The following is a 40,615-nucleotide window of genomic DNA, read 5'->3' as shown; positions in this document are numbered from 1 at the left end:
GTTACTGTTTCTTTCTTCCCTTTCCAGTAACCAGCGATTTTGCAATGTATATTCGCAAGCCGCGCATTTCAGGAGCGGTTTTAGTGGAGGCGAGATCCATGACTTACGAAGACTTAGGCGCGAAGGCTCTCCTGAGCGTCTTAGTCGCAGTTAGTCATTAGCTTGCCGGAACGTTGCGACGCGCGGCGGTGAATATACATTGTGAAATCGCGTCCGGGATAATGACCAACACATTAAATAACAAAAACGCCAACCTGCAAATTTTCCCTTGCAGGCTGGCGCCGAAATTTCTTATATATAATTTATGCCAGTAAAGTCTTACCAATAAAGTAAACCAAAACCAGCGCACCGAGTACGATTCTGTACCATCCAAATGCCTTGAAATCATGTTTCTTGATATAGCCCATCAGGAACTTGATTGCCAGGATGGAAACTACAAACGCTACCACCATACCGATCACCAGGATCAGCACCTCTGTACCGGTAAATCCAAAACCGAATTTCACAAGCTTCAGAAGGCTGGCTCCGAACATAACCGGGATTCCAAGGAAGAAGGTGAACTCAGCTGCAACAGTACGGGAAGTACCAACCAGGATTCCTCCAATGATGGTAGAACCAGATCTGGATGTTCCTGGAATAACGGAAAGCACCTGAAAACAGCCGATGAGAAACGCCGTCTTGAAAGATAAATCTTCCAGACTTGTGCACTGCGGCTCTCTGCCTTTATTATAGTTTTCCACAATAATAAACAGAACACCGTAGACGATCAGTGCAATGGCAACAACCACATAGTTATTAAAATGTTCTTCAATGAAATCATCAAACGGAAGTGCGATCACAATGGTCGGCAGACATGCTACCACAATCTTAAACCACAGCACCCATTTCTCTTTATCGCAGAAGCGCTCCACAAAATTCAGGATCACCTGTGCCCATTTGGGCTTCTTCGCAATAGCCATCTGGGTTCTTCTTGGAAGCTTCTTTATGTAAAAAGGCCACAGCTTATTCCAATACAAAACAACAACTGCAAGGATGGCTCCAAGCTGGATCACAACCAGAAATACGTCCATAAAATCCTGTGAAACATTCAGATGAATAAATTCATCAACCAGGATCATATGCCCGGTGCTGCTGATAGGGAGCCACTCAGTAATTCCCTCAACAATACCCAGGAAAATTACCTTTAAAAGTTCGATAATATCCATTTCTACCCCTTTCTAACTTCAACAAAATGAGGACGGAGACCTGAACTTCTCCGTCCTCTTTAGTATATTACACAACTTTGCTTTCGTAAACTTGTATTTTGCATTTTTCGCAAAATTTAGCCTTTGTTTGTTACTGTTCACTGGTAACGTTCCGCGAGGCGTTTTTTGTGAACAAAGTTCACAGAAAACCCGAGAATTGCGGCGCGAAATCATGCGAATGCATGATTTCTGTGCATCGCGAAGCGCGTTACTGTGAACGGAGTGAACAGTAACCTTTGTTTAATGTCTTAGAGCATGTTTATTACCTTCTTGCAATAGTCGCAATATCAATCAGGCTCAGCTTGTTAGCATCTGTGTTTTCCAGACTTGTTACCAGAGCCTCTGCAGTATCAAGGCTGGTAAGAACATTTACACCTGTCTCAATAGCATTACGTCTGATCACGAAACCATCCTTCTGATGCTCAACACCCTGGGATGGGATATCAATAACCACATCAATCTTATGACCAAGGATCAAGTCCATAAGGTTCGGTGCCGGCTGCTCCAGCTTGTTGGTACGGATCACCTTAACACCATGCTCTTTCAGAGTATTGGCAGTTCCTCTTGTGGCATAGATACGGTATCCAAGTGCCTCAAATCTCTTAGCGATCGGTACAGCGTCCTCCTGCTCTTCCGGTCTTACAGTCATAATCATGTTCTTATACTTCGGCAGACGAATTCCAGCTCCAAGGAATGCTTTGTAAAGAGCCTCATTGAAGGTCTCTGCAATACCAAGGCACTCACCGGTAGATTTCATCTCCGGTCCAAGGCTGATATCAGCGCCGCGGATCTTCTCGAAGGAGAATACCGGCATCTTGATGGCAATGTGTTTTGCCTCTGGCTGAAGACCAGGCTCATAGCCCATATCTTTCAGTTTGTATCCAAGGATTACCTTGGTTGCCAGCGGTACAATCGGGATTCCGGTAACTTTGCTGATGTAAGGTACGGTACGGCTGGAACGTGGATTAACCTCGATTACATATACATCATCCCCAAGAACGATGAACTGGATATTGATCATACCCACTACATGAAGTGCTCTTGCAAGACGTCTGGTGTACTCTGCAATAGTCTCTTTGGCTTTCTCGCTGATGGTTCTTGCCGGATATACGGAAATACTGTCACCGGAGTGGATTCCGGCACGCTCAATATGCTCCATAATACCAGGAATCAGGATGTCCTCGCCATCGCAAACGGCATCAACCTCGATTTCTTTTCCCATCAGGTACTTGTCAACAAGAATCGGATGCTCCTGTGCAATCTGGTTGATCACACCAATGTACTCTTCCACATCCTCATCGCTTACAGCAATTCTCATGCCCTGTCCGCCAAGTACGTAGGAAGGACGAACCAGAACCGGATAGCCCAGCTCATTTGCTGCTTTCTTCGCCTCTTCTGCGGTAAATACAGTGTGTCCCTTCGGTCTCGGAATCTGACATTTCTCCAGGATTTCATCGAACAGCTCACGGTCCTCAGCAGCGTCTACATTCTCAGCAGATGTTCCAAGGATCTTTACGCCCATCTTGGTAAGGGCTTCTGTCAGCTTGATGGCGGTCTGTCCACCGAACTGTACAACAGCTCCGTCCGGTTTCTCAATATTTACAATATTCTCAACATCTTCCGGTGTAAGAGGCTCGAAATACAGTTTATCTGCAATATCAAAGTCTGTACTAACTGTCTCTGGGTTGTTGTTGATAATGATAGTTTCATATCCTTCTTTTGCAAAAGCCCAGGTACAGTGTACAGAGCAGAAGTCAAACTCAATACCCTGTCCAATACGGATCGGGCCGGAGCCAAGTACCAGGATCTTTTTCTTATCCGGTGTGGCAATTGCCTCATTCTCAGTGCCTTCATCACCATATACAGAATAGTAATATGGAGTTGCAGCTGCAAACTCTGCTGCACAGGTATCTACCATCTTATAAGCAGCCTTGATACCGTAATCTGCACGAAGATCTTTGATCTCTTCTTCTGTTTTGCCTGTAAGACGGGCAATGATGTAGTCCGGGAACTCCATACGTTTTGCTTCCAAAAGAAGCTCTTTGGTAAGTTTTCTGTTCTTCAGGGCATTTTCCATTCCAACAAGGATTGCCAGCTTGTCAATGAACCAGATGTCGATCTGGGTAATGTCATGAAGCATGGACTGCGGCATACCACGGCGGATTGCTTCTGCAATCTTCCAGATTCTGCGGTCGTCCACGATTGCCAGCTCATCCAGCAGTTCCTCATCTGTAAGCTGTGTAAAATCGTAAGACATCAGACTGTCAACATGCTGCTCCAAGGAACGGATTGCTTTCATAAGAGCACCCTCAAAGTTATGGCAGATACTCATAACCTCACCGGTAGCTTTCATCTGAGTGGTAAGGGTTCTCTTAGCTGTGATAAATTTATCAAATGGAAGTCTCGGGATCTTAACAACACAGTAGTCAAGCATCGGCTCGAAACTTGCGTATGTTTTTCCAGTGATGGCATTTGGGATCTCATCCAGTGTATATCCAAGTGCGATCTTCGCTGCAACCTTTGCGATCGGGTAACCAGTTGCCTTACTTGCAAGTGCAGAGGAACGGCTTACACGAGGGTTAACCTCGATAACACAGTATTCGAAGCTGTCTGGTTTCAGTGCGTACTGAACGTTACATCCGCCTGTAATTCCAAGCTCTGTGATAATGTTCAGGGCAGAGGTACGGAGCATCTGGTACTCTTTGTCTCCAAGAGTCTGGGACGGAGCAACTACGATGGAGTCTCCTGTGTGGACACCAACCGGGTCAATGTTCTCCATGTTGCAGACAGTGATGCAGTTTCCTGCACTGTCACGCATTACCTCATACTCGATTTCTTTCCAGCCTGCGATACAGCGCTCTACCAGAACCTCTCCAACACGGGAAAGACGAAGACCATTCTCCAGGATCTCACGAAGCTCGTATTCATTGTGGGCAATTCCGCCGCCGCTTCCGCCAAGGGTGTAAGCAGGACGAAGAACAACCGGATAGCCAATGGTATTGGTAAATGCAAGACCATCCTCTACTGTGGTAACGACCTTGGAGGCTGCAACCGGCTCGCCGATTTTCTCCATGGTATCTTTGAATTCCTGACGATCCTCAGCTTTCTTAATGGTCTGGGCTGTAGTACCGATCAGTCTTACATTATGTTCTTTCAGGAAGCCTTTCTCATCCAGCTCCATGGCAAGGTTCAGACCTGCCTGACCGCCCAGGGTAGGAAGAACGCTGTCTGGCTTCTCTTTCAGGATCAGCTGCTCTACCACTTCTACGGTAAGAGGCTCAATGTAAACACGGTCTGCAATATCTTTATCTGTCATGATTGTAGCCGGATTGGAGTTCAGAAGAACAACCTCCAGACCTTCTTCTTTCAGGGAACGGCAGGCCTGTGTTCCTGCGTAGTCAAACTCTGCTGCCTGGCCGATGATGATCGGACCTGAACCAATAACAAGTACTTTTTTAATGTCTTTATTTCTTGGCATTATTTATTTCCTCCCATCATATCCATAAATCTGTCAAACAGGTAACTGGAATCCTGCGGTCCCGGGCATGCCTCCGGATGGAACTGTACAGTAAAAATATTCTTTCCAACGTATGCCATTCCTTCGTTTGTTCCGTCATTTACGTTCACAAATGCAGGATGAGCAATGTTTTTCTCCTCAAGGTCCTTGGCATCTACTACGTAGCCATGATTCTGGGAAGAGATGTAAACTCTGCCTGTTGTAAGGTCTTTTACCGGATGGTTTCCACCACGGTGACCATATTTCATCTTATAGGTATCTCCGCCTGTTGCAAGTGCCATCAGCTGATGTCCAAGACAGATTGCAAAAATCGGAACATCGGAATCGTAAAGTTTCTTTACTTCTTTAATAATAGAAGTGCATTCTTTCGGGTCTCCAGGGCCATTGCTGAGCATGATTCCGTCCGGATGATCTCCAAGGATCTCCTCGGCCGGTGTAAGAGCCGGGTAAATAGTTACCTGACATCCGCGCTTATTCAGGGAACGGGCAATATTACGTTTCGCACCAAAATCCATGAGGGCTACCTTCGGACCATTTCCAGGAAGGATTTCTTTCTCACGGCAGGTTACTTTTTCCACTACTTTACCAGTTGTATATGCTTTTAACTTGGGGAGAATTGCGTTTAAGTCATAATTTTCATCCACTGTGATCATACCGTTCATGGTACCTTTCTCACGGAGGATCTTGGTAAGAGCTCTGGTGTCGATTCCTGCGATTCCAGGAATATCATGCTTGGTCAAGAAATGCTGAATGGTGTCAACGCTTCTGAAATTGCTTGGAACACGGGATAATTCACGTACGATAAATGCGTCGATCCACGGTCTGGTGGATTCCTGGTCATCATAACAGATTCCGTAATTTCCTATTAATGGATAGGTCATGCATACCGCCTGTCCTGCGTAAGACGGGTCTGTCATTACTTCCAGATAACCGGTCATGGAAGTATTAAAAACGATCTCGCTGATGACTTCCCTTGCAGAACCAATGCTGGTTCCTGTAAATACATGGCCATCTTCTAATATCAGAAATGCTTTCATACAATCTCCCTTTCTTATGTCATTTTCTTTCTTATTTTATCCTAAATCTTCAAGATTGTATCATAGCAAAATGCTTTTTTCAACAAAATATGAGCAAAAAAAAATTCTGTTGTGCTGAAAAAAATTGCACAACAGAAAAAAGCTACTGGATCCGAGTCTGAATAAAAGAGACATCCTGTGCCTCACAGCCAACCTTATACGCAACTCTGGCATTCGTAACAAAAGAAAAAAAATAATGCAGGAGATGGGACTTGAACCCACACGATCTTGCGACCACAGGCACCTGAAGCCTGCGCGTCTGCCAATTCCGCCACTCCTGCATTTCTTATGTTTCAATCGCTCTCTCGCGACTGCTTGATTATAATACAACACATTCAGTCAAATGTCAACACTAATTTTCAAAAAAATTTGAAAAATTTAAAAAATATATTTTTGTATCTTTTAGGATTCCGGCATAGATTTGTTCTTAGTCCGTTTTGGTCTTTTTAACTATTCCAGGGGAACCGCAATTTATAATGAAATCAACCGTTATCCACCTGTGGCTGACGGCTGATACTATTTATACTTTTACACCAGAGAAATGAAATATGACGTACAAAAGAATCAGAGAGCTGCGGGAAGATCATGATCTGACACAGAAATACATGGCTCACTATCTCAATGTGATCCAGCGTACCTACTCACGTTATGAACGAGGGGAAAGAATCATCCCTCCTGATGTCTTATGCAAAATTGCAGACTTCTATAATGTAAGTGTAGATTATCTGCTGGAACGCACAGATACAAAGCAGCCTTATCCTCCCTCACTGCTCTCCAGAAAAACAAAAGACACCTAGCGCACTGTGCCAGGTGTCTTTTGTTTTCTGTCTCAGATTATTTTTTCCTATATGAAAATAAATTTCCTGCTGCCCACAGAATAGTACCTGCAGCAATACATACGTCAGACAGATTAAATACGATCTTACGAATTTCTTTGTTCTTCACATTCAGGCTCACATAATCTGTAACATATCCTTTATTTCGACGGTCTGTGTAGTTGGACATTCCACCACCCAGGATCATGGCAAGACCGACTCTGCTAAGCTTATTTCCGCCGTGGAGAAGCTGGTGCCAGTATTCCCCTGCCACACAACCCATACCGGCTGCTGCAAGCTCCTGGCAATTCTCCCTGCCGATTTTTACCTTACCAAGAATCTTATCTTTATTGTGACAGTTCCGAAGGAGCAGTCTGCCTCCCAGTACTTCTTCTTTGCTTCCCTGAAGGCGGGTACAGTCAATATGTTCTTTTATCTTATAATCCAGCAGAAAGATTCCGCCGGCAATTGTTAGCGAAAGCATAGATGCTGCCTCCTTATTTATCCGGAAAATCCTGACCACTTTTCTCAGTTTCTGTTGAGACCTTTTCTTCCTCTGTACCTGCCTCATTCTCTGCCTGCTTCTCTTCTGTCTCTTCTACAGGTTCTGCAGTCTCAGTGTCCACCACATCACCCTCAGCTTTCTCCGGTTCCGGAGTCGGGCATACAGAGCCACAATATGGACAAAAGGAGACACTTCTGTCTACAGATTTTCCACATGCCGGACAGATTTTCCGTCCCTTCATCTCCGCTGCTGCATCCTTATATCCGTCAATAATATCCAGATGCTGCTCAATCTCTTCGCAGAACCCTTTAAGAGCTTCTTCTACTTCTGCACCTTCTTTGTACTTTTCAAAGATCACATTTCCAATGTCTGCTTTCAGTTTCTGTACCATCTGCTCTTCACTAGAAATCTTGCTTCTGATCTTCTGCGCCTCATAAAGCTGACCGGCTTTTTTTCCAAGATCCTTGGTTGTCCTTGTAATTGTGTCACTTAACTCGTCAAAAAAATCACGTGCCATAATACCATCTCCTTTTCATATAAAAAGTGTTGTAACTATTCAGTACTTTTACGGCTAAAAGCTGTCTCCTGAACAGCTGCAAAGTGATGAAACACCTGTTTCCCTGTCTACTGAGCCATCCCGATCAGGGGAATTTCCTGTCCGCGAAGCAGGATTCTCGGACCGCCTGTACCTTCAATATATTCTCTGGTAATGATCACCTGTCCAATACTGTCATCTTTCGGAATCTCATACATGATATCCAGCATATATTCCTCCAGAATAGCGCGAAGACCTCTGGCTCCAGTGTGCTTCTCCAGTGCCTTGGCCGCAATCGCGTGAAGCGCATCCTCCTCATAATCCAGCTTCACCTCATCCAGGGCAAGGAGCTTCTGATATTGTTTCAGAATTGCATTCTTCGGTTCCTTCAGAATCTGCACTAACATATCCTCATTCAGTCCGTCCAGTGTATATATAATCGGCAGACGTCCGATAAATTCCGGAATCATGCCAAATGCACGGATATCATCTACTGTTACCTTCTCCAGAATATGTGGATCATTGTCATATTTGTCCTTCAGGTCTGCGTAAAAGCCGATAGATGCCTGCTTATTCAGTCTCTCCTTGATAATATTCTCCAGATCCGGGAATGCCCCTCCACAGATAAACAGAATATTTCTGGTATTTACCGTTACCATAGGAACCATGGCATTTTTGCTGTTGGCTCCGACCGGCACCTCTACCTCGCTTCCCTCCAGAAGCTTCAAAAGTCCCTGCTGAACCGCTTCACCGCTTACATCACGCTGATTGGTGTTCTTTTTCTTGGCCAGCTTGTCAATCTCATCAATAAAGACAATCCCATGCTCTGCTTTCTCCACATCATTATCTGCTGCAGCAAGAAGCTTGGAGATCACACTCTCAATATCGTCACCAATATAGCCTGCCTCTGTAAGAGAAGTAGCATCTGCAATAGCCAGCGGCACGTCCAGAAGTCTGGCAAGAGTTTTTACCAGGTAGGTCTTTCCGCATCCGGTAGGTCCGATCATCAGCATATTGGACTTCTCTATCTCAATCTCATCCATAGTGTCTGTAGCCACACGCTTATAATGATTATAGACAGCAACAGACATTACTTTCTTGGCTCTCTCCTGACCAATTACATATTCGTCAAGGCTTGCCTTGATCTTATGTGGTGCCGGGATCTTCTTAAGATCAATCTCTGGCCTGGCATCTTCTTTTTTCTTCTTTACTTTCTTCGGACGAGGAATTGCATCCTGAATACTGCCAAGATTGATCATACTCACATTAGGCATATTAAGAAGATCGTTCAGATTCAGTCCGTTATTCATCTGCTGGGTCATGGTGTCAAAGCTTTTCTGCATACAATCATTACAGATATGTATATTGTTAGGAAGCTCGATCATTTTGCCTGCCTGGCTCTCCGGACGATGACAGAGAAAACAGAATTTCTCATAATCGCTGTCATCTTCGTGATCATCGTTCTTCTCTGTTATATCGCCATCGATGATTTCGTCTTTTTCATCGTCAAAATGTTCAGTCATATAATTATTTCCTTTCCTGCTGCTGTTATCAGGCTGACCAGCAGTCTTTCCTATCTTATGTAAAAATCATTTTTGTTTTCTTATTGTACCATACTTTTCTCTGATTTAGAAATTAACTTTTTATAAAATGTGAAAAGGGGAGCCTTATCAGCTCCCCTTGCATATTACTGATTACCATCCGGTCTTGCACTCAATGTAACAGTTACTGTCGATTCCTCATACTCTCCGTTATTTAACCGTGCCACCTCAATTTCGATTTCTTCACCAGCTGAATAATACTGAAGCTTATCGTTGATATCAGCCTTACTTGAAACCTTCTGGCCATCCAGCTTGGTAATAATATCACTTTTCTGGATTCCGGCATTATCTGCTGCCTCTCCCGGATACACATCCATAACAAATGCACCAGATGGCATATTATACATCTGGATTGCTTCTCTGGAAAGATCGGCGAATTTAACTCCCAGATAGCCAATCTGTGACTCATCTGAAACTTTATCCCTTGTCTTACGATTCATAAGTTCTTCCAGAATGGGCTGTGCCTTGGAAATCGGAATGGCATATCCGGTTCCCTCTATACTGCTTGATGCAATTTTGGCACAGTTAATTCCAATCAATTCTCCCTGCATATTTAAAAGGGCACCACCACTGTTGCCAGGATTAATTGCTGCATCTGTCTGGATCAGCTCCTCATAAGTATTGGAATCGGACTGAACAGTGCGATCCAGGGCACTTACCCAGCCAGATGTTACAGTCTGACCATAACCAAGTGCATTACCAATGGCAACCACCTGCTCACCAACAGCAAGATCATCCGAATTGCCAAGCTGGGCAATTTTAATCTGGCTCATGGTTTCTTCCGGAATGTCACTTTTTTCAACTGCAATCACCGCAAGGTCTGTATCCTCGTCAGTTCCTTTTATCTTTGCGGAAACTGCACCATCAATATTCAAGTCTCCATTTCCATTTATATAATTCTCAGTTTCCTGTTCTGCACTTACCACATCACTTCCGATAAAGCAGACACTCAGTGTAGTAGCGCCCTCCACTACATGATTGTTGGTAGCAATGAGAAGTTCATCATCATTCTCTCCGACAATAATACCAGAACCGCTTCCTGTACTGGGATATTCCATTCCATAGCCGAAAAAGCTGCGAATTTCCTGCATGCTTACTGAAGTGATTGCCACGACTGAGGGCATTGCAGCCTGGGCAACCCCTGCAACGGGACCTTTTTCATTTGCTACGATTTCTGCATTGATGCCTTCGCCTGCATCTGTGCTTTCTTCTGCCGTGGTACTGGCAGATGCTGAAGAAGTAAGTGTCTCTGCAGACCCTACTGCAGTCTGAGTTTCTTTCTTAAAATATTTATCCGACACCATATTCACTGCCTGAAATACCAGACCTGCCACCAGACCAAAAATCACAGCCAGCGTAATAGTATTTCCTGCTTTCCTTCCAAAACCGGAAGATGCTGCCTTATCATTATGAAGTCTGTGATGTCTTCCTTTCTTTTTTTCCTCAGGCTTCTTCTCCTGTTCATCAACCTGATAATGCGCATATCTGGGTTCCGAAGATTGGGACTCAAAACCGCTGTCTTTGGATGAATTTCCGGAAGTATCTGAATTATTGCTGGAAGCGTAATAATTTCCATTGTCTGTGCTTCCTGCACCATCTGAATTTCTGCTGCTGGTATATTTGTAATGATAAGTTACATTTTCATTCAATTCATCTTCGGGGGCCGCTGTCTGATCCGATGCAGCCGATCCGGATTCATCTGTATTCTCTGGCTGTTGGGAGCTGCCATCCATTTTCTCTGGCTCCTGTCCCCAATTCCATTCATCACTCATTTTCTGCTCCCTTCTATGTTCATAAACAGTGCTGCTGTTCACGTTGGAATCTGCAGCATTCTGTAACATTTTCTTTTATTTATGATACAAGTTTAGCAAGCAATTGTGTTGAAAATGTGATAGATTCATTAAGAAAAGGTGACACGAAAAAAAGTGTCACCTTTCATAGCCACAGTCCCTATTCACGAAGTGCATAACTGTAAAAACACTGAACAGTTACTCGTTTTTCCAATATTCACGGTTCATAGTACAAAACAAAATCACCTTTTTCGGCAGCTTTTTATATCTTTTTCCAAGAAAATATCCCATATATTTGAAGCCACTTTGCCCTGCCAGCTTGGGAACCAGCCAGATATGCCCTGTTTTTATAAGATAAGCCAGGCTCTTTTTCACAAGGCGAAGTCCCTCTCCCTCTGATGGTACTCCCTCAAAAATCTCCGGATGATCTGCCTGGGAAACACCCAGATCAAAATTCCGGTGAAACTGCTGTCTGCATGAATAATTGTGTGAATGGATCACACAGGCATCTGCAGCATAGGCAATTCCATATCCCCGCTTTGCCATAGTTCCTGCATAGATCATGTCTTCATTAAAAATAGCTTTTTTTACAAAACCGCCAATTTTCTCATAAATACTTTTCTTATAAGCTGCACACACATTGGAGCAAAAATAAGTTTTTATTCCATATATGCCAGTATCTTTTTCCCATTTTATAGAAGAAGTTTCCGGATAATTAAATCTTCTGGTGTATTTTTCCAGGTAAGCACAGTCCTCCCGAGCCAGCTGTCTTGCGTAGGCAGCTCCAACTTTGGAATTTTCCTGCAGTGGACGGATCAGATTTCCAATCAGATTTCTGTCTGCCGGAACTGCATCCTGAGTCATAAATACCATAATATCTGAATCAGACAGTCTTGCTCCCCGGCATCTGGTTCCACCGTGGTCAAAATCCGCCTTTTTTAAATGTACCACGTTCACTTTTGGAAATTTTTTCTCCCAGGCCGTGTTCCAGAATTTCTCTTCTGTATTCATAACAAGAATTTTTTCCACTGGATAATTCTGTGTGGAAAGAGAATCCAACAACTTCTCAAATTCTTTTCCCGGACGGTATGCAGGAATAATTACGTCAACTGTTTCCATAGTATCTCTCCTCTTTCAGGCTCTGCACGAATAAATATACTTTTGCAATATGGTAACACTGCTGGCAGAGCGCACATCCTTTTCGCGAAAAAGGGACCACTTCCTTTCGGATGGTCCCTTTAAATTTTCAATCATGGAATATTTATCTACTGATCAATATCCGCTTCCATCTTCGAAACCGCCATCGCCGGAGCTGTCTCCACTATAATCTCCGCCGCTGTAGTCTCCTCCATTATCGTAACTGCTGCCAGAATCACTTCCACTGTCATAACTGCCATCGCTATAATCGCCGCTATCGTCTCCACTATAGTCGTTTCCGCTGTCATAGCTATTGTCGTAGCTGTTATCATAGCTGTTGTCGTAGCTGTTATCATAGCTATTGTCGTAATCGCTTCCACCATAATCGTTGTAATCATAGTTTCCGCTTCCGTCACCCTGCCATACAATATCAGAAGAATTTCCTGCTTCATTACTTGCAATCGGAGACTGGTCAACCAAGGTATCTGCACCGCCTACAAGCTCAATGATCCGGGCATTCGCCTCCACAATGTTCTGTGACGGCTGGTAATTCTCATCAGCACCATACAGAAACTTATGAAGTTCCTTTACATTATCCTCCAGCGTGTCTGCAACAACCATGCTGGCCTTCTTCACATCCGCAAATTTGTACTTGGCTGGGAAACCGGTAGTATCTGCAATGTTATACCCCATCAGCGTCGGAATCAGGTTCAGAATCTCAGTCTTCGTGATGGATGTGGAAATCATAGGAAATACCTCGTCCATAATATTGAAAATGGTGGTAATTCCTGCTGCCTTTGCTTTGTCAACCATCATTCCGATCACACGGCGCTGACGCTCAGTACGTCCCATATCCATGCTTGCAGTGTAACGGATACGACAGTAAGAAACTGACTGTACACCATTCAGATGGTATGTTCCAAGGATTTCCTCCTCGTTCTCCGGCTTGGGATCCGGCAGTTCTACTGGCGTGTAGCTTTTGCCGGTCTCCTGGGAAGTTTCTATACAATAGTCATTCATAAACACCATTTCCGCATAGGAAAGAGGAATATCAAGACCGCCAAGTGCATCTATTGCAGCTACCATTGCATTAAAATTAACAGTTACGTAATCCGTAATTTTCAGGTCAAGCATGGTATTCAGCATGGAAATAGCCTGTTCCGGACCACCATATGCGTAAGCAGCATTTGCCTTGGTATAAGTATCATTTCCAATATCCAGAAGAGTATCACGATATACGGAAGCAAGCTTCACCTCTTTGGTATCATTATTAATACTTGCAATGATAATGGTATCACTGTTCTGTGCATCAAGCGCAGCATTCTTGGAACGCTGGTCGATTCCGAAAAGTGCATAAGTTGTATAGCCAGACATCTGTGGTGCTGTCACATTCGTAACAATCTTGCTCTCATCCAGCTGAGGTGTCTCAATCTTGTTCAATCTGGAATCAATCTGTCCATATACATACAATCCGCCAATAAACAGCAAAAGACAGATAATTTCCACAATAAACAAAGCAGTCCTCTTTTTTCTACCAGGTCTTGCCATTTTTCTTTCCTTTCTCAATACGCATTCTTATTAATGAATCCTTTAAAGATCGTCATAAACATTATCTTGATATCAAGCCCTACAGTCCAGTTCTCGATATAGTAAAGATCACACTCAATCCTCTTGCGGATGGAAGTGTCACCTCTGTATCCGTTTACCTGTGCCCATCCGGTCAGCCCGGGTCTTACCTGGTGCTTCACCATATATCTCGGAATCTCTTCACGGAACTTTTCCACAAAAAATGGTCTCTCAGGTCTTGGCCCTACCAGACTCATATCTCCCTTTAAAATATTAAAAAGCTGGGGAAGTTCATCAAGGCTGGTTCTTCGCATAAATCTGCCGATTGCTGTAACCCTGGGATCATTTTTTACTGTCCATGCTTTCTTCTCCTCTGCCTCCGGCTGAATCTCCATAGAACGGAATTTATACATCCAGAAAGTCTGATTATGGAGGCCCACACGTTCCTGCCGATAGATCAGCGGACCAGGAGAAGTGAGCTTTATCAGCGCACACAATACCAGCATGATCGGCGACGCCACAATGATTCCAATAATGGAGCCACAAATATCCATTATTCTTTTTATCATGGCATTAAAAGTATTACTAAGGGGAACATACCGGATATTGATCACCGGAAGTCCCAGAATATCCTCTGTATATGGTTTCGTAGGAATAATCTTATTATAATCCGGAATAAATTTTGTATGCACTCCTGATTTCTCACAAAGTGCTACAATCTCCTCCAGTCGATAATATTCACTTAATCCCAGTGTAATCGCAATCTCGTCAAGCCTGCTCTCCGGCAGGATCACGTTCAGATTGGCAATTCTTCCGATCACCTTGACGCCTTTATACATGGTACCTGCAGTAATATTGTCATCCAGAATGCCTCTTACCACATATCCCCACTGAGGGTTCTGCTGAATGCGGTCAATATACTCTTCTGCTGCCCGGCTGTACCCAACCAGCACTACCTGTTTCTGGTTCAGTCCTTTCTTTCGCATTTTGCGCAGGCTGTAGAAAATGAACATTCTTGCTCCCCAGCTTGCCACAATGCAGATTCCATAAAACATATACAGTACAGAACGGGAAATATCGCCTTCTTCAATGGTATACAAAATAAATGTAGTGATCAGAATACCAAGAGAATTGGCTTTTACAATATTAGACAGCACAAGACGTCTTCCCTGCATCCGCATTGGTTCATACAGTGAAAACGCATGATACAGCAGAATATATGCCGGCAGGATAAATACCAGTGCAGACATATACTGCTGGAAGCTTCTGGCCCGGACAGCATTTGCTGCAAAAGGTCCGATAAATCTCAGCGCCCAGGCAAACATATAAGATAACGTAATTACACAGGCATCTATAACGACATGGAGCCGACTGAAGTTCTTCTGATTATCTTTAATCAATCTCTGCCACCTCTGCCCTTCTTCACATGTTGCTGGGTCTGTCACTCACAGCAACCTTCACAAACCTGTTCCTGCTGCGCGTTTCATCCACATCTCACGCTTTAAGCACTATCTGGTCTGTGACTTTCTCTATCTTATAATAGATAAAACAGAATTGCAATAAATTCTTCATACATTAATGTGAAAAATAGTTACGAAATACTAACGAATCACTTCTGCACAAACTTTTTATACCATAAATCTGTAAATTATATTCCACCACAGTTCCAGCTGGATTCTGGCGTATCTTCCAAGATTTCTCATGTGGAACTTCACTTTTTTATTTCTATGACTGATCTGGAACCCATTTTTGATTCCTGCCACATACTCCCTGCCCATTCCCTTCTGGGAAAAAAACAGGATCTTCATGCCAAAGCCCGGCACCAGAAAAGGAAGATTCAAAATAATCTGAAGAACCGGCATATTTTTGTAGATCAGATAAATATTATTTCTTGAAGAATATCTGGTCTTAAACTGATTGTATCTGGATCCGCTTGTTCCGCTGCCTACATGATAGACCAGTGCAGCTGGCACATACCAGTTCTCATATCCAAAGATCCTGGCACGATAGCCCACATCAATATCTTCCAGATATGCAAAATGCTCTTCATCAAAATATCCGATTTTCTCAAAAACCTTCTTACGGTAAATAGCTGCGCCAGCGCATGAAGCAAATATCCGCCCTTCCTTCTCAAAGGAATGAATATCCTTTCCTTTGCCCCGGGCATATGCCCAGCCAAGAGCAGAATAATAATTTCCTGCATCATCCAGTTTATTCCGGTCATGATAACAGATCATCCTTGCACTGCAGGAGAAGGCCTTCTTATGACGCTTTATAGCTGCCAGCATTTCCCCTACAAAATTCTTATCTACTTCTGTATCGTTATTCAAAAGGAGCACATAAGGTGTCCGTGATGCATAAATCCCCTCATTTACAGCTCTTGAAAAGCCGAAATTATCTGGCAGCTCCACAATGTGTACCCAGGGAAAGTTCCCCATTACAAAGGCAACGCTTCCATCTGAGGATCCATTGTCCACCAGAATGGTCTCAAAATTCTGAAACGCCTGCTGCTCCAGGCTTGAAAGCACACCCTCCAGATATGCCATCCCATTATAATTGGGAATAATGACTGATACTTCCTGCATAATGTCTTCTTAGTCTTCCTCCTTTTTGCCGGTCATGCCCGGAAGTGGTCTTAAAGAATAATTCCACTTGGTCAGGGAAAGATTCTTATTATAATTGGGATCACCGTTCTTCAGAATATCGATCCAGTTACATCTCATATATTCGATTTCCCGCTGGAAACGTCTGACTTTCACCTCATTGTTCTCTGCTCCGCGGGTCTTGGATTCCATATGGTAAAGCCTTGCATAAGGATCATAAACCACCAGATAACCTGCTTTCGTAGTCTTCAGGCACAGATCCACATCGTTAAAGGCGACTGCAAGTTCTTCTGTGAAGCCGCCCACTTTGTCAAAAGCACTGCGCTTCATCATCATACAGGCTGCAGTTACAGCGCTCATATCCTGTAAAATAGACGCCTTGTGGAGATATCCGGTACGATCCGCAGGCATATCCACAAACATATGACCTGCAATTCCACCAATTCCGATCACACAGCCTGCGTGCTGGATGGTATTGTCCGGATAGATCAGTTTCACACCTACCGCTCCCACTTCTCTTCGCTGACACACCCCCAGCATTTCTCCCATCCAGTCCTCTGTAATGACCGTTACATCATTATTCAGAAAAAGGAGATATTCACCTCTGGCATTTTTAACCCCAAAGTTGTTGATCGCGGAATAGTTGAATTTCTTTTTCCAGCAGATCAGATGGATCCTGGGATCCTCTGAAATCTTCCTGTAATAATCAAAAATCTCATCTGTAGTGCTGTTATTCTCCACGATAATGATCTCATAATTGTCGTAGAGTGTGTTCTTCTTAATAGATTCCAGGCATTTCTCCAGAGTTTCCTTCTCGTCTTTATTGGGAATGATAATGGAAACAAGCGGATGTCCCTGTACCGGGTATTTCACTCTGTAAAATCCAAGATCCGGAGTATGGCTTACAGTGCCTTTTACTCCAGTCCTCTCAAGATGTGCCTCGATAGCACGTTTGCCTGCTTCAAAAGCGTACATCTTACTTGCAGGATTATCAGCAGTAGATGCCTTGTGGGTACGCCAATGGTACAAAATCTCCGGTACATGCACCACTTCCCTGGCTTTTTCCACACAACGGAAAATAAAATCATAGTCCTGTGCACCGTCAAATTCCCTGCGGAATCCGCCCACTTCTTCTACCAGCTGCCGCCGCACAACAAAAAAGTGACAAATATAGTTATTGGAACGAAGCAGATCAATATTAAAATCCGGCTTCAGGTGCGGCTGAAAATGCTCGTCCAGTTCAGCAGTTACCTTATCCTCATCTGTGTATACTGCATCCCCGTGCTCATGCTGGTTCAGTGCATTCACAACCTCGTAAAGAGCATTTGGCGCAAGAAGATCATCATGATCCAGAAGCCCCACAAATTCTCCCTTTGCCATGGCAAATGCAGCATTGGTGTTCTCTGCAATCCCTTTATTCTCAGTGAGTTCCTGCCAGCGTACTCTCCTGTCCCTGCTGCTGTATTCTTCCAGCACTTTTCTCATAGACTGATCTTCCGGACTTCCATTGGCAATGCAAAGCTCCCAGTCCTCATAGGTCTGTGCTTCCAGTGAATCGATCATCTGCCGCAAAAATAATTCCGGAGTACGATAAGCCGGAACTACCACGCTGATAAGAGGTGCGTAAGCAAATTTTTTCTTTCTTTGTTTGTCAAGGACCGTCTGGTCCGGCACATATGCCGCGTACCAGGGACCATAGGGGATCTCCTCCGGCTCAAAGCGCTCGTGCAGCCGTATCCAGAACTCCCTGGGACCATAATGTTTCAGATACAAAAGTCCCTTCTGGATCATGTAAGGAGATAATTTTTTGAAGAAACGAGACCACTGGATCCGTCCCTCTGATCCGTTTTTATCGCTCATATTAAAATCCTTTGCTTTTATAATGACCCTATTTTAACATTGAAGAAACAATTTTGCAAGGAAGCTGTAAAAGAAAGGTTGAATTGAACCACATTTTAGGATATGATTATATTTGTATTATATTTTTCTATTTTACAGGAAAAATATACTATATGTTATACTTGCAACAGAATTGTATCTGCACTGTCAGAAAGAGTGTTACCATGTTGTTCACAGACAGCACTGCAGATACCCTTATTTTAATACAGGAGTTCATTATACTATGAAAAAGCGAAAGATAACCTCAGTTTTTCTGACTCTTGGTCTTTTTGCATCTCTTCTTTTCCAGGTTCCCATATCTGCAGAAGAGGCAGACCAGAGTGCAGCAGTTGAAGCATCAGGTACCATATCTACCAATTCCATTTCCGGATGGCCACAGGCTTCCGATATTTCTTCTGAAGCGGCTGTAGTCATGGAGAATACCACCAATACCATTCTCTATTCCAAGAATGCAGACGAAGTACTTTTCCCTGGAAGTACAGTCAAGATCATGACCTGTCTTCTGGCTCTTGAGAATACACAGCTCACAGATGAGGTTACCATGACCGCCACCGGAGTTTCCGGTGTCACAGACGGTGGTGCCAGTATTTCCTCACAGGTTGACGAGGTCTTCACTGTAGAGCAGTGCCTGTATGCCATTATGGTTGCCTCTGCCAATGATATTGCACTGCAGATTGCAGAGCATGTAGGCGGTTCTGTGGACGGCTTTGTCCAGCAGATGAATACCAGGGCACAGGAGCTTGGATGTACCAATACCGTATTCACGAATCCCACCGGACTTCCGGATGACAACCAGCACACTACAGCCCACGACATGGCGCTGATCATGCAGGCCGCCATCCAGAATGAGTCTTTCAGAACCATCGCAGCAGCCACCAGCTACACGATCCCTGCCACCAATAAAGCGGCAGCCCGTAACCTGACCAGCAAATTCACCATGACAGATACTGGCAGCACCGGATTTTACGAAGGATGTATCGGCGGTAAGGAAGGTTATACGGAAGCCTCCGGAAGTACACTGGTATGTGCAGCCCAGCGAAATGGCATGACTCTGATCAGCGTAGTCCTGAAAGGTGCTTCCGGTCAGACAGCTCCTGATGCAGCCTCTATTCTCAATTATGGATTTGATCAGTTTGTAACTTTATCCCTTGGAGACAGCGATTTCAGCATTATCTCCGGCGGTGACGTAGTAGTTCCAGCCGGCACCGGTGCCGATAGCCTTACCACAGAAGATTCCCAGAACGGCGACCAGATTGACCGCACCTACCTTTTCAACGGCACTTCTGTGGGATCTGCAGTCCTTGAAGTTGTTCAGTCTGATGATACTGCTTCCGTCCAGGAAGGTCAGCAGCACATGCAGGCGGCCAAGGACTACTCCGATAATCACACTGAAATTCCGTATTTTGTAATTGCCGGTGTATTCTTACTTCTTCTGATTCTTTTGATCTGGAGGATCGTGAAAATTGTAAAATCCTAATAAAAAACCCAGTCAGGACAGGGTATCTTCCTCTCCCGACTGGGTTTTTATATTAGTTCTGCATCAAACTATTTCATCCTTCTTCTCATACGCCATCCTGAATGCACAATCCCCTCTCACAATACTCAGATTCGGATTGTAATACGGATCACCCTTTTTCAGAAAATCTCTGTAACGTTCCCGGAAATGATCCACCTCTTTCTGAAGACGCGCCTTCTTCTCCGGCGTATTCTCCAGTCCGCGTGACTTAGATTCATAATGGTACAGGCAGGCCTCCGGAGTAAATACAACCAATTTACCAAGTGCCCTTGCCCTAAGACAGAAGTCAATATCATTCAGTCCCACTGCAAAGCTTTCATCCAGCCCATGAAGTTCCTCAAAAACGCTTCGCTTCACCATCAGACAGGCGCCTGTTACTGCACTCTCATCCTGTGTAGTTGCCAGTCTCCACAAATATCCTGTGGCATATCTGTCATATCCGGTAAGAATATGTCCTGCAAAACCTGCAATTCCTACCACAACACCAGCATGCTGAACCGTATTATCCGGGTAAAGGAGCTTGGCACCTACAATGCCCACATCCTCTCTCTGGCAATAGCCCATCATGTTCTCCAGCCACTCTGGAGTAATAACCTCTGTATCATTATTGAGCAGAAGGAAATAATCTCCATCCGCATATTTTGCACCAAAATTGTTGATTGCTGAATAGTTGAAGGGACCATCCCATGTAACCACTTTTACCTGAGGATACCGCTTCTCAAGTTTCTCATAATAGTGGAAGGTCTCTTCCCTCTCACTGTTATTCTCAATTACGATAATCTGGATATTTTTCCAGGTGCTCTTCTCCAGAATGGAAGTCACACATTTATTCAGATCCTCTGTATGATCCTTATTCGGAATCAGAATTGATACCTTCGGGTCACCCTCTATAACAAAATGGGTTCTGAAAACGACCGGGCATCCAGTGTATTCCACCTCTGCCTTAATTCCCATGCGCTCATAATGTCCTGCAAGTGCCTTTTCTCCTGCGATCACTGCATATGGCTTGTCATCCGGATTGCCCGCTGTGGAACCCTCATGGCTTCTCCAGTGATACAGAATTTTGGGAATATGGCGGATCTTCTCACTGTCTGTATGCTCCGTGCAGCGAAGCAGAAAATCAAAGTCCTGAGAACCGTCATATTCTGGCCGCAGAAGCCCTGTTCGATCGAGAAGCGTTCTCTTTACAACCACCAGATGGCAGATATAATTTACGCAGCACAGATAATCAGGGTTAAAATCCGGCTTAAAATGAGGGAAAAGCCGATTTCCTCTTATATCAATAATATCCTCATCAGAATAAATAAGATCCGCCTCCGGATGCTGTGAGATTTCCTTTGCCATCTGATAAAAAGCTTCCTCTGCCAGGGTATCATCATGATCTGCAAATGCAATATAATTTCCAGTGGCAATTCCAATAGCAGCATTTGTATTGTCTGAAATCTGCAGCTGTTTCTCATTGAAAACAACTTTGATCCTTGGATCCTTTTTCTGATACTCTTCCAGAATACTGCGGATCGGAGAATCTGCTCCACTTCCATCTGAAAGGCAAAGTTCCCAGTTGCTGTATGTCTGCGCCAGCACAGAATCCACAAGAGCCTTCAAAAGGTACTTATCCGTCTTATAGAGAGGAACCACAAGGCTAAACTTAATGTTCTCCCGAAAAACAGTCTTTCTCTGCTGATTCAGTTCTTTCTTAGTAACCCTGTTCTCCTTCAGCCAGGTCTGGTAAAGACCGTCTCCCTTGCTCAATGCTTCCAGCTTGATCAGCGACTTCCGGATCACAGTATGAATGCCATTGGAACGATAATTCTCCATTGCCTTTTTCGAATAAAGGCTGGCTTTTGCCTTAAAGCGTTCGCCCTTTGAAATACCAATCTGGTAGACTGCCTTTTTTCCGTTCTCATCCTTTGCAACAAGATAAGCCTTCTTTCCAGATACATTTTCTGCCTGGATATGGAATCCGCAATCCTTATTCACTTCGCATTCCCGAAACATTTCTGCCACGTCCATTCGGGTATTCCGCTTCAGGGTTATTTTCACAGGCTTTTTATTTTCATCATATACCTGCAGGGAAACCGGTGTAGTTCCTACCGCCCAGCCGGCAAGGATAACCTTCTTCTGCTCTCTGACTATAGATTCCCCATCAACAAAAAGCTGAGGTTTTCCCTGTTTTCTCATAAGATCCGAGGTTTTCATCTTATACCAGAGGAAACGCTCCTTTCCGTTAACAGCGTACACCTCAAGTTTTTTGTAATTCTGCAGATTTTCAGGCAGGGTAACTAATACCTCCACCCATTTGCCTCCTGGATTTTTCGTCTCCACAGCCCTCATAAATCCGGTCATCACAGTAATCAGGTTTGTCTCAGAAGGACGGCGGATACCGTCCAGATAACACTCTATATCTGCTTCCTTTGAAACCCTTCCTGTGATCATATATTTGCAATTATCATTCAAAAGAAACCGTTCTTTTTCAACCAGCATTACCTTTTGATTCATTCTACTTTCCTTTCTTTGCAGAAGATTCCCGACCATTTTTCAGACGGCCCACTGCTTCTCTCGCCCGCTCTCCAAGCACTCCTTTAAGACTGTGGCTTCTCACCTCAAGGGAACAGATCTCATTCAGCATATCTTCTTTTGCCTCATCAATCTCCAGATTCAGTGTAAGATTCTTAGCACCTTCCGGAACCTCTATATCTACAATGCAGGGATCAAACCGTGAAAGGAAGGCCCAGCTGCCGCAGATTGTTCCATCGGGTGTCAGAACCCCGTCCAGGGAAGCAGGCATCCTGTCAAAGCGGATTGCTGCAAGATGTACCGTACACGGATGATCACCTGGATCAATTCTAATAAACCTGCAGCTTTTCGGCAGATTCAAGGTGCATTTTACCTTTCCGGCCATAATAGGTCTTTTTACAGAACTTGCTTCGGAATACATACCTCTTTGTTCCGCGAAATATACCTGCAGCGGTCCCAGATTACTCAGGGACAAATATTCCACCCCTGGAGTCATTGTGGCATACATCTCCCTCATAGGAACATGCGTGCCTGTGATATATACCTGAAAACCGCTTTCCATTCCGGAAAAACTGGTTCTCATTACTTCTGAAATACCAAATTTCTCATAAAATCCGGCTGCATTCAGCACTTCACGCACTTTATGCGTCTGTATATAGTAATGGATGATCCGATACAGTACAAATTCACAGGGAACAGGAAACTCAAATGTCCATTCATAGTCCAGAAGTGTATATGGACGGGTCATTACAACATTGTCACAGATCATATCAATATTCGTAACATCTGTACATGTCAGTCCGCCAGGCATAGGCACATCACCGAAAACATTTTTGAATTCCTCAGTTATTGTGAACGGCTTTTTGCTGTGAAGCTTCTGTACGTTTTCCAGATATTCCGTAAAAATTTTCTCAGCTTTTTCCTTTTCTCCCTTTCCCAGCAGATCATCCAGATATTCTGCAAGATTCTCCTGTTCCAGATACTCAAAATAAGCACAGTCTTCGCCTATCTCGCACTTGTTGCTCAGAAACGGAACTTCCCCATACATCTGATCAAGCTTCTGATTCCATTTTTTCATGCGAAGAACATGTTCTTTTCCTTCCGGATACAGCCATTTTTTCTCCAGCCATCTTTTCCCATCTTCTTCCACAATGTCAGTGCGAATTGCGAAGGAACGGCTTCTTTCATTGGAATATTTACTGAAAATAATCTCTTTCATTTGTTTTCCTTCCTTTCCACAATCACCAGGAATGAATTGGAAAATTCCTGAAAAAGTCCTGCATCAGTGAGGGAATCGTATACTTTCCCCTCATTGAACAATTGTATTCTGTTACGGTCAAAATTACAGAAATTATCCCGAAGCTCGCCTTTCTTCGGCAGACGCTTGTCTGAATAAATAGTCATCGGGAATTTATAATCCGGATATGGATAATAGAAAGTGGTCTTAAATTCACCAGCCTGGTCAATAATATCAGACAGTTCCTTTCTGGAAAAAGTCTGCACACTTCTGGTATCCGGATAGTTCTCCAGTCCTTCAAAATATTTTCCCACATGATCTTCGGTGCAGCCGGCCCAGTATTTCAGACCAAGCCGGTTCTCAATCGCGATCACGATTCTGCCTCCCGGTGCCAGATGGCGGGCAATGCGTCGGAGCATTTCCACATAAGGCTGTGCTGTCCCGATATAGCCCTGGGAATATTCAAACACACCGATCAGGGTAATGTAATCATATTTCTCAGTAAGACTACTCTCCACATCTTGAAAATTTCCTACCATAATTTTCACATTATCGCATTCGCGATTTCGATATGCATTGATGGTGCTGCGCATTTTCGACAGATCGATACAGGTGACACTTTTGGCTTTTCGCGCGAGAACTCCTGTGATCGGTCCACATCCGGATCCGATTTCCAGAACCTTCTGTTCTTTTGTGATAGGGAGCCACTCCAGAATGTTCTGGCGAATATGTGAAAAATGATAAAGAACCGGCCAGCTGTTTCGCTCATAGATCAACTGGTTTAGTTCCTTCTCCTGATAATTTTTCGCAATTTCAAGAAGCTCTTCTTCCACAGGACCATCGCTGTACAGATCCTCGCCTGGGTAATACTCATAATCTAATGTTACGTTTCCGATTTTTTCCTGCATATTTTATTATTCCTCTATCCACACTTTGGAATTCATATCGTAGAATCCAACTGTATTTTTGGAAGAAACCACAGTTATGTTGCATGCATCATATAAACGATGGAATACGGTAAAATCTCCATTCCGATAACCGGTACATCCAAAGGAGAGAAGATATTCCCCGCCCTGCATATCCATTTTCTGCTCAAAAACCACTACACACTCATCCCCTGCGTCTGTGTGTTCCACATTCACACCTTCATACATAGTGTTGGTTCCTGTGATCTCAGTTCCCTGAATATTCTTGAACGTGAAAGCCATAATAGGCTGCTGAATGCTTTCATGAAAATGAATGCGCATTTTAATCTGAAATTTAGACCCCTTCTCGATCGTGTTGGTCTGAAGTCCCTTGGAATCCATTACAACGAAGTCTGTGATCTCAGCCTGTTTTTCCCCATACTCCAATGTGTTTGGGTTCACAAGGAATCCCTGTTTCCAGTCTTCTTTCTTTGTCTCTGAGCCTTCTGCCTGTTTCACCGGATCCTGATGTACCAGAAGCTGCTTATACATGTCTACCATAGCTTTAGGCGTGCCCTCGTCCAGCATGACACCCTGATTCAAAAGAATAACACGATCGCAGTATTTGGAAATGCTTCCCAGGTCGTGACTTACAAACAAAATAGTTTTGCCCTGTTTCTTAAATTCCTCGAACTTATGATAGCATTTCGCCTGAAAAAATACATCACCTACAGAAAGTGCTTCATCCACTACCAGGATCTCCGGATCTATGTTGATAGCCACAGCAAAGGCCAGGCGTACAAACATACCACTGGAGTAGGTCTTTACCGGCTGATGGATAAAATCACCAATATCAGCAAAACTGAGGATTTCATCCAGTCTTGCGTTGATTTCTTCTTCGGAAAAACCTAACATGGTACCATTCAGGAAAATATTTTCCATACCGGAATATTCCGGATTAAATCCGGCTCCCAGCTCCAGAAGAGCTGAAATTCTTCCATTTACGGTTACGGTTCCGGCTGTAGGAGCCAGTACACCGGTAATAATTTTCAGAATGGTGGATTTTCCGGAGCCGTTTGTTCCAATAATACCAACGCATTCTCCTTCTCCAATATCAAAACTAACATCCTTAAGTGCATAATGCTCTTTATACAGCTTCTTACGACTAAGCCCCAGAGAATCCTTCAGGCGGTCCAGTGGTCTGTTATAGAGCTTATACATCTTGGACAAATTTCTTATTTCAATGGCGTTTTTACTTTCCACGTTGTTTCCTTTCTTTTCTATCCGCATCATAACTGCTCAGTTCCTCTACAGTTCTGTACTTCATCGAACATGTCTCATGAGCCGTTACCTTCCCTCTTCGCTGAATACATTTCGATTCATAACTGCTTTTCTCCTATTTACAGAACATCTGCAAAATGAACCCGAAGCCGCTTAAAGATCCAGTTTCCAAACAGGAAGCAGCAGATGGCAAATACCCAGAAATATAATGTCCAGACTGGTCTTTCGAAGAACCAGCGCTTGATAATAAATGCGTCACGATATCCTGATACAATATAAAATACAGGATTCAGCTGAAGAATTTTGTATAGAAGGCTGTTGGTACCGATCATGCTCTCTGACACCCACATAATAGGAGTCAGCCATACTCCAACCTGTAATCCGATACCAATAATCTGGTTCAGATCGCGGAAAAGGACTGCAATTGCACTGGTAGCATAGCAAAGTCCCAACACAAGAAAAAAGACGCATGCACTATAATACAATATCTGAAGGTAGTACCAGTCAGGAAATCTTCCGTTACATATATAAAGAATAATTGCCAGAAGTACAAAAAAGCCATGTACAAATAAAGCGGAAATTATTTTTACCACTGGAAGGACGCTAATGTTGAACACTACCTTTTTTACAAGGTAATTGTATTCCAGAAGCGAATTGGTACCTCCGGAAAGCGCATCAGAAAAGAAAAACCAGGGCACAATACCAGCTACCAGATAAAGCACAAAAGGGACTCCCAGTTCATCTGTGTTGGACCGGAACCCCACTGAAAATACAAACCAGTATACCAGAATTGTTACCACTGGCTGAACGAAAGCCCAGAAGGTTCCAAAATAAGAACCTGCATATCGGGTCTTGAAATCATTTTTTGCCAGTTTCATAACCAGCCGGCGGTTTTTATATAAATCCGCCGGCAGGGAAAAAATAGACTTAAGCATTTACAGTCTCCTATCTGTTAAGTTCCTTAAAGCTGCCCCATTTCTGATCCTTGTCAGAGAAGATCAGCTCCATACCTTCCGGAATCGGCCACTGTACATTGATGTCCGGATCATTCCAGATCAGACCGCCCTCATCGTTTGGATGATAAAAATCGGAGCATTTATAAGTAAACTCCGCATTCTCAGAAAGAACCAGGAAGCCATGTGCAAATCCTTTCGGAATAAAAAACTGTTTCTTATTCTCTGCTGAAAGAACAACTCCGTACCATTTTCCATAAGTTTTGGAGCCCTCTCTTAAATCTACAGCCACATCAAACACTTCTCCGTTTACTACGCGGACAAGTTTGTCCTGTGGATAATGAAGCTGGAAATGGAGACCGCGAAGAACACCATAACGTGAGCTGGACTGATTATCCTGTACGAATTCTACGTCAATTCCTGCCTCTTTGAAGTCATTGTAATTGTAAGTCTCCATAAAATAACCTCTGGAATCTCCAAATACGGTTGGCTCGATTACTTTTAATCCTTCAATATCATCACAATTTGTTACTTTAATTTTTCCCATTTTCTTTTCTCCTTATTTATCTTTCATTTTATATTCAGTCAAATTTACAGTCTTATCGACTTCTTGGAACGTGTTTAAAAAGGTTTTCTGCAAGATGTGCGTCACAATTTGTGGGAGATCTTTCAAACACGCTCTAATATACATGATTCCGTCTGATAAATCAAGATTATTGGTTACTGTTACTGGTCATCCTATCTGTATTGTTTGGTACATACACCATTTTTGTTAAATACGGAAACGAGTCCATCTGCACTGGTCAGGCTCACGTTCTGCGCACGTACTCCTGCGCCAGCACCCGTTCCGCGGTAGAAATAATATTTTTTTCCTTTGATAGTGTACCAGCCCTTATAAGCCTTTCCATTTTTTCCAAAATAATAAGTATTCTTCCTGCCATTCTCTGTGAGGGTGATAAACTTGTTCTTTGCACGGTAACCTTTACTTCCAAAATAGTAAATGCTGCCGTTGGCTGCTACATATTTGTAATTCTTTTCCATGGCAAAGGATGTAGTGCTGAAATAATAATATTTCCTGCCCACCTTGCGCATACCTGTCAGGGCTTTGCCATCTGCTCCGAAATAGTAGGTCTTGCCTTTCTTTGTCACAACTTTATTTTCTACACGTACGCCGTTTTTGTCCACGTAATAAGCAGTGCCGTCTTTCTTGATCAGCTTGCTTTTATATAAGTGTCCGTCTACGGAACTAAAGCAGTAATACTTGCTATCAATTTCCAGCCAGCCTTTGGCCTTTTTATCATTTGTGTAGTAATATTTTCTGCCTTTAACAGTGGTCCAGCCATTCTTGTGAAGCTTGGGATCTGAATATAAAGGCTGTTTTGCAGGGGTATAGCCTTCCTGAGAATTCCATCTGGGAACAACCTTGGTTGTATAATCTACATAGCCAAAGTTCAGATCCACATTGTTCTCTTTTGGAACACCGCTGATCAGCTTCTTGGTACTGATCATACCTGGAACTTCATCACCAGCTGTGCACTGCCAGATGGTGTATTTGTATTTGCTGGCGCTCGGTGCAAGAATTGTATCTCCGTAGCTTGCAATCCAGACATCCAGACCGGAGCCTTCCAGAACGTTCCAGTCTACAAAATTATTATACCAATTCAGATTCATGTAGAGAATTGGTGTATATCCTGCCTTGCGGATCTCATCACAGAATGTGAGAGCAATCTGGGAAATTTCCTTTCTGGTCAAGGTTCCCAATGTAGCTTCATCTTCCAGGTCAAAAGCTACCGGATAGGAAACCTTATGTCCCTGCATCTGACGAATAGCCAGCTGCGCTTCAGCAAGTGCTTCTTTGTTTGTCTTGGCAAGACTGTATACATAAGTTCCCACCGGCACATCTGCTGCTTCTGCCTCAGTCATATTATAGGCATAATAATCATCCAGATGTCTGGTTCCATAGGAAATACGCACAAAGGCAAAATCCAGATCTTTCTTGGCTTCCTTCCAATTGATCTTTCCCTGCCATTCTGAGACATCCATACCTCTGGTAATGGCTCCTTCTACTTTCTTTCCACTTCCATTGTAGCATACTCCGTCAATTTTGTGCCATGCCTTTGAGCTTGTCTTGGAAGAGGAATCTCCTACACTTGGTGCCAGATGCGCATCTGGTGAAACATTTTCAATATTATATGGCTTATTTCCTGCATTGGCACTTACATCTGCAGTTGGTCCTGCAATTATTGCAGTTCCAAGCATAGCTGTAAATAAACCGGCAGACAGCCATTTTTTCCATTTTCCCATATCTCCTCCTGATAAACAGTTTCAGGTTACGTTCCTTACCGGACCAGTAGTGTTTACCGTTTACCCTTATTCGCTTGTTTCTTACAAGATGTTAAAAATGTGTTACTTTGTTATTATACAGTTTCCATTTTCAAATTTCAATGTTATTCTCCAAAACAGTAAAAAGGTGCCTTAAAATCATCAAATCTGATAATTTTAAGACACTCTTTTTGGCTTTTTATGTCGTTTTTTTATCAACAAATATCTTTCAGAGTAAGCTATTAAGCTGCTGGATCGGTCGGATCGTAGTATCCGCCATTCTTAATTCCCTTCAGCGGTGTAATTGCGCGACGTCCCAGCGGTCCTTTGAATACTTCGTCAGACTTATAGGTTCCATCGAAAATATAAATGGTGGAACCATTGCAGTTCTCATATACCCATTTTGCATCGGCAACACAGGTACGGATACAGCCATGGGAAGCCGGGCTTCCAAGCTTAAGATATGCACTAACCGGCAAATTATAGCTGTTTGCTGAGCCGCATGCAATAGAGTGGACGAAAATTCCGCCCTGACCAGCACCATCTACATGAGTACCATACTGTCCCCAGGACGGTCCCATAAGCGCCTGCCATCTGCTGTATCTTGTCAGTTTATATCTGCCTGTCGGAGTATCTGTTCCAGGATTGCCTACTGAGACACGAATGGTCTTAACCGGAATTGTACGGTTCGCATCTGCATAAATTGTCATAACACCATTTACACGATCCACTTCAACTGTATATCCTGATTTGTAAATATTTGTCACGTCATTGATTCTGTAACCATTCTTATCAAAGTAATACAGCTTGCCATCAATCCACTTGGATTCATTTTGCACAAAGCCCTTCTTATCCGGGTTAATGTAACGAACCAGATTCTGGGAATTGTCTACAACCACCCAGCCTGTAGTGAACTTACCAGTAGCATCTACATATCCATATTTTTTGCCTTTCTTCACGAATGCATTCTTCACAAGACTCATATTCTTGAAGTAATACCAGTTTCCATCAATCTTCTGCCATCCGCTCTTGCGAAGTACACCCTTAGAGTCTGCAAAATATGTTTTTTTCTTGTAAACAAACATCTCATTCTTAACCATCTGGCCATTTCTTGTATTAGATGTAGATGGTTTAAAGAAATAACTCTTGCCATTGATCACGGTAACTCCGCTGGCAAGTCTTCCATCAGCTTTGAAATAATATCCGTTTCTCAGTGTATTGGCATAATGCTTTCCTTTTTTATTGAACAGGAACCAGCCATAGAATTTCCCCTTAGAGGTGGTTACTTTCTGCCATCCGGTTTTCTTCACGATCCGGCCAGCAGTAGAACCAAAATAGTACATTCTGTTTCCAGACCCAGGACAGCGATGCCATACCTTTTTCCAGGTTGCTCTTGCACCAGTTTCTGTTACATAATATTGTTTCTTTTTATAAGTGACAATACGATTCTTATAAATACAGCCATTCTTATCTGTCAGATAATATTTGCCATCTGTGGCTTTCTTCATAGTCTTCTTAAGAAGATAGCCATTCTTATCGATCAGATAGGAATTTTCCGCATCTTTACGTCCGTCAAGCTCTGTTACAATAACGCCATGAACCATAAGCTGTCCAATCTTACTGCTGTCCAGCTCACCGGAATCATAATATTTCCACTGCTCACCGGCTGTTCCTGCAAACCTCTTCCATCCATCACGGTACATCTTTCCTGGAATTTCCTGATCTGTTTCTGCTGGCTGGAAGTAGTACTGTGCGGCTACTCCGTTTACGGTCAGAGTAACATCCCCAGTACGTGGTGTTCCATTCTCATCCAGACAATAATACTCATCATTAATCTTATAATATCCTGTATATGTATTATTTGCCTTGGCAGCTTCATCTAACTGTGCAGTGGTTAGTGCCTTACCATCTGCGCCATAATAATGGAAGTTTCTGCTTTCTTTGTTCCACAGCCAGTAATCCTTCTTCATCTGACCAAGTGTGGTCTTCCACGGAACCAGTGCAGCACCCTGTCCATTATATTCTGTATATGCCTGTGCACTATCGGAAGCTGTAAAATAGAATTCACCAACAGCCCCATTTGCACTCTCCGTTCCAACTAAAGTCTTAATGCCGGTAACCAAAAATCCATTAGCATCAAACAAATAACTTCCTGTATGAACTGCTCCAGCCTCGTTTCTTGTAGTAATCTCTACAATGCCATCTGCTGCGGTATAATATTCAGCCTGAGCAGTTGTTCCTTCAGCCTCTACACTTTCCGTACCTGCTGCTTCGCCATTCTCCTGGACTTCATCAAAAGCCTGAATCTCATCAGAACCAGCCACATTCTGAGTCTCAGCAGCTGCACTTACAGCTGATTTCTTCTTGCGAAGCTTAAAACCATCAGCTGTCTGCTCCCATTCTTTCCAGTCAAATACTCCGTCTGAATTATCTGCCTGTACTTCCTGAGTCCCATCCAATGTGCCTTCAGGAACAGCTTCAAATCCATCTACCGGAGCAGTACTTCCATTCTCCTCCACTGTTTCACCTGAAGTAAAGCCATCGAAAAAACCATCTGTACTTTCTCCTGAATTTTCGCTGTCTGTATGTTCTTCCTTGTCCTGGCTTTCCTGTACCTGCTGCTCCTCAGCTGCTGCCGTATCTGCAGGCACCTCTGTATCCTCAGACGGCTGTACTGCTTCGGCTCCGTCTTCTGTTTGCACATCTGCTGCCTGTTCAGATGTAAATCCGGATTCAAATCCGCTATCCAAAGCTGCGGCTGGAACCTCCAGACCCATGGACACACTTAACATAATCCCTAAAACTGCGGCTGCTACTCTCTTTTTCACTTTTATGCCTCCCTATTGTAACGTTGTAAATCTTATTCTCCTAAACCATTATTGATAACAGTTACAAGATTTCTTAAAGCCTCTGTTTCGTCCTCGCCTTCGCAAAATATAGTAATCTCATCACCACATTTCACACACGCGCCCAGAACACTGAGCACGCTTTTGGCATTGGCAGACCCCTGACCATACTGAAATGTTATAAGAGATTTATATTTCATAGCTTCCTTACAAAGAATGCCTGCCGGTCGTAAATGAAGGCCGGAAGGATTGTTCACCCTTACTTTCTCACTTACCATAGTTTCTCTCCCTTATTGCTGCTGTTCTCTAGATCCATGGCAATATATTTCGCCAAACGTTATCCGTAAACAACAGCTCATTCATTATTAGTATCTGAATTGGAAACTTCTGATATAGTCACATCTGCAACCACATCATCCAGAAGTTCAAATCCCTTAGGCAGCTTCACAGTCACAGGGATCTGATAGCTTCCTACTTCCATATCCTTCAGATCAACAGAAGCTTTCACTTCGTCAAGATTAAAGTCATCAAGCTCTCCAGCTGTTGCTTTCACGCGGATTTCAATCTTATCTGTTCCAAATGTTACCAGAAGATTATCAGCAAGGTTATCTACCGTAACCTGATTGGAGGGAAGACCATATGAATGACTTCCAATAGGTAAAATACTTACCTTCACCCAAACGTCCTCACTGGTTCCGCTTGTCAGCTTCACATCCTCAGGAAGCACATCTTTCAGACTGACTTTCTTCTCAATATCAGTTGTCTCTCCTGTAATATCAATATCAGTACCGCCTATCCAGATCGTGTTGTCATTCTGCTTCAGAGTCTCCAATGCCTCATCTGTTCCCGCAATACTTACAGTATCCGGAACAGTAGTCACACTCTCCACCTGATAGCCATCTGCCGGCACACCTACATAGTCCGCACCAATATTAACGCCTGTGCGAATCTTCCAAAATTTAGTTGTAACAACAACTTTGGTATTATCTATGGTGAGATAAGCCATTCTTCCGGCAAGACTGTCCTGATTCTTATCAATAATATTCAGTTCTGCCTCTTCGGAAAAATCCTTTGTTCGGCCATCAACATCAACGGTCGCATTTACTTTATCAATTTTATTCACAAGAGATTTCGGACCTGTAATTTTAACTTTCTCCGGACTTGCAGTCTGGGAACCAACCTCGTAGCCCTTGCCCGGCTGGCTGGAACCGTAATTTACATTAACCAGAAACTCCTGTGTTACTTTTTCTTCCAGTCTGACACTGAGATACTGTGGTGTCACTTTAATATTCTCGGGGCTGATTCCCGGACAGGAGGCAGTGATTGGAACCATAACCGGATCTGTATCAAGGCTTCCTGCCTGCTGCAGATCTGCCGTCAAGGTTATATTGGTCTGAGTAATCCTGGAAAGAAGTCTTCTCTCTCCTGTGATTGTAACCCTTATAGGATCCGGATCATCATCCTGCATACACATCATGTTTGCACTATCCACATAAGCCGTATTCTGGAGTTCTACACTTTCTCCGGCAATGGTGATACTTTTACTGGATACCGGATTGTCCACATTTACCACAATAAACCAGATCAGAAATCCGATGAAAACAGACATGATCTTCAAGGTAAAATTCCTAGTCAGCTTTGTCTTCTTCATGTCTCATTCTTCCTTTCAACAGATGACGCAGTTTACTGTTAGTTACAACCTTTTTATTCTGAGCCTTGATCAATGCAGATCTCAGTTCAGCACTGGTAAGACCTCTGCTGAGCTGTCCGTTCTGGGCCATAGACACCTGCCCGGTTTCTTCTGAAACAATAATTGTCAGGGAATCACTTACTTCACTAATTCCCACACCAGCTCTGTGTCTGGTTCCAAGCTGTTTGCTCAGCTCCATATTGTCGGAAAGAGGCAGATAACAGGTAGCTGCTACAATTCGATTGCCACGCACCAGGACAGCGCCATCATGGAGTGGTGTATTATGTTCAAAAATATTGATCAGGAGCTGACTTGTAAGAACTGCATCCACATTGATTCCTGTGCGCTCATATTCACTTAAGCGGATATTCTGCTCAATGACGATCAATGCGCCAGTTCTTACTTCTCCCATGTCAAAACATGCCTTCACAAGCTCATTGATTGTTTTATCTGTAAACCTTTCCTGTACCTCTTTGCCGGCATCCAAAGGGAAAATAGAAGCCATAAACTTCTTCTGTCCCAGCTGCTCCAGCATTTTCCGAAGTTCTGGCTGGAAAATAACAACAACACTGGTAAGAAGTATAGTAGAAAGATTCTTAATGATCCAGAGGATCGTATTCATTTTCAACACATATGCAAATAAAATAAAAAGGAGTACTATCAGAATTCCCTTCAACAGAGTATAAGCGCGGGTAAACTTGATCCACACCATAAACTGATAGATAAAGAAGGAAATCAGGGCAATCTCCAGTATGTCTGTTACTCCCAGACTGGGCAGGGAGAGTTTTGACAAATATCCTGATAATCTGACTGCCATATCCTGCATAGTGTACTCCTTTCTTTGTTACCATTCACTGCCAAGCAGTAACCTTAAAGATCTTTAAGAGATTCTTCAAGCTTTTTTTCAAAATCAATATCCTTAGCAGCAGGTTTCTCTGCCTGTCTTGGCTTTCTGTCTGCTGCTGGAGAAGCTTTCTTTCTTTTAGGCTTCTCATCCTGTCGGAAGATTGGATTGGCATAAGTACCAGAGTTGTCCTCTGCCTTGCGCTCTTCACGAACAGGTTCTGCATTTATTTTCTTAATACTTCTCTCGGAAGTTGCAACAGAAGCCTTGGGAACTGCTTTTACATAATAGAAGTACTCATCATCCTCATACTCCAGACGCTCTGCACGGCTGTAATCTCCTCCAAATGCAAAGAACTCAAGCACAAGTGCCAGGAGAACAGCTGCAATCGTACAGATCAGAAGCGGAACCATTGCAACAGTTGCATTCAGGTTCATTCCAAAACTTCCAACAAGCATTATAAACACATAGGCAACACCGCCTGTAATAATAGATATCCTCCATGCATGATCAAAAGAGCGGGTACGGATCAGATGTACCAGAAGGATAACTGCTACAAAAGCAACAACTGCAATCCACATTCCCCAGTTCTGTACCAGACCGTCAGCCATGATCTGCAGCTTATCTGTCATCTCCAGATCCGGATTCACAAGAATTGTTGACTGTGATCTTAAAAAACGGATAAAATAATACATAACCACACCGCAGCCAGCCGGAATTGCAGATAAACTGCTCTCCATAAGTCCGCTTCCAATAGGAAGTAATGCCGGAAGGCTGAATGCAAAGGAAAGCGGTGTAAATACAAATGTTACATTCTGTTCACCACTGAACCTCAGGAAAAAGATCATCATCAGAAGGATCAGAACAAGCATAAATGCCGCAATTTCAATTCCAAGTGCATAACTGTGAACAAGGATCAGCACAAAACCAATATACATCATAGCGGAAGACGGCAAAATGGAACAGATCAATGCCAGGATCAGTACTAAAAATACATTATTCAGGCGAGACATATATCCCATATTCGCATTGATCCACAGGAAATAAACCAGTGCAAGAACAAACTTCATTACAGGCAGGATATACATTTCATACTGTCCGTATATTTCTTTTATTTTCTGCTTTAACTCAAGTAATGCTGTCATTTTCTATATCCTCCTGACATTTCACGTCCTGCGAATTTCTTTTCTTCACGAGTATAGATTTTCTCTAATTTCGTCAGCTGAGTGTAATACTGTTTTACACTCTTCTTCGCCTTATGGTACTTCACAGTGTACTGGATATATGTCAGCACAGAATATAATACCAATATTCCTATATATCCCCCCAGGGCTACAACTCCAAGAGAGATCAGATCCATCTTGTGCACATTATCCAGCAGATATTCCAAATTATACGCTGCAATTACAGCCAGTATCAATCCATATCCAATTGTTACAAGAAAGAAATTCTTAATCAGCGCCAGACCAATATAGTCACTCCTGTAGTACTTGCTTACCGGAAGATACTTTCTGCCTTCCTGTTTCTCATATACAGCAAGCTGATCCATTATCTTTACTTTTTCTTCGTTTATCATAAATGGCTCCTTATGCGTTTCTTTTAAAGCTGAAAAGCTATACTCATACAGGATGATTGTATCATATATCCCATGCCATGAAAAGCATTTTTTTACCTGTTGTTTCCAATACACAGCGTGAGAAAATATACATGGGATGCTCCCTTTTCCAACAGAAGCTTTGCCAGCACATCCATAGTACTTCCAGTAGTATATACATCATCAATAAGCAAGATACGCATTCCTGCAGGATTTCCTACAACCTGAAAAGCTTTTTGAAGATTCTTCTTTCTTTCAGCCGCATCCAGTTTTTTCTGTGATCGGGTAGCATGGCACTTTTTTAGAATAGCAGTATCTACAGGAATCCCAGCATAACGGGACAGTTCTTTCGCCAGAAGTTCAGCTTGATTAAACCCTCTTATGCGCTGCTTTCTTCTATGAAGCGGAACCGGAATGATTATCTGCGGCTTCCATAATGCAAGCATATCTTTTCCGTAGATATACAATGCTTTTCCATAAAAGCGGCTGTATTCCTGACAACCAAAATATTTATATTTCATTATAGAGTATCTCATCCGGTCATCATAGAGAAAAATCCCGCGTCCCTGGTCAAAAGCGCCTGGATGGGCGCCGCAGTCCCTGCAGTATTCTTCATCTCCATTTACCGGTTTTCCGCATTTGTAACACCGTGGCCCCGATACAGGTCTTAAATCTCCGGCACAGTCCAGACAGATCAACTGATGGCTGTTCCTAAGAATCCTGTGACACAGAGGACACCGTCTTGGATACAACAGATCCAGAAAGTTCCTGTATCCTTGCCCAAAGAGAGCTGTAACGTTTCTGCTGCTTCTCATTGCGGATCATCTCCCCGAAAGTCTCCTCACTTCCAACTACAGTAACACATTTCCTGGCTCTTGTAACACCTGTATACAAAAGATTGCGGTTCATCAGCATCTTGGGGCCGGAAAGGAGCGGCAGAATAACTGCCGGATATTCTGAGCCCTGGGATTTATGTATGGTTATAGCATAGGCAAGTTCCAATTCTTCCAGCTGCTTAAAAGAATAGTCAGCGAAACGGCCATCCTCAAATTCCACAGTGGCAGTCTCTGCAAATTCATTGATTTCCTTCAGAATGCCAGTATCTCCATTAAATACGCCCACCCCTTCTTCTACAGGAATTCCGTATTTCCCCCGGACTTCCCATTCCAGCTGATAGTTGTTCCGAATCTGCATAACCTTGTCTCCCTCACGGAAAAGCCGGTCTCCAATTTCTTTCTCTTTTTTACCTGATTCTGGTGGATTCAGGTATCTCTGTAAGATCTGGTTCATCCTCTCTACGCCCAGAAGCCCCTTTCGCATTGGAGTCAGAACCTGTATTTCAAAAGGTCTTGCATCCACATACTTCGGCAGTTTCTCCTGAATCAGTGCGATGACCACGCGGATAATAATATCGGCATCATATCTCTTCAGGAAAAAGAAATCGCGGCTTTTGTTATCAAGGGAAACCTGCTCTCCGTTATGGATCTTGTGTGCATTTACTACAATATCACTGTGAGAGGCCTGCCTGAAAATTTTCTTCAGTTCTACTACTGGAAAAACGCCGCTTTGAATAATATCCCGCAGCACATTTCCAGGACCTACACTTGGCAGCTGGTTCTCATCTCCTACCAGAATGATCCTGGTTCCCGCAGTCACCGCAAGAAGCAGTGAATGCATAAGAAAAATATCCACCATAGACATCTCATCAATAATGATTACATCTGTATCCAGCGGATTCTCTGCATTCCGTTCAAAATGAACACCCTGAGACTCTCTGCCATCCTCATCCGGCACACCGTTCAATTCCAGAAGCCGATGTATTGTCTGTGCTTCATAACCTGTAGCTTCTGTCATTCGCTTGGCTGCGCGTCCTGTAGGTGCTGCCAGACGAAGAGTTGCGCCTTCGCCCTCGAAAAAACGAATAATTGCATTGATCGTGGTAGTTTTACCGGTACCTGGTCCTCCTGTAAGTACAAAAAGGCCATTTCCAGCAGCCTCTACAACAGCCTTCTTCTGCATTTCCTCCAAAACAGTACCTGTTTCTTTCTCAATCTGGGCAATTCTTCGCTCCATCATCTGCTCATTCTGCGGATAACGGATATTCAATTCAGTAAGCATTCTTGCTGTATTCAGCTCCAAGCGGTAATACTGGCTTGGATAAACCAGTACCTCTCTGTCATTCTCTTTTAAAACAACTTTCCGGTCAATTGCCATATCCATCAGATGTTTCTCCATATAAGAAACATCTACCTGAAGCAGCTGGGAAGCTCTGTCAAACAGTTCGTCCTTCGGAAGATATACATGTCCTTCCCCTGAAGCCTGGAGAAGAGTATACATCATACCGCTGCGGATCCTGTAATCTGAATCTGCATGTATACCAATACGTGACGCAATGGTGTCTGCAATTTTAAAGCCAACTCCCGAGATATCATCTGCCAGACGATAGGGATTCTCCTGAAGCACACTGTATACGGACTGACCATATTTCTGATATATCTTTGCTCCAAGATTCAGGGAAATGCCATATTTCTGCAGAAACATCATGGCTTTTCGCATATCTGCCTTCTCAGTCACCTGTACTGCAATCTCTCTGGCTTTCTTCTCACTGATTCCCTTGACTTCCGCCAGCCTTTCCGGTTCTTCTTCCACTATTCTAAGGGTATCCTCGCCAAAACACCGCACAATTCTGGCAGCAAGTGCTGCACCTACCCCTTTAATCGCTCCGGAACCCAGATAACGTTCCATAGCCTGGGTGTCCTCTGGTGCCTTTTCCGCATAAGACTGGATATTAAATTGTCTGCCGTATATATGGTGCTGGGAAAACTGTCCCTCAGCTTCAATGGTCACACCCTGTGTAACGTCAGGAAATGTTCCTACACAAGTCAGCTCTTCCTCTGAATCCGCGGTCTTAAGAACCATAACTGTATATCCATTTTCATCATTGCGGAATATGACATGATCTATATAGCCTGTAACTTTCTCACTCATTTGTTCTTCTCCTGCCGCCAGCACTAACCAAAGGGCACTGCTAGAATGTGTTTGAAAAAGTATTCCCGCAATCTGCACGCCCCACTTTGCAGAAAGCCTTTTTCAAACACACTCTAGAACGCAGTACCCTTTTCATTATAGTTTACATAATATTTTATCTTTTGCAAAACAGAATAGCCAAATTATATGTTACTATTTACGCTTTTCAAAGCAATCAGATTATTCTTCCATCCTGGTAATTACTTCCGCATATTTACCGGTTCCCACCACAACCGCAGACATAGCATCCTGCACAGTAAGAGTGCTTACGCCGGTCTTCTGCTCAATGAGGGTGTCCATTCCATGGAGCAATGCTCCGCCACCTGTGAGAACAATTCCTCTGTCTACAATATCTGCAGCCAGTTCCGGCGGAGTTTTCTCAAGCACTCCGTGCACAGTCTCCACAATCTGATTGGTAGCATCCCTCAATGCAATACGGATTTCTTCTGAAGTCAGAGTTACAACCTTGGGAAGTCCGGTGATCACATTTCTGCCTTTTACCTCCAGCATCCGCGGAGATGCTTCCTGGCAGGCAGTTCCGATTTTTATTTTTATGTTCTCAGCGGCCTCTTCCCCAATAAAAAGGCTGTGATTTTTTCTCACATAGCTCATGATTGCCTGGTCGAAATTATCTCCGGCAACCTTTACGGAAGCAGACACAACAGAGCCAGCCATGGAAATCACGGCAACATCAGTGGTTCCGCCTCCTATATCCACGATCAGATTACCAAAAGGCTTCGTCACATCTACTCCGGCACCAATTGCAGCTGCAATCGGCTCTTCCACAAGAAACACTTCCCTTGCTCCAGCCTGATAAGTAGCTTCCTCTACTGCCTTTCTTTCAATCTCTGTGGTTCCGCTGGGGATACAGATACTGATTCTAGGCTTTCGAAAGGCATGGCGACCCATTGCCTTGGAAATGAAATACTTCAGCATCTTCTCCATAACCGTATAATCTACGATCACTCCCTGGCGGATTGGCCGGATTACTTCCATATTTGATGAAACATGTCCGGTCATCTGTCTGGCTTCCTCACCGATTGCTTTTATTTTCTCTGAGTTCTTATCATAAACCACTACAGACGGCTCACTGACTACCAGCCCCCGTCCAGTGGAATATACCTGACTGTTTCTGGTTCCCAGGTCAATTCCAATATCACTGGCAGGCATTAAATTCCCCTTTCTCTCAAAACACTTTGTCACACTTTCTCTGCAAGAATTGTGCAATAAATGATTACCATTCACATTCCGAACTGTAATCATAAACACCACATTCTGCAGATGTGACTTTATAATTGTCTCATAGATTTTTCATAATTAATAGTCTTCGTACCATTATAAACAAAAATGCTTCAATTGGAAAGAGGTTTATTATCAGAATCACTTCAAATATTTCGCAACATAACGTCCTGTATAAGAAGCTGGATTCTTCGCCACTTCTTCAGGTGTTCCCTTGGCAACAACTGTTCCCCCGCCATCTCCGCCTTCCGGTCCGATATCAATTATATAATCAGCGGTCTTGATCACGTCCAGATTGTGTTCAATTACAACAACCGTATTTCCACCATCCGAAAGTCGACGCAAAATCTCCACCA

Annotated in this window: 31 protein-coding genes and 1 tRNA gene (1 of these 32 running past the window's edge); 2 read left to right on the top strand and 30 right to left on the bottom strand. The window is 43.4% G+C overall.

The window, feature by feature from the left end; genetic code table 11:
• Positions 1 to 302: 302 nt before the first annotated feature.
• The 4 genes from I4V84_RS11525 to I4V84_RS11510 all read right to left on the bottom strand — a co-directional run bounded on the left by I4V84_RS11525 (position 303) and on the right by I4V84_RS11510 (position 6,118).
• Positions 303 to 1,205, bottom strand: a complete 903-nt coding sequence (locus tag I4V84_RS11525; protein ID WP_195992053.1) for an undecaprenyl-diphosphate phosphatase — start codon at positions 1,203 to 1,205, stop codon at positions 303 to 305.
• 301 nt (positions 1,206 to 1,506) lie between these two features.
• Positions 1,507 to 4,722, bottom strand: coding sequence for a carbamoyl-phosphate synthase large subunit (gene carB, locus I4V84_RS11520; protein WP_195992051.1), 3,216 nt, complete (start codon positions 4,720 to 4,722; stop codon positions 1,507 to 1,509).
• Positions 4,722 to 5,798, bottom strand: coding sequence for a carbamoyl phosphate synthase small subunit (locus tag I4V84_RS11515; RefSeq protein WP_118584285.1), 1,077 nt, complete (start codon positions 5,796 to 5,798; stop codon positions 4,722 to 4,724). The genes carB and I4V84_RS11515 overlap by 1 nt, the downstream gene beginning before the upstream one ends.
• Positions 5,799 to 6,034: 236 nt before the next feature.
• Positions 6,035 to 6,118 (bottom strand) — tRNA-Leu (locus I4V84_RS11510).
• Between the two features lie 267 nt (positions 6,119 to 6,385).
• On the opposite strand from I4V84_RS11510, the gene I4V84_RS11505 reads away from it, so the two are divergent.
• On the top strand, positions 6,386 to 6,634 hold the full coding sequence (locus I4V84_RS11505) for a helix-turn-helix transcriptional regulator (RefSeq protein WP_118579639.1): 249 nt from the start codon (positions 6,386 to 6,388) through the stop codon (positions 6,632 to 6,634).
• A 37-nt stretch (positions 6,635 to 6,671) separates the two neighbouring features.
• On the opposite strand, the gene I4V84_RS11500 is transcribed toward I4V84_RS11505, so the two are convergent.
• The 9 genes from I4V84_RS11500 to I4V84_RS11460 all read right to left on the bottom strand — a co-directional run bounded on the left by I4V84_RS11500 (position 6,672) and on the right by I4V84_RS11460 (position 18,249).
• Positions 6,672 to 7,136 (bottom strand): signal peptidase II, encoded by a 465-nt coding sequence (locus I4V84_RS11500; RefSeq protein WP_195992042.1) that lies wholly within the window; start codon positions 7,134 to 7,136, stop codon positions 6,672 to 6,674.
• A gap of 13 nt (positions 7,137 to 7,149) precedes the next feature.
• Entirely contained in the window at positions 7,150 to 7,674 is a 525-nt protein-coding gene (locus I4V84_RS11495) for a zinc ribbon domain-containing protein (RefSeq protein ID WP_195992040.1), read from the bottom strand.
• Positions 7,675 to 7,781: 107 nt separating this feature from the next.
• Entirely contained in the window at positions 7,782 to 9,215 is a 1,434-nt protein-coding gene (gene clpX / locus I4V84_RS11490) for an ATP-dependent Clp protease ATP-binding subunit ClpX (RefSeq protein ID WP_118579648.1), read from the bottom strand.
• Positions 9,216 to 9,379: 164 nt separating this feature from the next.
• Positions 9,380 to 11,065, bottom strand: a complete 1,686-nt coding sequence (locus I4V84_RS11485) for a trypsin-like peptidase domain-containing protein (protein ID WP_243284082.1) — start codon at positions 11,063 to 11,065, stop codon at positions 9,380 to 9,382.
• Positions 11,066 to 11,281: 216 nt separating this feature from the next.
• The gene (locus I4V84_RS11480) at positions 11,282 to 12,202 is read right to left on the bottom strand and encodes a glycosyltransferase family 2 protein (RefSeq protein ID WP_195992038.1); all 921 of its coding nucleotides are present in this window, start codon (positions 12,200 to 12,202) and stop codon (positions 11,282 to 11,284) included.
• A 153-nt stretch (positions 12,203 to 12,355) separates the two neighbouring features.
• Positions 12,356 to 13,768 (bottom strand): LCP family protein, encoded by a 1,413-nt coding sequence (locus I4V84_RS11475; protein WP_118579654.1) that lies wholly within the window; start codon positions 13,766 to 13,768, stop codon positions 12,356 to 12,358.
• A 14-nt stretch (positions 13,769 to 13,782) separates the two neighbouring features.
• Positions 13,783 to 15,186, bottom strand: coding sequence for an undecaprenyl-phosphate glucose phosphotransferase (locus I4V84_RS11470; RefSeq protein ID WP_148461723.1), 1,404 nt, complete (start codon positions 15,184 to 15,186; stop codon positions 13,783 to 13,785).
• A gap of 228 nt (positions 15,187 to 15,414) precedes the next feature.
• Positions 15,415 to 16,371, bottom strand: coding sequence for a glycosyltransferase family 2 protein (locus tag I4V84_RS11465; protein WP_148461724.1), 957 nt, complete (start codon positions 16,369 to 16,371; stop codon positions 15,415 to 15,417).
• A 9-nt stretch (positions 16,372 to 16,380) separates the two neighbouring features.
• Positions 16,381 to 18,249 carry a glycosyltransferase family 2 protein gene (locus tag I4V84_RS11460; protein ID WP_195992036.1) on the bottom strand — a complete coding sequence of 623 codons (1,869 nt, stop codon included), beginning with the start codon at positions 18,247 to 18,249 and terminating at the stop codon, positions 16,381 to 16,383.
• Positions 18,250 to 18,511: 262 nt separating this feature from the next.
• Between I4V84_RS11460 and I4V84_RS11455 the strand changes: the two genes are divergently transcribed.
• Positions 18,512 to 19,765: a D-alanyl-D-alanine carboxypeptidase family protein gene (locus I4V84_RS11455; protein WP_195992034.1), complete on the top strand. Its 1,254-nt coding sequence runs from the start codon at positions 18,512 to 18,514 to the stop codon at positions 19,763 to 19,765.
• 63 nt (positions 19,766 to 19,828) lie between these two features.
• Here the strand turns inward: I4V84_RS11455 and I4V84_RS11450 are convergent, their stop codons facing one another.
• The 17 genes from I4V84_RS11450 to uvrA all read right to left on the bottom strand — a co-directional run.
• Complete coding sequence (locus I4V84_RS11450) at positions 19,829 to 22,303, bottom strand: glycosyltransferase family 2 protein (protein ID WP_243284081.1); 2,475 nt, start codon at positions 22,301 to 22,303, stop codon at positions 19,829 to 19,831.
• Position 22,304: 1 nt separating this feature from the next.
• Positions 22,305 to 23,540, bottom strand: a complete 1,236-nt coding sequence (locus tag I4V84_RS11445) for a hypothetical protein (RefSeq protein WP_195992032.1) — start codon at positions 23,538 to 23,540, stop codon at positions 22,305 to 22,307.
• Entirely contained in the window at positions 23,537 to 24,466 is a 930-nt protein-coding gene (locus I4V84_RS11440; protein WP_195992030.1) for a class I SAM-dependent methyltransferase, read from the bottom strand. Before I4V84_RS11440 ends, I4V84_RS11445 begins: the two co-directional genes overlap by 4 nt.
• 6 nt (positions 24,467 to 24,472) lie before the next feature.
• Positions 24,473 to 25,726, bottom strand: a complete 1,254-nt coding sequence (locus I4V84_RS11435) for an ABC transporter ATP-binding protein (RefSeq protein ID WP_270430752.1) — start codon at positions 25,724 to 25,726, stop codon at positions 24,473 to 24,475.
• Positions 25,727 to 25,863: 137 nt separating this feature from the next.
• Entirely contained in the window at positions 25,864 to 26,679 is an 816-nt protein-coding gene (locus I4V84_RS11430; RefSeq protein WP_148461729.1) for an ABC transporter permease, read from the bottom strand.
• A 10-nt stretch (positions 26,680 to 26,689) separates the two neighbouring features.
• On the bottom strand, positions 26,690 to 27,244 hold the full coding sequence (gene rfbC / locus I4V84_RS11425) for a dTDP-4-dehydrorhamnose 3,5-epimerase (RefSeq protein ID WP_118579668.1): 555 nt from the start codon (positions 27,242 to 27,244) through the stop codon (positions 26,690 to 26,692).
• A 191-nt stretch (positions 27,245 to 27,435) separates the two neighbouring features.
• Positions 27,436 to 29,001, bottom strand: a complete 1,566-nt coding sequence (locus I4V84_RS11420) for a GH25 family lysozyme (RefSeq protein WP_195992029.1) — start codon at positions 28,999 to 29,001, stop codon at positions 27,436 to 27,438.
• 260 nt (positions 29,002 to 29,261) lie between these two features.
• A complete protein-coding gene (locus I4V84_RS11415; protein ID WP_272113306.1) occupies positions 29,262 to 31,847 on the bottom strand; it encodes a L,D-transpeptidase family protein in 2,586 nt (861 codons plus the stop codon).
• 32 nt (positions 31,848 to 31,879) lie between these two features.
• Positions 31,880 to 32,143, bottom strand: a complete 264-nt coding sequence (locus tag I4V84_RS11410) for an HPr family phosphocarrier protein (protein WP_118579680.1) — start codon at positions 32,141 to 32,143, stop codon at positions 31,880 to 31,882.
• A 77-nt stretch (positions 32,144 to 32,220) separates the two neighbouring features.
• A complete protein-coding gene (locus tag I4V84_RS11405) occupies positions 32,221 to 33,516 on the bottom strand; it encodes a CdaR family protein (RefSeq protein ID WP_118579683.1) in 1,296 nt (431 codons plus the stop codon).
• Positions 33,494 to 34,381 (bottom strand): diadenylate cyclase CdaA, encoded by an 888-nt coding sequence (gene cdaA / locus I4V84_RS11400; protein ID WP_118579686.1) that lies wholly within the window; start codon positions 34,379 to 34,381, stop codon positions 33,494 to 33,496. Before cdaA ends, I4V84_RS11405 begins: the two co-directional genes overlap by 23 nt.
• Positions 34,382 to 34,425: 44 nt before the next feature.
• Positions 34,426 to 35,544 carry a hypothetical protein gene (locus tag I4V84_RS11395; RefSeq protein ID WP_118579689.1) on the bottom strand — a complete coding sequence of 373 codons (1,119 nt, stop codon included), beginning with the start codon at positions 35,542 to 35,544 and terminating at the stop codon, positions 34,426 to 34,428.
• Positions 35,541 to 35,975 (bottom strand): hypothetical protein, encoded by a 435-nt coding sequence (locus tag I4V84_RS11390; RefSeq protein WP_195992027.1) that lies wholly within the window; start codon positions 35,973 to 35,975, stop codon positions 35,541 to 35,543. The genes I4V84_RS11395 and I4V84_RS11390 overlap by 4 nt, the downstream gene beginning before the upstream one ends.
• A gap of 92 nt (positions 35,976 to 36,067) precedes the next feature.
• Positions 36,068 to 36,808, bottom strand: a complete 741-nt coding sequence (locus I4V84_RS11385) for a ComF family protein (protein ID WP_118579695.1) — start codon at positions 36,806 to 36,808, stop codon at positions 36,068 to 36,070.
• On the bottom strand, positions 36,705 to 38,981 hold the full coding sequence (locus tag I4V84_RS11380; protein ID WP_195699130.1) for an ATP-dependent RecD-like DNA helicase: 2,277 nt from the start codon (positions 38,979 to 38,981) through the stop codon (positions 36,705 to 36,707). The genes I4V84_RS11385 and I4V84_RS11380 overlap by 104 nt, the downstream gene beginning before the upstream one ends.
• A gap of 219 nt (positions 38,982 to 39,200) precedes the next feature.
• Positions 39,201 to 40,190 carry a rod shape-determining protein gene (locus I4V84_RS11375; RefSeq protein ID WP_148461733.1) on the bottom strand — a complete coding sequence of 330 codons (990 nt, stop codon included), beginning with the start codon at positions 40,188 to 40,190 and terminating at the stop codon, positions 39,201 to 39,203.
• 210 nt (positions 40,191 to 40,400) lie between these two features.
• A protein-coding gene (gene uvrA / locus I4V84_RS11370; protein WP_195699129.1) for an excinuclease ABC subunit UvrA crosses the window boundary here: on the bottom strand, positions 40,401 to 40,615 show its 3' end. It continues 2,623 nt past the right edge of the window; the window shows 215 of its 2,838 coding nt (coding positions 2,624-2,838); its start codon lies beyond the right edge, outside the window — the gene reads right to left on this strand; its stop codon occupies positions 40,401 to 40,403.

Origin of the sequence: Ruminococcus sp. 1001713B170207_170306_F1 (assembly GCF_015668065.1) — a bacterium.
In the GTDB taxonomy this organism is placed as follows: Bacteria; Bacillota; Clostridia; order Lachnospirales; family Lachnospiraceae; genus Blautia_A; species Blautia_A faecis.
Note: the sequence above shows the minus strand (reverse complement) of the source record. Positions and strands in the feature narration are given on the sequence as shown.

What these genes read in the sequence shown, in the direction of transcription:
- I4V84_RS11525 (WP_195992053.1), bottom strand. Translation starts at nt 1,205, where the DNA reads ATGGATATTATCGAACTTTTAAAGGTAATTTTCCTGGGTATTGTTGAG.
- carB (WP_195992051.1), bottom strand. Translation starts at nt 4,722, where the DNA reads ATGCCAAGAAATAAAGACATTAAAAAAGTACTTGTTATTGGTTCAGGT.
- I4V84_RS11515 (WP_118584285.1), bottom strand. Translation starts at nt 5,798, where the DNA reads ATGAAAGCATTTCTGATATTAGAAGATGGCCATGTATTTACAGGAACC.
- I4V84_RS11505 (WP_118579639.1), top strand. Translation starts at nt 6,386, where the DNA reads ATGACGTACAAAAGAATCAGAGAGCTGCGGGAAGATCATGATCTGACA.
- I4V84_RS11500 (WP_195992042.1), bottom strand. Translation starts at nt 7,136, where the DNA reads ATGCTTTCGCTAACAATTGCCGGCGGAATCTTTCTGCTGGATTATAAG.
- I4V84_RS11495 (WP_195992040.1), bottom strand. Translation starts at nt 7,674, where the DNA reads ATGGCACGTGATTTTTTTGACGAGTTAAGTGACACAATTACAAGGACA.
- clpX (WP_118579648.1), bottom strand. Translation starts at nt 9,215, where the DNA reads ATGACTGAACATTTTGACGATGAAAAAGACGAAATCATCGATGGCGAT.
- I4V84_RS11485 (WP_243284082.1), bottom strand. Translation starts at nt 11,065, where the DNA reads ATGAGTGATGAATGGAATTGGGGACAGGAGCCAGAGAAAATGGATGGC.
- I4V84_RS11480 (WP_195992038.1), bottom strand. Translation starts at nt 12,202, where the DNA reads ATGGAAACAGTTGACGTAATTATTCCTGCATACCGTCCGGGAAAAGAA.
- I4V84_RS11475 (WP_118579654.1), bottom strand. Translation starts at nt 13,768, where the DNA reads ATGGCAAGACCTGGTAGAAAAAAGAGGACTGCTTTGTTTATTGTGGAA.
- I4V84_RS11465 (WP_148461724.1), bottom strand. Translation starts at nt 16,371, where the DNA reads ATGCAGGAAGTATCAGTCATTATTCCCAATTATAATGGGATGGCATAT.
- I4V84_RS11460 (WP_195992036.1), bottom strand. Translation starts at nt 18,249, where the DNA reads ATGAGCGATAAAAACGGATCAGAGGGACGGATCCAGTGGTCTCGTTTC.
- I4V84_RS11455 (WP_195992034.1), top strand. Translation starts at nt 18,512, where the DNA reads ATGAAAAAGCGAAAGATAACCTCAGTTTTTCTGACTCTTGGTCTTTTT.
- I4V84_RS11450 (WP_243284081.1), bottom strand. Translation starts at nt 22,303, where the DNA reads ATGAATCAAAAGGTAATGCTGGTTGAAAAAGAACGGTTTCTTTTGAAT.
- I4V84_RS11445 (WP_195992032.1), bottom strand. Translation starts at nt 23,540, where the DNA reads ATGAAAGAGATTATTTTCAGTAAATATTCCAATGAAAGAAGCCGTTCC.
- I4V84_RS11440 (WP_195992030.1), bottom strand. Translation starts at nt 24,466, where the DNA reads ATGCAGGAAAAAATCGGAAACGTAACATTAGATTATGAGTATTACCCA.
- I4V84_RS11430 (WP_148461729.1), bottom strand. Translation starts at nt 26,679, where the DNA reads ATGCTTAAGTCTATTTTTTCCCTGCCGGCGGATTTATATAAAAACCGC.
- rfbC (WP_118579668.1), bottom strand. Translation starts at nt 27,244, where the DNA reads ATGGGAAAAATTAAAGTAACAAATTGTGATGATATTGAAGGATTAAAA.
- I4V84_RS11420 (WP_195992029.1), bottom strand. Translation starts at nt 29,001, where the DNA reads ATGGGAAAATGGAAAAAATGGCTGTCTGCCGGTTTATTTACAGCTATG.
- I4V84_RS11410 (WP_118579680.1), bottom strand. Translation starts at nt 32,143, where the DNA reads ATGGTAAGTGAGAAAGTAAGGGTGAACAATCCTTCCGGCCTTCATTTA.
- I4V84_RS11405 (WP_118579683.1), bottom strand. Translation starts at nt 33,516, where the DNA reads ATGAAGAAGACAAAGCTGACTAGGAATTTTACCTTGAAGATCATGTCT.
- cdaA (WP_118579686.1), bottom strand. Translation starts at nt 34,381, where the DNA reads ATGCAGGATATGGCAGTCAGATTATCAGGATATTTGTCAAAACTCTCC.
- I4V84_RS11395 (WP_118579689.1), bottom strand. Translation starts at nt 35,544, where the DNA reads ATGACAGCATTACTTGAGTTAAAGCAGAAAATAAAAGAAATATACGGA.
- I4V84_RS11390 (WP_195992027.1), bottom strand. Translation starts at nt 35,975, where the DNA reads ATGATAAACGAAGAAAAAGTAAAGATAATGGATCAGCTTGCTGTATAT.
- I4V84_RS11385 (WP_118579695.1), bottom strand. Translation starts at nt 36,808, where the DNA reads ATGAGAAGCAGCAGAAACGTTACAGCTCTCTTTGGGCAAGGATACAGG.
- I4V84_RS11380 (WP_195699130.1), bottom strand. Translation starts at nt 38,981, where the DNA reads ATGAGTGAGAAAGTTACAGGCTATATAGATCATGTCATATTCCGCAAT.
- I4V84_RS11375 (WP_148461733.1), bottom strand. Translation starts at nt 40,190, where the DNA reads ATGCCTGCCAGTGATATTGGAATTGACCTGGGAACCAGAAACAGTCAG.